Origin of the sequence: Blautia sp. HCP3S3_D9 (genome assembly GCF_052063845.1) — a bacterium.
Classification (GTDB): domain Bacteria; phylum Bacillota; class Clostridia; order Lachnospirales; family Lachnospiraceae; genus Blautia_A.
Genome location: NZ_JBQHWS010000007.1, coordinates 1 through 57,671, shown reverse-complemented (window position 1 = coordinate 57,671; position 57,671 = coordinate 1). Strand labels below are relative to the sequence as shown.

At 42.1% G+C, this 57,671-nt stretch carries 52 protein-coding genes, 1 tRNA gene and 1 other RNA gene (1 of these 54 running past the window's edge); 16 read left to right on the top strand and 38 right to left on the bottom strand.

All coding sequences use genetic code 11. From position 1 onward, the window contains the following. Positions 1-607, top strand: the 3' portion of a protein-coding gene (locus tag ACTNES_RS03210; RefSeq protein WP_291804262.1) for an anaerobic ribonucleoside-triphosphate reductase activating protein. Its footprint begins 89 nt before the window's first position; 607 of the gene's 696 nt are visible here — the last part of the coding sequence; its start codon lies off the left edge, out of view; its stop codon occupies positions 605-607. Here the strand turns inward: ACTNES_RS03210 and ACTNES_RS03205 are convergent. Continuing rightward, entirely contained in the window at positions 578-1,798 is a 1,221-nt protein-coding gene (locus ACTNES_RS03205) for a DUF6128 domain-containing protein (protein WP_441038496.1), read from the bottom strand. The two genes, ACTNES_RS03210 and ACTNES_RS03205, sit on opposite strands and share 30 nt — an antisense overlap. A 132-nt stretch (positions 1,799-1,930) precedes the next feature. Between ACTNES_RS03205 and ACTNES_RS03200 the strand changes: the two genes are divergently transcribed. From ACTNES_RS03200 to ffs, 4 genes are all read left to right on the top strand, one after another. Next, positions 1,931-2,004 (top strand) — tRNA-Pro (locus ACTNES_RS03200). A 200-nt stretch (positions 2,005-2,204) separates the two neighbouring features. Further along, entirely contained in the window at positions 2,205-2,510 is a 306-nt protein-coding gene (locus tag ACTNES_RS03195) for a hypothetical protein (RefSeq protein ID WP_291804257.1), read from the top strand. After that, the gene (locus ACTNES_RS03190; protein WP_441038495.1) at positions 2,447-3,079 is read left to right on the top strand and encodes a hypothetical protein; all 633 of its coding nucleotides are present in this window, start codon (positions 2,447-2,449) and stop codon (positions 3,077-3,079) included. Before ACTNES_RS03195 ends, ACTNES_RS03190 begins: the two co-directional genes overlap by 64 nt. A 30-nt stretch (positions 3,080-3,109) precedes the next feature. Beyond that, positions 3,110-3,371, top strand: an RNA gene (gene ffs, locus ACTNES_RS03185) — signal recognition particle sRNA large type. Between the two features lie 94 nt (positions 3,372-3,465). On the opposite strand, the gene ACTNES_RS03180 is transcribed toward ffs, so the two are convergent. The 6 genes from ACTNES_RS03180 to ACTNES_RS03155 form a co-directional block, all read right to left on the bottom strand. Continuing rightward, positions 3,466-4,833: an MATE family efflux transporter gene (locus tag ACTNES_RS03180; protein WP_441038493.1), complete on the bottom strand. Its 1,368-nt coding sequence runs from the start codon at positions 4,831-4,833 to the stop codon at positions 3,466-3,468. Next, a complete protein-coding gene (tadA, locus tag ACTNES_RS03175; RefSeq protein ID WP_441038491.1) occupies positions 4,833-5,366 on the bottom strand; it encodes a tRNA adenosine(34) deaminase TadA in 534 nt (177 codons plus the stop codon). The genes ACTNES_RS03180 and tadA overlap by 1 nt, the downstream gene beginning before the upstream one ends. A gap of 303 nt (positions 5,367-5,669) precedes the next feature. Continuing rightward, positions 5,670-6,608, bottom strand: a complete 939-nt coding sequence (locus tag ACTNES_RS03170; RefSeq protein WP_441038490.1) for an IS982 family transposase — start codon at positions 6,606-6,608, stop codon at positions 5,670-5,672. A 282-nt stretch (positions 6,609-6,890) separates the two neighbouring features. Then, on the bottom strand, positions 6,891-8,243 hold the full coding sequence (locus ACTNES_RS03165; RefSeq protein ID WP_291810587.1) for a DUF1254 domain-containing protein: 1,353 nt from the start codon (positions 8,241-8,243) through the stop codon (positions 6,891-6,893). Positions 8,244-8,274: 31 nt separating this feature from the next. Then, positions 8,275-10,257 carry an alkyl/aryl-sulfatase gene (locus ACTNES_RS03160; RefSeq protein ID WP_441038489.1) on the bottom strand — a complete coding sequence of 661 codons (1,983 nt, stop codon included), beginning with the start codon at positions 10,255-10,257 and terminating at the stop codon, positions 8,275-8,277. 91 nt (positions 10,258-10,348) lie between these two features. Continuing rightward, the gene (locus tag ACTNES_RS03155) at positions 10,349-10,885 is read right to left on the bottom strand and encodes an HdeD family acid-resistance protein (RefSeq protein WP_300335723.1); all 537 of its coding nucleotides are present in this window, start codon (positions 10,883-10,885) and stop codon (positions 10,349-10,351) included. A 94-nt stretch (positions 10,886-10,979) separates the two neighbouring features. Between ACTNES_RS03155 and ACTNES_RS03150 the strand changes: the two genes are divergently transcribed. Next, positions 10,980-11,393 (top strand): potassium channel family protein, encoded by a 414-nt coding sequence (locus ACTNES_RS03150; RefSeq protein WP_300335720.1) that lies wholly within the window; start codon positions 10,980-10,982, stop codon positions 11,391-11,393. Between the two features lie 9 nt (positions 11,394-11,402). Here ACTNES_RS03150 and ACTNES_RS03145 read toward each other — a convergent pair whose 3' ends face one another. Further along, positions 11,403-11,837 carry a hypothetical protein gene (locus tag ACTNES_RS03145; RefSeq protein ID WP_330636215.1) on the bottom strand — a complete coding sequence of 145 codons (435 nt, stop codon included), beginning with the start codon at positions 11,835-11,837 and terminating at the stop codon, positions 11,403-11,405. Positions 11,838-12,128: 291 nt separating this feature from the next. On the opposite strand from ACTNES_RS03145, the gene ACTNES_RS03140 reads away from it, so the two are divergent. Further along, a complete protein-coding gene (locus ACTNES_RS03140) occupies positions 12,129-12,836 on the top strand; it encodes a hypothetical protein (protein ID WP_291810599.1) in 708 nt (235 codons plus the stop codon). A gap of 13 nt (positions 12,837-12,849) precedes the next feature. On the opposite strand, the gene ACTNES_RS03135 is transcribed toward ACTNES_RS03140, so the two are convergent. Further along, entirely contained in the window at positions 12,850-14,580 is a 1,731-nt protein-coding gene (locus ACTNES_RS03135) for a S8 family peptidase (RefSeq protein WP_441038487.1), read from the bottom strand. Between the two features lie 527 nt (positions 14,581-15,107). Between ACTNES_RS03135 and ACTNES_RS03130 the strand changes: the two genes are divergently transcribed. Beyond that, positions 15,108-16,019, top strand: coding sequence for a 4Fe-4S dicluster domain-containing protein (locus tag ACTNES_RS03130; RefSeq protein ID WP_330687429.1), 912 nt, complete (start codon positions 15,108-15,110; stop codon positions 16,017-16,019). Positions 16,020-16,514: 495 nt separating this feature from the next. Further along, positions 16,515-16,838, top strand: a complete 324-nt coding sequence (locus ACTNES_RS03125) for a hypothetical protein (protein ID WP_291817663.1) — start codon at positions 16,515-16,517, stop codon at positions 16,836-16,838. Positions 16,839-16,857: 19 nt separating this feature from the next. Here ACTNES_RS03125 and ACTNES_RS03120 read toward each other — a convergent pair whose 3' ends face one another. The 5 genes from ACTNES_RS03120 to yedE all read right to left on the bottom strand — a co-directional run bounded on the left by ACTNES_RS03120 (position 16,858) and on the right by yedE (position 19,734). Then, entirely contained in the window at positions 16,858-17,640 is a 783-nt protein-coding gene (locus ACTNES_RS03120) for a ZIP family metal transporter (protein WP_441038486.1), read from the bottom strand. Positions 17,641-17,659: 19 nt separating this feature from the next. Beyond that, entirely contained in the window at positions 17,660-17,929 is a 270-nt protein-coding gene (locus ACTNES_RS03115) for a hypothetical protein (RefSeq protein WP_441038485.1), read from the bottom strand. A 167-nt stretch (positions 17,930-18,096) separates the two neighbouring features. Further along, on the bottom strand, positions 18,097-18,339 hold the full coding sequence (locus ACTNES_RS03110; RefSeq protein ID WP_291807773.1) for a DUF3343 domain-containing protein: 243 nt from the start codon (positions 18,337-18,339) through the stop codon (positions 18,097-18,099). Further along, positions 18,336-18,542 carry a sulfurtransferase TusA family protein gene (locus ACTNES_RS03105; protein WP_117845030.1) on the bottom strand — a complete coding sequence of 69 codons (207 nt, stop codon included), beginning with the start codon at positions 18,540-18,542 and terminating at the stop codon, positions 18,336-18,338. Before ACTNES_RS03105 ends, ACTNES_RS03110 begins: the two co-directional genes overlap by 4 nt. A 109-nt stretch (positions 18,543-18,651) precedes the next feature. Next, positions 18,652-19,734: a YedE family putative selenium transporter gene (gene yedE, locus ACTNES_RS03100; RefSeq protein ID WP_441038484.1), complete on the bottom strand. Its 1,083-nt coding sequence runs from the start codon at positions 19,732-19,734 to the stop codon at positions 18,652-18,654. A gap of 297 nt (positions 19,735-20,031) precedes the next feature. On the opposite strand from yedE, the gene ACTNES_RS03095 reads away from it, so the two are divergent. Together ACTNES_RS03095 and ACTNES_RS03090 are read left to right on the top strand one after the other, a co-directional pair. Then, positions 20,032-21,195, top strand: a complete 1,164-nt coding sequence (locus tag ACTNES_RS03095; protein ID WP_320813312.1) for an aminotransferase class V-fold PLP-dependent enzyme — start codon at positions 20,032-20,034, stop codon at positions 21,193-21,195. 54 nt (positions 21,196-21,249) lie between these two features. Then, positions 21,250-22,146, top strand: a complete 897-nt coding sequence (locus tag ACTNES_RS03090; protein ID WP_441038483.1) for a selenium metabolism-associated LysR family transcriptional regulator — start codon at positions 21,250-21,252, stop codon at positions 22,144-22,146. Positions 22,147-22,149: 3 nt separating this feature from the next. Here the strand turns inward: ACTNES_RS03090 and ACTNES_RS03085 are convergent, their stop codons facing one another. The 4 genes from ACTNES_RS03085 to cobI all read right to left on the bottom strand — a co-directional run bounded on the left by ACTNES_RS03085 (position 22,150) and on the right by cobI (position 27,584). Beyond that, positions 22,150-24,951 (bottom strand): two-component system response regulator, encoded by a 2,802-nt coding sequence (locus ACTNES_RS03085; RefSeq protein WP_441038482.1) that lies wholly within the window; start codon positions 24,949-24,951, stop codon positions 22,150-22,152. Positions 24,952-25,244: 293 nt separating this feature from the next. After that, positions 25,245-25,976, bottom strand: coding sequence for an ABC transporter permease (locus ACTNES_RS03080; protein WP_441038481.1), 732 nt, complete (start codon positions 25,974-25,976; stop codon positions 25,245-25,247). A 73-nt stretch (positions 25,977-26,049) separates the two neighbouring features. Further along, complete coding sequence (locus ACTNES_RS03075; RefSeq protein WP_441038480.1) at positions 26,050-26,892, bottom strand: ABC transporter ATP-binding protein; 843 nt, start codon at positions 26,890-26,892, stop codon at positions 26,050-26,052. After that, the gene (cobI, locus tag ACTNES_RS03070; RefSeq protein ID WP_173742093.1) at positions 26,889-27,584 is read right to left on the bottom strand and encodes a precorrin-2 C(20)-methyltransferase; all 696 of its coding nucleotides are present in this window, start codon (positions 27,582-27,584) and stop codon (positions 26,889-26,891) included. The genes ACTNES_RS03075 and cobI overlap by 4 nt, the downstream gene beginning before the upstream one ends. A gap of 245 nt (positions 27,585-27,829) precedes the next feature. Between cobI and ACTNES_RS03065 the strand changes: the two genes are divergently transcribed. Beyond that, entirely contained in the window at positions 27,830-28,348 is a 519-nt protein-coding gene (locus ACTNES_RS03065; RefSeq protein ID WP_291815774.1) for a hypothetical protein, read from the top strand. An 82-nt stretch (positions 28,349-28,430) separates the two neighbouring features. Here ACTNES_RS03065 and ACTNES_RS03060 read toward each other — a convergent pair whose 3' ends face one another. From ACTNES_RS03060 to ACTNES_RS03005, 12 genes are all read right to left on the bottom strand, one after another. Continuing rightward, positions 28,431-29,741 (bottom strand): alpha-L-fucosidase, encoded by a 1,311-nt coding sequence (locus ACTNES_RS03060; RefSeq protein ID WP_118520030.1) that lies wholly within the window; start codon positions 29,739-29,741, stop codon positions 28,431-28,433. Positions 29,742-29,764: 23 nt separating this feature from the next. Continuing rightward, on the bottom strand, positions 29,765-32,266 hold the full coding sequence (locus ACTNES_RS03055; RefSeq protein WP_320813306.1) for a transglutaminase domain-containing protein: 2,502 nt from the start codon (positions 32,264-32,266) through the stop codon (positions 29,765-29,767). Then, positions 32,266-33,012 (bottom strand): copper homeostasis protein CutC, encoded by a 747-nt coding sequence (locus ACTNES_RS03050; protein ID WP_441038479.1) that lies wholly within the window; start codon positions 33,010-33,012, stop codon positions 32,266-32,268. Before ACTNES_RS03050 ends, ACTNES_RS03055 begins: the two co-directional genes overlap by 1 nt. 98 nt (positions 33,013-33,110) lie before the next feature. Further along, positions 33,111-33,893 carry a DeoR/GlpR family DNA-binding transcription regulator gene (locus ACTNES_RS03045; RefSeq protein ID WP_441038478.1) on the bottom strand — a complete coding sequence of 261 codons (783 nt, stop codon included), beginning with the start codon at positions 33,891-33,893 and terminating at the stop codon, positions 33,111-33,113. A gap of 80 nt (positions 33,894-33,973) precedes the next feature. After that, the gene (locus ACTNES_RS03040) at positions 33,974-34,948 is read right to left on the bottom strand and encodes an ABC transporter ATP-binding protein (RefSeq protein WP_020993647.1); all 975 of its coding nucleotides are present in this window, start codon (positions 34,946-34,948) and stop codon (positions 33,974-33,976) included. Between the two features lie 3 nt (positions 34,949-34,951). Next, positions 34,952-35,941 carry an ABC transporter ATP-binding protein gene (locus tag ACTNES_RS03035; protein WP_022380021.1) on the bottom strand — a complete coding sequence of 330 codons (990 nt, stop codon included), beginning with the start codon at positions 35,939-35,941 and terminating at the stop codon, positions 34,952-34,954. 12 nt (positions 35,942-35,953) lie between these two features. Further along, positions 35,954-36,853, bottom strand: coding sequence for an ABC transporter permease (locus ACTNES_RS03030; protein WP_020993648.1), 900 nt, complete (start codon positions 36,851-36,853; stop codon positions 35,954-35,956). 13 nt (positions 36,854-36,866) lie between these two features. Then, on the bottom strand, positions 36,867-37,787 hold the full coding sequence (locus ACTNES_RS03025) for an ABC transporter permease (RefSeq protein WP_055150720.1): 921 nt from the start codon (positions 37,785-37,787) through the stop codon (positions 36,867-36,869). Positions 37,788-38,002: 215 nt separating this feature from the next. Next, positions 38,003-39,613 (bottom strand): glutathione ABC transporter substrate-binding protein, encoded by a 1,611-nt coding sequence (locus tag ACTNES_RS03020; protein WP_441038477.1) that lies wholly within the window; start codon positions 39,611-39,613, stop codon positions 38,003-38,005. 537 nt (positions 39,614-40,150) lie between these two features. After that, positions 40,151-41,008, bottom strand: coding sequence for a mechanosensitive ion channel family protein (locus ACTNES_RS03015; RefSeq protein ID WP_291805414.1), 858 nt, complete (start codon positions 41,006-41,008; stop codon positions 40,151-40,153). Positions 41,009-41,279: 271 nt separating this feature from the next. Further along, positions 41,280-41,609 (bottom strand): DUF1294 domain-containing protein, encoded by a 330-nt coding sequence (locus ACTNES_RS03010; protein ID WP_291805417.1) that lies wholly within the window; start codon positions 41,607-41,609, stop codon positions 41,280-41,282. A 76-nt stretch (positions 41,610-41,685) separates the two neighbouring features. Further along, a complete protein-coding gene (locus ACTNES_RS03005) occupies positions 41,686-41,919 on the bottom strand; it encodes an HPr family phosphocarrier protein (RefSeq protein WP_291805420.1) in 234 nt (77 codons plus the stop codon). Positions 41,920-42,132: 213 nt separating this feature from the next. Between ACTNES_RS03005 and ACTNES_RS03000 the strand changes: the two genes are divergently transcribed. From ACTNES_RS03000 to ACTNES_RS02990, 3 genes are all read left to right on the top strand, one after another. Next, positions 42,133-43,026: a LysR family transcriptional regulator gene (locus ACTNES_RS03000; RefSeq protein WP_291805423.1), complete on the top strand. Its 894-nt coding sequence runs from the start codon at positions 42,133-42,135 to the stop codon at positions 43,024-43,026. Between the two features lie 332 nt (positions 43,027-43,358). Continuing rightward, positions 43,359-44,909, top strand: coding sequence for a putative DNA modification/repair radical SAM protein (locus ACTNES_RS02995; RefSeq protein ID WP_291805426.1), 1,551 nt, complete (start codon positions 43,359-43,361; stop codon positions 44,907-44,909). Between the two features lie 123 nt (positions 44,910-45,032). Further along, on the top strand, positions 45,033-45,794 hold the full coding sequence (locus tag ACTNES_RS02990) for a TIGR03915 family putative DNA repair protein (RefSeq protein WP_291814493.1): 762 nt from the start codon (positions 45,033-45,035) through the stop codon (positions 45,792-45,794). Positions 45,795-45,883: 89 nt separating this feature from the next. Here the strand turns inward: ACTNES_RS02990 and ACTNES_RS02985 are convergent, their stop codons facing one another. The 8 genes from ACTNES_RS02985 to dapF all read right to left on the bottom strand — a co-directional run bounded on the left by ACTNES_RS02985 (position 45,884) and on the right by dapF (position 56,482). Continuing rightward, positions 45,884-48,043, bottom strand: a complete 2,160-nt coding sequence (locus tag ACTNES_RS02985) for a Tex family protein (protein ID WP_291805431.1) — start codon at positions 48,041-48,043, stop codon at positions 45,884-45,886. Between the two features lie 224 nt (positions 48,044-48,267). Further along, on the bottom strand, positions 48,268-49,554 hold the full coding sequence (locus ACTNES_RS02980; RefSeq protein WP_291805433.1) for a M28 family metallopeptidase: 1,287 nt from the start codon (positions 49,552-49,554) through the stop codon (positions 48,268-48,270). 269 nt (positions 49,555-49,823) lie between these two features. Then, complete coding sequence (locus tag ACTNES_RS02975) at positions 49,824-50,936, bottom strand: DUF975 family protein (protein ID WP_291805435.1); 1,113 nt, start codon at positions 50,934-50,936, stop codon at positions 49,824-49,826. A gap of 186 nt (positions 50,937-51,122) precedes the next feature. Beyond that, positions 51,123-52,331, bottom strand: a complete 1,209-nt coding sequence (locus tag ACTNES_RS02970; RefSeq protein WP_291814495.1) for an aspartate kinase — start codon at positions 52,329-52,331, stop codon at positions 51,123-51,125. A 166-nt stretch (positions 52,332-52,497) separates the two neighbouring features. Beyond that, positions 52,498-53,712: a homoserine dehydrogenase gene (locus ACTNES_RS02965; RefSeq protein WP_291805441.1), complete on the bottom strand. Its 1,215-nt coding sequence runs from the start codon at positions 53,710-53,712 to the stop codon at positions 52,498-52,500. Positions 53,713-53,719: 7 nt separating this feature from the next. Continuing rightward, a complete protein-coding gene (locus ACTNES_RS02960; protein ID WP_216460008.1) occupies positions 53,720-54,175 on the bottom strand; it encodes an ACT domain-containing protein in 456 nt (151 codons plus the stop codon). Between the two features lie 242 nt (positions 54,176-54,417). Continuing rightward, positions 54,418-55,528 (bottom strand): peptide chain release factor 2 gene (gene prfB / locus ACTNES_RS02955; RefSeq protein ID WP_441038476.1). Its coding sequence is split into 2 segments (ribosomal slippage): positions 54,418-55,452 and positions 55,454-55,528, totalling 1,110 coding nucleotides; the frame shifts between segments, so codons are not numbered across the junction. A 105-nt stretch (positions 55,529-55,633) separates the two neighbouring features. Further along, complete coding sequence (dapF, locus tag ACTNES_RS02950) at positions 55,634-56,482, bottom strand: diaminopimelate epimerase (protein WP_291805446.1); 849 nt, start codon at positions 56,480-56,482, stop codon at positions 55,634-55,636. Positions 56,483-56,697: 215 nt separating this feature from the next. Between dapF and ACTNES_RS02945 the strand changes: the two genes are divergently transcribed. Next, the gene (locus ACTNES_RS02945) at positions 56,698-57,297 is read left to right on the top strand and encodes a hypothetical protein (protein ID WP_291805449.1); all 600 of its coding nucleotides are present in this window, start codon (positions 56,698-56,700) and stop codon (positions 57,295-57,297) included. The last annotated feature ends 374 nt before the right edge of the window (positions 57,298-57,671 follow it).

The following is a 57,671-nucleotide window of genomic DNA, read 5'->3' as shown; positions in this document are numbered from 1 at the left end:
CTGCCCGTTCTGTCAGAATGGTGTATTGGTTGTAGCTCCCGGAGAACAGCCGGACTACAGCCAGGAAGAACTGCTGGCATTTTTGCGAAAAAGAAAAGGGATTCTGGATGGTGTTTGCATTTCCGGTGGGGAACCGACATTATCTGATGGTCTGGAAGAATTTTTGGAAAAAATCAAAGAGCTGGGTTATGCTATCAAACTGGATACCAACGGTTCACGCCCAAAGACCGTAAAGCATTTGGTGGAGGCTGGTTTGATTGATAAAGTAGCCATGGATATCAAAGCCTGTCCGGATAACTATGTGAATCTGATAGGAATTGAGAAACCAGATATGGATAGTATCTTTGAAACAGCAGACTTCCTGCTTCATGGAACTTTGGATTATGAATTCCGTACCACAGTGGTCAGAGAACTGCATACACAGAAAGATTTCGAAGAGATCGCTCAGTGGCTCAGAGGCGCAAAAGAATACTATCTCCAGGCTTACAAGGACTCGGACGGAGTCCTCAAGCCAGGATATGGAAGTTATACTTTTGAAGAACTTCAGGGATTCCAGAAGATTCTTCAGAAGACGATTTTATCTGTGGGAATCCGGGGCATCGATTAAACGGTACCAGTAGCCGCCCCGCGCTTTCGGTATTTCCACATATCTGCTCTCCTTGAAATAAGGAAAACCAAACATATTTGCCATAAACCGTTCCTGCTGATTATATCCTCCCGGAACACCCAGGATATACTGCCCGTTATTTCTTTGTCCCAAAAGCAAATGACCGAAATTATAATGCCCATATTGAATAAAGCGGTTATTGCGTAAAGAACAGTAGTGCCGCGGGAAACGTTTCAGGTCATTGAGGTGTATCTTCCATGCAGCAGCCAGTTCACCATCCGAGAACGGAGTGAATTCAGTGGAATCCTGAGGATTAGTGGAAGGCGAAGGTTTACGGTGCACATTTCGGTTTTGATGCAAAGATGATACATCAGGGGTTGATTCTGTATTTTTTTCAGGGATGTTAAGTATCTGCGCTTCTGTAGGTTCAGAGACATTGTCTGGCATTGCAGACACAGTGTTTTTCAAAGACTCTGATTCTGCAGATGATTCTGGTTTTCGCTGTTCTTCGGGCATGGTAGTGCCTGAGGGTTCTATAACTTCAGGAGTTTCTCCGAAATCAGCAGTATCATGGAATGTACCAGTTGTATCCGGCGATAGTGTATCAGACTGCATCATATCAGATGACATTGTTTCAGGTAAAATTTCAGGTGCTTGCTCAGTAACAGGAAGTGAAATCTCCTGTATAGTAGCAGTGACAGAAGAACTTTCAATGTCAGAGGAAGCTACATCTTCTGATGCGGTATCTACGTTATTTGAGACAGGAACCATTTTCGGCATGGCATCTGCAGGTGCGATTTTTATCTCGCGGAAATTCTCTGGACGGATCGGCTGGTCATCCCATTCTGTGCCGAAAAAGCCTCCAATATCGGTAGTAATGACCATTCCACCCATTTTTCCCATCGAAACACCGGACGCATTCATATCCATTGCATCCGTCACGATCATACATTCTACAATTTCTTTCTCTGTCTCACAGGTATCCAGCAGAACTCCGTTGATCAAACCATCTTTTCTTGTAAATCCATATACCCTGCATCCCACATCCTCCGGCAGTCCCGGACAATGCAGATGTACCTCCACAGAACATTGCTGATCTTTCACCTCAACTTTAATAAACCCACAGTTACTGCCTTTCTTACCATTTTCATAATCATATACATATGCGATAAAACGCCGATATCCAGCCAAAATCCTTCCTCCGTAAAACCATATTCAATAATGTATATGACCCATACACAAAAATATTCGAAAAAATTAAAAAAATTTGAAAAAATCTATTGACAAACTGCAATTTTATTAATATAATATCACTTGCATTGACGAAGCGTGGCTCAGTTTGGTAGAGCGCTGCGTTCGGGACGCAGAGGTCGTGGGTTCGAATCCCGTCGCTTCGACTAAGCATAGGAAAGCCTGAAGATGATAAGTCTTCAGGTTTTTTTGTTGTAAAAGTAAAAGAAAGGGTCTCCTTTTACTTGGACATGCCGTTTGTCATAGAAAGTGTACAGTTTATCAGTAAAGTATCATGAAATGAAGAGATATGATATACTGAATTCATCATCATAAGATGAAATACTGAAGAAAAGAAGGGAAAAATATGAAACGGAGAAAGAAAAGTAAAATTGTAGCTTTGATACTGGGGCTGATTTTGATCATGCAGTCATTTACTGTGCAGGCGGCTGGTTCGGATGGATATGTAATTGGTACATATAATCAAACAAAACAAGTAGTGACCGATACAAGTATTATCTGGATAAGGACATATTTGGCGAATGCGGGAGGATATCAGGTTAAAGAAGTTGATGGGAAATTATATTCTCGAAAAGGAAAAAGTGGGACATGGAAAAAAATTGCATCTGGAGTTCGTACTTTTACCACGAATGGAAAAATGTATATTATGTAAAGAACACTTATGATTACAATAAAAAAACTGGAAACAGTAAGATTTATTGCGTTTCTGTAAACGGGGGAAATGCGAAAGTTGTTAAAACTATTTCTAAAGCTAGAATTGATAGCATATACAGATATGGTGATAAATTATATTTAACAGTGTGCAAAGAAAAGTTTGATAGTACAATGTATACATATTCTCTTACTACTAAAAAAACTAAGAAAATAAAAGACAGTTGCATGATAGTTGATGCATACAAAAGAAATGCAATCACATTAGATGAGTCACCAACTAAAAATACATATGTTGTAAAAACAATGGATCTTATTACAGGTAAAGAAACAAGATTAGCGGAAAATTGCAGTGGCTTTTTACGTGTTGGTAAATATATTTGCTATACTTCTTATACACGTTACATACGTCTTGGAAGTCAGGGGACTTTTGTAGTTAAACGAGCAAATATTGATGGATCTGGAGTTAAAACGTTAACCCCACAACTTACAGGTGTTTTTCAGGACATGAATTCTCATTCTGTTACATATACAGATAGTAATGGTATAAAACAGATTATTCGCTATTGACAAAACCTTCCGCCGCCTATATAATCAAAAATGCGCAGCCGGGGAGATAGCGGTGCCCTGTACCTGCAATCCGCTACAGCAGGGGTGATGCCAATCTGAGGCTTGAATTCTGTGGAGCTGCCCTTTATAAGTGGCGTTGACGTTTGGGTCTTACGCAACAGGAATCTGTGAACCGTGTCAGGACAGGAATGTAGCAGCACTAAGCAGAAGCTCTTGTGTGCCGTAAGGGTGCCTGGGCTGAGTTAACTGTAGAGGTAACGTCTGGGGAACCATTCCGAGGTGCGGCGCGCAAAAAAAGAATATTCATGATGCAAGTCATCATATAACGAAAAAAGCATTCCGGATTTTATCTGCTGATAATTTCCTGAATGCTTTTTATTACTTTATTAGTCTTCTACTGCCTGTACACGGCCTCTGTTTTTATATTTCTTCATCACATGGAAATAATACGGAACCAGCGGAATCAATGCTGCGATCCATGCAGTCGGATCCGCCAGACATACACCTGCAAAAGAAGTACGTCCTGCGATCAGTACAACAATCCCAGTTCTTGCTACCAGTTCAAATACACCACCAAGCATCGGCACAAGACCATATCCCATTCCCTGTAAAGTGTTACGGTACAGGAAGATGCTTCCCAAGAATGGATACGCCCAGAACACTGTTCTAAAATATGTAACAGATACTTTCACCACATCCTGTTCGGACGGATCTACAAAAAGATATGTCAGATACTTTCCGAAGAAGAACATCAGGAACATGACAAAGATGCTCCACCCCCAGATCATAAGCTGTGTATATCGCACCCCTAATTTCACACGATCCATTTTTCCGGCACCGCGGTTCTGTCCTACATAAGTTGCAATTGTTGCACCAAAGGATGTAAATACTGTAGCAAAAATATTCTGGATCTTACCGGCAGCTGAGAATCCTGCCATATATACAGATCCGTAAATATTAACCGCGCTCTGAACAATGATCGTTCCGATCGCTGTAATAGAGAACTGTAAGCCCATCGGAATTCCCAGTTTCAGAAGTCTGGCAAAACTATCCCAGGATATCTCAAAGTTTTTCCGTTCCAGATGGAGGATTGGAAATCTTTTAATAATATAAATCAGACAGCATACCGCAGAAATTCCCTGCGCGATTACAGTAGCGTAACCACATCCCTCTACTCCCATTCCAAATACTGCAATAAACACTACATCTAAGATCACATTGATCACAGCTGAAATGATTAAGAAGTACAACGGCGATTTAGAATCCCCCAATGCACGCAGAAATGCAGCAAGAGCATTGTATGCACCTGTGATAATAAGACCTGCGTAAATAATTCCCATGTAAGCAGTTACATCGCTGAACACTTCTTCCGGTGAGTTCATCAGATGCAGGATCGGTTTATTTGCAATACTGAATCCTATTGTCATTGCAACGGAAAACGCCGCCATCAGATAAATAGACATCGCAACATAGTGCCGCATTCTATCATATTTTTTCGCGCCAAACATCTGGGCTATGATGATTGCAAATCCACTGCAGAGTCCGTTGAGCCATCCTGTCACAAAGAACATCAGTGAACCGGTACTTCCAATCGCCGCAAGAGCATTTACCCCGATGAATTTTCCGGCAACAATGGAATCTGCTATGTTATAAAACTGCTGAAAAAGATTTCCCAGACACATCGGAATCATAAATTTTATGATCAGACTCACCGGATTTCCGACAGTCATATCATTTGTTGTATCTCTTCTCATTATTTATCCGCCTCTTTTTCGCTCTGATGATTCTCAAGTTTCTCCTGTTCTGCTTTGCGGGCAGCTTTTTCCTGTTTCTTTTTCTCACGAAGCCTTTTGAAAAAATCAGACAGCATCGAGGAGCATTCTTCTTCCAGGACTCCCTGCGTAATCTTTACCTGATGATTGAATCCCTCTACCTGCAGGAGATTCATTACCGAACCGGCACAGCCTGCTTTGGAATTCATACATCCGATCACCACTTCATCAATTCTGGACTGAACAAGTGCCCCAGAACACATTTGGCATGGCTCCAGTGTCACATACATCGTACACCCTTCCAACCGCCAGTCGCCAAGATTTTTGCTGGCTTTGCGGATTGCATTTAACTCTGCGTGAGAAAGCGTGTTTTTATCTGTATTTCTTCTGTTATATCCGCGTGAGATGATCTTACCTTCATATACGATCACGCAGCCAATAGGTACTTCTTCCAGAGCTTCCGCTTTCTTTGCCTGACGGATAGCTTCTTTCATAAAACGTTCCTGATCTGTCAAAGTTTGTCTTCCTTTCCGTTTTAAACATAAAAAAAGCCCGGAATTTATTAATCTCCAAGCAAATTAAACTGTAGTTTCACATGTTAAAGCCTACTTGTATTTTAATTCAATAAGCTTTTTTGATTCGAAACTAACGATATCAAAAAAATACTAGAAAATCAACAGGTTCTAAAAATATTGTTTACTTGATATTGGCTCTTTGCTTGGTTAAAATAATTTAACCTATTGTGCTACTTCAAATAAATTATGTGAAAACCTGTGAAACCGCAAAGAATCCCTGTAGTTATTGAAAGAATAAAATTTTTAAAATATCAATTTCTTGATTTTTCCAATTTCACAGGTTTCACCGAAAATACTGTTCAATGCAATACAGATATTGTATGCCAGTACTTTATTAACCAAACGGGTACATAACCCCTGAAAGCTTTTGGCTAACACTCTTTCTGCATTTAACTGACCACTCAATTGAGAGAATACGGTTTCTACCCGTCTTCTCAGTTTGAATATTAACTGACGTACGGATTTTGGCCAGTTTTCCTTACTGTTGGAACGTTTCAGAGCAAAAAGACAGATATTGTTTTCCTGCATTTCCTGTCCCATGTTTTTTCCAACGTAGCCTTTATCCGCTAAGATTGTAATATTAGACCAATGAGCCGCCAGATCACGTAATCCTTCGCGATCATCTGTAGATGCCGGTGTGATCTCAAATGATGCAATGTATCCCTCCAATGTGATTAAAGCATGTACTTTATATCCGTAATAAGTTTCTTTTTTGGAAGGACATTTTCCATAATCAGCACCATGACCACGAAATGCTTTACAATATCGTGCACGCCCAAATTTACAGACTGCAAGAGGAAAGCTATCGATGATGTAATAGGAACTGACTGGAATTGGGAATACGGAAATCATTTTTTGTCGTAACAATTCTGTTGTCTGCATCAGAGCGCGTCTTGTTCTGTTAAAACGACTTCTGCTGCAAAGCTGTGGAAAAAGATGCCTGTAGTTTCGTTTCACAAAAGAAAACCAGGCATTCTCAGAATCAACACCTGCCAATTCTCCACAGAGACTGATAGTAATGATTTCTGAGTCAGACAATTTTGCATCCAGGATATGCCGTCGGCTGGTAACTTCTGGAGGTGCAAACTGATGATACAATTCGTCAATAATAACGTAAGTGGTCAAAATAAAGTCTTCAAAAGTTGCAATAACAGTGGTATTATTATCTTGGAACTTCAACATAATGATGCCTCCTTTCGTTGTATTCCCTACAAATAGGATAGCACATTTTGTTGAAGTTTCTTTATATTTATTTTATCTAGCACAACAAGTTAATTTATTTTTCATATATTATCTTTCCTTTCTGTATAAATGTGAAAATATTTATAGCAATCCTCGTAAATAATGCATTTAAGACAGTTCAGCAGAGTGCGAAAGACAAGGAAGATATCTGCAGGCGTGCTGACGCACGGCAAAGATATCTGACGCAGGATTTCACACTCTGATGGGCTGGATTAAGATGCATTATTTCAGAGGATTGCTATAGTTCACATTTGATGGATAAATCTCTGTAATGGTCGGTGCCATCCATGTCTCCAGGGCGTCCATATCAGGCGTATAGATACGCATAAACAGATGGAAACCTCCAGCACCCACAGGAAGCCAGTTTGTGGTGTCCTTTGGGGCATCTTCAGACAGAATAATATCAACGGAACCATCATCATTTGCCTGTAAACCGGAACGGTCATTTATGCAGTAACGATCAATAGGATTATCGATCAGGAAATCATCGTCCCCATATGCAGTCACAGACCAGAATCCCCCTTCAAGAACCTGCGGATAGCTTTCAAAATGAAGAATATATGATTTTTCTCCTGTGAGAGTATTTCCATCCGCATCCTGCTCTATCTTTGGATACAGCGCAACTTCAACTGTATTGGCACCAAGCCCTGCAAGAGCTACCAGTGCACGATAAGCATATTCTGTATTGAAATCTCCGATCGGTTCACCAAAATAGTCCCACTGACCAAGCTTTTTTGAGAATTTCTGGCCCTCTTTGATAAGCTTTAGCTGAATTTCTGTCAGCATTGTCTTCCAGTTTTCTGCAACATCACCGGTAAGAACAGAAATGTCAAATTCCATACCAGGACCTATATTCACAACTGCTATTTTTTCAAGCATTTCCTTATCTGCAGCTGCCGGAGAATTCTTTACCATCAACTCATTGGCCTTATTAAAAAATGTGATCGGATCCATGGAAAGAACCTTATCAACAGGAATATAATCATTCTCTTCGCTGTAGCTTCCCCTCGGAGGTTCATAAGTGTCTCCGGATATATAATCGGAAAGCGGCATAAGTTTCATTTTTTCCTGGATGGCATACACATTTGGAAGATCCTCTTCTCCTGATAAAATGATTCTGGTGATGGACCATGCCATGGATGTAGGAACATCTATACGGGTAACTCCCTCAGGCAGTTCCCCTTCCCACGTAGAAAGAGTAATTGCATATGCACCAGCCTTATCAAGAACCGCGGCAGTATTTGTCCATCCATCCAGTACCTGAACCTTACAAAAACGATCTGTTTCCGGAAGTTCATAGACCATCGGCTCCTCGCTTAGATCATACCAGACCTGTGAATAGATCGTATCCACATTAGGAGTCACCACAGTCTTGAATTGTGCATCTGCCAGTGCAACACTGTGTATAAACTGATTTACAGGTGCTTTTTCGGTAGCAGATTCCTCTGTATTCGTTGCCGAGGTCTCAGTCGCATCCATGAGCACCAGCGGAAATGTATAAACATAAGCAGCTTCCACTGTCTCCCATATATTTTCATCTGTCTCACTGTCAGCAGATGCTACAAATCTTTTCATATTCATATCCTCCTGCTTCCGCCCCAAAACTTTATGGTTCAATAATATTAAAATATTTATACTCTGACGTAACAGTAACCGCATCCATCAATCGTGTCAGGCAGGTCTCATCACCCTCCTGTTCGATCAAAGCAGCAACATTCTCAGCGTTTTTCTGAACAACAGCCAACAGGCCGGCACGTTTGGTATTCCATGTCACATCTGCATCCGGATCCTGTGCATCCTTCTGATAAAGAAGTACGCCATTTTTTACGCGGAGTACATAATTACCTTCCGGCAATATAATATTTGCTGTAAAGGTCAGATCTGGAATCTTCGTCGTATCTACAAAAATTCCCAGATAATCCAGAATCATATCTGGTGTCATATGTAAGAAAACATCACCGTTACCGCTACTTCGCGTTGCATCATCGGTATTTGTACCATTTCGCAGTTCCTGTGCAGCACAAAGGTAAGCACTGCGCCATGGACCTGATTCTGCCTGATATCCCAATTGCTCCAATGCATCCGCACACAGATAACGTGCATCCGTATTTTCCGGATCAGCAAAAACCAGCGTATTGGTAATCTGAGCCACCCACTGATATTCTCCCTTTGCAAAATCTTCTTTTGCTTTTTCAAGAACAGCATCTGTATCACCGAAATATTCTACCAGCTTTTGGGCATAATCCGATGGTGTAAGTTCAGCAAGATGGACAGGATTACCGTCATACCAGCCCATATATTTCTCATATACTGCCTTCGAATTATGAGAAACTGTACCGTAATACTGACGAGTATACCAGACTTTCTCCAGTTCCTCCGGAAGCTGGATCATATTGGCAATCTCTGTTTCCGTATAACCTTCATTAATGTAGAGCAATGTCTGGTCATTAATAAACTTATATACAGCTGCAGTATTGGTCATATATTCCTGAATGGTATCATTTCCCCAATGTGGCCAGTTATGGGACTGGAATACCACATCTGCCTTATCACCATAGAGAGCCAGAGATTCCATGATGTACTCTGCCCATGCGTTTCCGTCACGCACCTGGGCTCCGCGAAGTGTATACAGATTGTGGAGTGTTCCTGTACAGTTTTCAGCCATCCACAAAGCATTTCTGGATCCAATCCAGAAGTTCATCTCTGCCGGTGCTTCGGTGCCCGGAGTAAGCTGAAATTCAATTTCCACTCCGTCAATGGTATGCTTCTCACCAGTTTGTGTGATTTCAAGTGTAGGAGAAATATAACTTGTGCTGCCCTTGGACTGTCCCATACCAATACCAATGGCAAGGGATCCTGTTTCACCACCCTCAAGCATTGTTCCATACTGATAACTTGCTCTTCGTCCCATAGCAGTACCTGCATAAATATTCTCGCTGACAGCATGCTTCTCAAAGCCTTCCGGTGCAATTACCTGCACATTGCCCGCTTGTACCTCTTCTTCCGAAACAATTCCCTTGACTCCACCGAAATGATCAACATGAGAATGGCTGTAGATCACTGCCTTTACAGGAAAAGTGCCCAGATTCTCTTCCACCAGGGCAAGAGCCGCTTGTGCACACTCTACACTCATCAATGGATCTACTACAATCCATCCTGTATCGCCTTTTATGAATGTGACATTTGACATATCATAGCCACGCACCTGATAAATTCCATCGGTTACTTCAAAAAGGCCATAAATATGATTCAGCTGTGTATCTCTCCAAAGGCTGGGATTTGCTGTATCCGGAGCATCCTGATCCAGAAAAGCATATGCCGTCTGACTCCATACAACCTTCCCGTTTTCATCACAAATATCCAGAGTATCCGGAGAAGCAAGCAGACCTTTGGTCGCATTCTCAAACTCCGTAGTATCTTCAAAATCCAGCAATGCATAAACTTCCTGATTTGCATCAATCGTATACTGGGTAGCCGGTTTGCTTTCCGCTGTTAATTCTGATGCTGCAATTGCGGTTGAACTGCCACAGACAGTCATGGTAAATGCCAATGCAGCGGTAATCATAGTAATTACTCTTTTTCTTTTCATGATATTTTCCCCCTTTGTTCCATTTTCATAATACTGCTTTCTGAGCCTGTTAAACAGCAGAGCTTAACTGCTCTGGTTTTAGTGTGGTGAGTTAGCGTTCTGTCTTTCCGAAATTGATTCCAAGTACGATCATATTGATACCCTGCATCAAAACAGAAAAAGCGATCATATATCCTGCGGAAATCATGGTAAGCACAGGATGAGTAAATGAAATGATGCTGACAATTACGGATAAAACACCGCACACAATGCTAAGGATACCTTTTCCTTTAGATGTTTTATATACCTTTGCGCCGCCGGCAATCTGGAAAATACCATAAATCAGAATAATCGCACCAACCAGATAAGCAGCCATTACGTCTGTGATGAACCGCTGAATGCCGCTGAATAATAAGATAATACCCGCAAGTCCTTCCAGAACACCGAGAATACATGCTCCGATTTCTTTCTTTTCTTTGGATAAAGAAAGGATTACAAGTTCAATACCATTTACAAACAGAAGGATTCCCAGTATCCATCCGATTGCAAGAAAAGTTCTCATTGGTCTTACAAGAGTGTAGACTCCTAATAACAATGTTAAAACTCCGGTGATCAAAGTGAGGTATTTTAGTGCTTTATTATCTTTCATACTGTTAAGCTCCTCTCATATTGCAAGTGAAACCGTTTTATACTATACTTCAATTAATTTCAGACAATAGATTATTTCATTGGAGGACAGGTACATGAAAAGAATTAAAGTATTAGGCAGTGTTTTAAAACGGACTCTCGCAGATAAAATTATCATTGGTTTTATTGCGTTTATTTTTGCTATCGCAGCAGTGATCCAGCTGGTGGAACCGGACATTAACCGATACGGAGATGCGCTGTGGTATTGCTATGCGGTGATCTCCACTGCCGGATTTGGCGATGTAGTTGCGGTTACCTTTATTGGAAAAATGTGTTCCGTTCTCCTGACAATCTATTCGCTTTTTGTAGTTGCCATCGCCACCGGGGTAGTGGTTAATTTCTATACCCAGATGGTAGAAATGCAGCGAAAAGAGACACTTGCCATGTTTATGGATCAGCTGGAAAGACTTCCTGAGCTTTCCAGAGAAGAACTGGAGAATATTTCCAGAAAAGTGCGCCGGTTTCGGTAGCTGTGGATCTTACTGATCTCTGGAAGAATGTTCTTCTTCCTGTTTGCTGCGTACCTGCGGGATCAGAGAAGCTGCCAGCTTTCCTTTTCCGCGGGTTCGCAGATACAGAATACCGATGATAGAAAATACAACTGCGCCGATAAAGTTTACGATCAAATCTTTCATGGTATGTAAAATGGTATCCCAGATAGGGATTTTTACATAAAAGGCATTGATCTCGCCAAGAATTTCTGCTGAAAAGATAAAGATCAGAATGACTGTCTCCAGTCCCGGTGGTATTGTGACGCTCAGTTTCCTGTCCAGAAACTGTGGAACCATAAAAAGGATCAATGTTAAGATTCCCAGAAACATATTGTGGTAATTTCCCAGAAAAAACTGACGTACAACGGATAAGATTACCAGGGCGGTAAGCACCATCTGGATCTTTGTTCTGTTCTTTTTCAAACCTGAATTAGCTTTCGTTTTTCTTTTCCTCCTTCCTTATTTTATATCCTCATCCTCGCTGTTTTTATTTTAACATAAATACACTTAAACAACAATATCTCTATGCATTTAAAATGAATAAATACATGAAAATTTTAGATATTTTTCAATATATCAATTTAAGTTCAAAAGAATCATTCATTATCAATGATCTTAAAATAAAATTATAAAAAGTTCTATTGTATTTTGACGAAATTTATAGTAACATTAAAGTCAGAAAATTATTAATGAACAGAAAGCAGGTATTTTTACATGAGATATAATGTACTTCATTTTTTTGAACGTAAAAATATTGATATATCTAATATTCTTTATCTTACACGTCAAAATCCACTTACAAAAATTACATTTTTTGATGGTAAAGAGATCCTAACTGCAATTCCGGTGAAAGAGATTGCAATTTATCTTCCGGATGAAGAATTTGTGAATATTACAAAAGGTATTCTTCTTCGAAAATCACAGATTGTAAATATTTCAGATGACGGATTATATACCATGACAGATGGAAGTATATTTCAGGGACGAAAAAGGAATATCAGTCAACATAAACAGCTTAGACAGGCGTTAGGATTGTCTAAAGAACAGAATGAAAAAGCAGAGAAAATGATTCCCCTTGAATTGTTGGAAAAATGTAGTATTCTCAATGACATGCCGCTTGCTTTTTGTGTTATTGAACTTGTATTTGATGTGAACGGCAGCGGAGTAGATTTTGTATTTCGTTATTGTAATGAGGAAATGGCTGTTGTAGAGGGAATTCCAGTTTCAGAAATGCTGAATAATTCGTTTTATAAGGTGTTTGAAAATGGAGATAAAAAATGGCTGGTTACTTATGCCGACGTAGCTTTAAACGGTACAAAGGTCATTTTACATGATTACAGTCCGGAAATCGGGAAAGAACTGACTATTTATTGCTTTCAGCCGCATCCGGGGTATTGTGCATGTATATTGATTCCGGGATGAATACATTTAGCTTTCACATATGAGGGAGACTTTGGGCTATACATAAGGCCCCCCATCCCACCTCTTCATTGGGATACTCCTCATACCCCGGCAATGGTCTGGCGCCTTTTCGGAGATAGGCTTTTACTTTTTCCCCATAGAGATAGGGATCGTTTCCATTTACAATCCCCCATTGCATTAACAATGCTGCGGATCCGCTGACAAAGGGTGTTGCAAAGGAAGTCCCTGTTACTGTTCTGTAACCACCACCGGGTACGGGGGCAACTATGTTCACTCCGGGTGCCACCAGATCAGGTTTCAGATATGGTAGCATTCTGCTGCCCCTTCCGTAAAAGTCCGCATAGGAGTCAACCAACGAATCATATGCTCCAACTGCAATAATCCGCCGGGCGGTAGCAGGTATGGTCAAAGTCCCATATGCCCTTGGTTCATAAAACCCAGTTCCTCTGTTCAGGGTATTTCCACCCGGCAGCCACAGATAATATTCTCCTCCCCTGACCTTTTTTCCACTTAGAATGATTTTCCAGTCTCCACTGTCCACATAAGTTTCCACAGGAAGGAAATCTATGTAGATTTCCTGCGTCAGATGATAGGGTCCAGGTTTGCCATAATAGATTAAAAGATCTGTATTTCCCAGTCTGTACTTCTGAGGACCAAGCTTTTCGTCTAAGGGGCCGATCCGGTTTCCGGATGGATTTTCAATATAAATGCTCATTTCATCCTCATAAGATTTCCATAACTGCACATTTGATGTTGGTTCCCTGCTGCTCACAGATAATTCTATCTGTCTGGTCTGTCCCTGTTTCAGGGTTCCTCCCTCATGCAGAGGCTGATTGCCGTTGTTCCCTGTACCTGTACAGATAGCCAGACGTCCTATGGAAGAAACCATATCTATATATGTTTCAAGAAGGGAATCTCCCTTGTGGGATCCATAATTATTTCCAAAACTGAGATTAATTGCCATTGGCCGTCCCATAGCCAGTGCCTGCCGCACCAGATAATCAATCCCCTGTATCAGCTCCGTAGTCCTGGGAAAGGAGTTCTCTCTGGGAATTCCCATTTTCACAACCAACAGATCACTTTCACAGGCAACTCCCTGATTCACCCCATCTGATGCCCTCCCATTTCCTGCTGCAATTCCCAGCACGGAAGTTCCATGTCCACTGTAATCTGAAGATGGAACAAGACGCCTGCCCTGGTTTTCTCCAAGTGCAAGCGCCTCATCGATCTGTTCTTTCGTATATTCAGTTCCTGTCACATATCCCTGGGGTGGTTTTCCCTGTATGCTCTGATCCCATAAACGTAAAATTCTGCTGCTCCCATCTTCATTTCGGAAATCAGGGTGAAAATAATCCACTCCTGAATCCACAACTCCTGTCAGGATTCCTTTTCCCGTCAGTCCATTCCTGCCGGTCTGCACTGTGCGGATGCAGCTTGCTCCCTTTGCCTGAAACAATTCAAAATACAGGCGTTTGGGTTTCTCCATAAATTCCACCTGCACTCTGTGGGAATACTCATCAATCTCACTTTCCGGCAAAGTTACCACTGCATAGCTGCCTAACAATGGCACTACCTGAATTCCATTTCCAGCCAGACCACTTTCCGGTCCGCTGTACTTTATGATCACATCCCATAGCCTGGTTACAGGATCATATCCTACATTAAGATTTCCTGACTTTCTACGCTCCTGTGGGGTTGCATCCATTGCAAGATTTAAAAGGTTATCTATTTTCTGGTCTGGCATTTTAATCTCATTTCCATATATTCACTTAGTCTATTATATACAAAAGTTCTGCATACGGACTCTTATTATAACAATTTTGGGAACTGATAGTTCATTTCATGCTTTTCCAGCCAGAGCCACTTTCCAACTGCTTTTAAGAAACAATTTTGAATGACTCCCAACGAGTACAGACGCAAGCGGTCATAAAAACCATTCCATCTTCTCCCTCACATCCGCATGCTTCAGATAAATAACATTAAATTCTCTGACTATGGGCTCACCCTTCAATGTAAAAATCCCAAGCTCCGGGTCACTTTTGGCAAGTACTTCATATACAAATGAAATTCCATACCCGGAATTCTGCCCTGAAGGCTTTTTTATAAAGGTTTCTGTTTTTCAGTTTCACAGTTGCATTATTCCATAAATGTTACTTATCATATAATAAAAACTCATAAATTGATTTTATCATTCATGAAGCCTATAATCAACAAAAGAAACGCCGTATATATCAGAGAAAAGCAACAGCTACATAAAGGAGATACTTAAACATGAATGAGAAAAAAATAACAACATCCGCCAACAAAAAACTGAGTCCCGAGGAAATCAAACGGGTAAAAGGTCTTGGATGCCTTCAGGACAAACGATATGATGACATCTTTAATATTCGGGTCATCACAGGAAATGGACATATTACCACAGATGAACACCGTGCCATTGCAGATGCAGCAGACAAGTTCGGAAATGGTCAGATTACTATGACAACCCGCCTGAGTATGGAAATCCAGGGAGTTCCTTATGATAATATTGAGAAAACAATCGCCTTCCTTGGAGAACACGGCCTGATGACAGGCGGAACCGGAGCTAAAGTGCGTCCTGTTGTCTCATGCAAGGGAACAACCTGCCAGTATGGTCTGATTGATACCTTTGCACTCAGCAAGAAGATCCATGAGCGTTTTTATGTAGGCTATCACGATGTGGTGCTCCCGCACAAATTCAAGATCGCAGTTGGCGGATGTCCAAATAACTGTGTAAAGCCTGATCTGAATGATATGGGAATTATCGGTCAGAGAATCCCAAAACCGGATGTTGAGAAATGCCGGGGATGTAAAAAATGTCAGATTGAAAAGAGCTGTCCTGTCCATGTCCCGAAATTAGTTGACGGTAAACTTTACATTGATCCTAAAGAATGTATCCATTGCGGACGCTGCAAAGGAAAATGTCCTTTCGGCGCAGTACCGGAATATCAAAATGGTTATAAAATCTATATCGGAGGCCGCTGGGGTAAGCGAATCTCACACGGTCAGGCTCTTACCAGAATTTTCACAGAGGAAGAAGAAGTAATGGCAGTCATAGAAAAAGCAATCCTTCTCTTCAAAAATGAAGGAATCGCAGGAGAACGATTTGCAGATACTGTGAAACGTCTCGGATTTGAGTATGTGAATGAGAAATTGATTGGCTGAGTATTAAAAAAGACACTTCGGAAAACTTTCCCAAAGTGTCTTTTTTCAGGTTTTTATTTTGATGTAAAAATATCAACAGTTTTATTTCATAAATTATGCAGTCTGTTTTTCATCATTTTTTTCAAAAAGCTTCTTCACTCCCTGGATTGCTACCAGCACACCAAGGATCAGCAGTAACACTGCAAAGATAAGCTGTAAGGTATTTCCAAGATCCAGGCCTGTGGTAAATAATGCATTTAAGACAGTTCAGCAGGATTTCACACTCTGATGGGCTGGATTAAGATGCATTATTTTAGAGGATTGCTATAAAACCATTTTCAAATGCATTCATTTGTATAATATACGTAATTGTTTTTCTGTCTTGTACTTTCTCCGTCCTCTGCATATAACAGAGAAAGAAAATTTTACAGAAATTTTTCATTAGCACGCATGTGTATTTTACAAACTGTTTCTATAATAGTAATCAAAGAATTGAAAGAGAAAAGAGGAATCATTATGTATCAGACATTATGGAATTCTATTAATAAACAGGTAAAAAACTCACATGCTTCTGCAGCCTTTCTGGCTATTTCACTTATAGGATGGACAACCATCGGTCTTCTGGCAGGCTTTTTGATCTGCATAATCGGTGGTATGTCCTTTATTACAAAGGTAACTGTTGTCCTTTGCAGTGGCGGGTATACAGGATTGATCTTTGGTTTCTTTGGCGGTATTTTATATCTGTACCGGACAGAACCACCTCATTCAACTGACTCTGCCCCCTCACAGGTTCCCACTGTTTCCCAAATATCTCTCAACGCCAAGACAGCTGCCCGGTAATAAATCGGACAGCTGTTTTTTATCCAAGCGCTACATCCAGAATCATCATCAGGGAAAAGCCTACAGCGAAGAAAAGGGTTCCTATGTTAGAGTGTTCTCCGACAGACATTTCAGGTATGAGCTCTTCTACCACTACATAGAGCATAGCTCCGGCAGCGAAGCTTAAAAGATATGGAAGTGCCGGGACAATGAGTCCGGCAGCTAGGATTGTGAGGACTGCACCGATAGGTTCTACAATCCCGGACAGGACTCCGCCTGCAAAGGCTTTGGTCTTTCCCATCCCTTCAGAACGCAGGGGCATGGAGATAATAGCTCCCTCAGGGAAGTTTTGAATAGCAATCCCGATAGAAAGAGCCATTGCTCCCATTATAGTGATCTGGGCGTGACCTGTTAAATAACCTGCATATACGACTCCTACTGCCATTCCCTCCGGAATATTATGCAGAGTTACTGCAAGAACCAGCATGCTAGTTCTCTGAAGTCTGCTCTTCGGACCTTCTGCCTTGTCACTGTTCTGGTGAAGATGCGGGATCATGTGATCCAGCAAGAGCAAAAAAAGCACCCCTATCCAAAATCCCACTGCTGCCGGTACAAATGAAAACTTCCCCAGTCCGGAAGACTGTTCAATTGCCGGGATCAGCAGACTCCATATGGAAGCTGCAACCATAACTCCTGCTGCAAAGCCGGTAAGTGCCCTTTGAATCTGTTCATTCAGATTCTTCTTCATGAAAAATACGCAGGCGGCTCCTGCAGAAGTTCCAAGAAAAGGAATCAAAATTCCATAAAATACATTTATATCCATCAATTTATTCCTCCTGTTTTTATTTGTATGCAAATAAAAGAAATAGGTTCTTGTTATTTGTTTGATTTAGTTTAATCAGTATATCAGATTTTTTGACAAATAAAAAGAGAATACAAAATTTTTTACTATTTTGTATTCCTGAAGTGTAAGTTTCCTGCATTGTTAGTTCCTTTTCTGATGGAATTGCGATCAGGACTGCAAGAACTGCTGCAAACATACCAACCAGTACCATTTCTCTGGTTGTAAACTTTCTCTCTGCAGCAGGGCTTTTTGCATATGACTGACTCATAATAATACTCTCCTCTTTCCCTGTTGATGATTGGTTTTGACTTTCTTTTTATATCATAGGCGGAGAAGATTGATGAGAATTTATAAGAGAACCCTTCCCTCAGGTCTTTCTTTCACCTGTGGAAAGGGTTCTTCTCTTTGTCTCAGAAGCTCTCTGCATCCAGTCAGTTATTCTTCATCCGCATGATAAATCCCCACATACCCCTGCTGCTCCACTCTGACGATCTGTTCTACCTCCTCGGTTTTCTCCGGGAAAGTATCTTCTGTCTGGAATCTGACACAAGTTCCGCACGAAGAACTTAAATCTCTCGGAACCGGCATCACTTCTGCTTTAAGATTCATAGCTTCACAATTTCTGCGAAACTGAATGGCTCCATAGTGGGAATAAAATGTGGCTATGTATGTAATCATTTTGTGATCTTCAGCAGGATGTCATCCCCCTGCTCTTCTACCTTTACCTGATAACCCTGATGTGTGGCAAATCTGGATACATTCTCTTTTGCGACTACATTGTCAACCAGAACTTCATATTCTTTATCGCCGGATTCCATTGCATTCTTTGCACGAATCACTGGTTCCGGACAGGATAAGCCTCTTGCATCTACTTTCTTCATCCGTCTCGTTTCCTTTCTATTGCTTAATGCCATATTTATGACTATTCAGCATCGTCTCAATTGCGAGCCTGAATCTATTCATAAATCACAACTATTTTTATAACAGTTCCTATGCTTCTTCTTTTCTCATGGAATTCATTGCCGCGATCACTGCAACCACCACGATACCAATGATAACTGCAATTTTTCCATTCGCTGTAGGGCCCTCACCGGAAGATGCAAGCCCGAAGTTATGGGCAAAAGCAGCACCTGCCATCAGACCGAGAACGGTCACAGCGGAGTCTGTATTTCCCTCGCCTGCAAGGATCAGCTGACGAAGCGGGCATCCACCGAGGAGAATACATCCAAAGCCTGCCAGATACATTCCCAGTGCGTTCCACAGTCCGTCTGTATGTGTGATCGGCTGTCCCGCAAATCCCGGATTGAAATAGGATGTTCCTGTAACTGCACCGAGGAGCAGATTCATTACCAATGCTGTCACAAGAATTGCAGCAAAACCGAACAGTAATTTATATTCTTTGAAAAGTACCGCATCGCGGATACCGCCGACCATACACAGACGTGTTCTCTGTGCCAGAATTCCAACGATAATTCCTGCTGCCAGTGCGATAATGATTGCAGCATGTTTTGCTCCAGGTCCGCCTTCCGGCTCTGTGAAATGGATAAATGCAGGTGCAGCTGCCAGTAACAGAAGCATCACAATCTGGAATGCAGGATAAATACTGCCTTCCAGCTTCGGCATCTTATAAGAACGTTTCAGTGTGTAACCTTTCTTCAGAAAAACAGTTCCTGTAAGAATACCGGCTACAAATCCAACAAGTCCAAACAGAGCATTTCCGTCTCCGCCTGCCAGACGCAGAATCATACGGAATGGACATCCAAGAAACATCAGACATCCGATCATAACAAATGCGCCAAGTGTAAATCTGGTCACAGGTGCAGAGCCGCCTCTTGGACGAAACTCTTTCTTAGCAAGTGAAATGATACATGCTCCAAGCACCAGACCAATGATCTCCGGGCGGATATACTGAACTGCTGCCGCTGAATGAAGTCCCAGCGCACCTGTGGTATCTCTCAGGAAACAGGCAATACAGAAACCCATATTTGCCGGATTTCCAAAAAACACCAGAATTGCAGCAATCAGACCGATCACGCCTCCTGCCAGAACTATGGTTCCCTTTTCGTTTTTCATTTATTTCTTTCCTCCTTTTACACTATGTACTCTCAGCGTCTTTATTGCACTTGCTTTTGTGAGAGTACATCACTGACTTTTTTCGTTGTCAGCATAATTTCTTTGTATCTATTTTATCATTTTTATGCTGAAATCACTAATTCATTATAGCCGTATTTTATAGTTATTTATAGAAATCTTTTATAAGTTGTGCTATACTACAGATAAGATATGATATGATGTTAGGGTCAAAAAGTATTTTTTTCCTAACTTGATATCCACGAATTGCTATATATAAAAATCGGGGGATTTGTTACTATGAATAAAATCTATCTGGATCAGGCCAGTACGTCTTTTCCAAAGGCGCCATCTGTGGCACAGGCAGTTTATGATTACCTGGCAGGCTCTGCTGTGAATGTGAATCGGGGAGGATACCGGGCAGCTTATTCTGTGGAGGAGCAGATTTTTGAGACAAGAGAACAGCTTCTGAAGCTCTTTCACTTTACTTCCGGAAAGGGTAAGAATGTTATTTTTACAGAAAATATCACTGCCAGTCTGAATGTTCTTCTGAAAGGACTTCTGAAACCCGGCGATCATGTACTTGTAACTGCCATGGAGCATAATGCAGTGATGCGTCCTCTTGTACAGCTGGAGAAACACGGAATTTCTTTTGACAGGATCCCATGCGCTTCTGACGGCAGTCTTCTGCTTGATAGAGCAGCTGCACTCCTTCGTCCTGAGACTAAGCTTGTGGTCTGTCTTCATGCTTCCAATGTATGCGGAACTGTCATGCCGGCACAGGAAATCGGAGATTTCTGCAAAGAACATAGGCTTCTTTTTATTCTGGACACTGCACAGACAGCAGGAACGCTTGACATTGATATGGAGAAATATCACATAGACGCACTGGCATTTACAGGTCACAAGGGACTCAGAGGGCCACAGGGAACAGGTGGTTTTCTGATCCGTAATAAACTGGCAGCGCAGATTGAGCCTCTTATCAGTGGGGGAACAGGAAGCGCCTCACATTCTGAGAAAATACCGGCATTTCTTCCTGATCGTTTCGAGCCCGGAACTCCCAATATACCTGGGATTCTGGGACTGCATGCCGCACTCTGTGATCTGGAGAAACAGTCCATGGAAGAAATCCGCCAACATGAATTAATGCTGACACAATACTTTATGGATGGTATCCTGAATCTGGATCCTGAAGAAAAATTTCTGCGTATTATCGGTAAAAAAAATACTGAAAACCGTTGTGCAGTTGTATCTGTCCAGACCTTACATATGGACATGGCTCAGGCCGCCTTTGAGCTGGACAGTACTTACGGAATTATGACAAGAGTTGGCCTTCACTGTGCACCAAATGCCCATAAAACCCTTGGAACATACCCGAAAGGTACTCTCCGGTTTTCTTTCGGATCCGAGAATACAAAACAGGAACTGGATATTGCTTTAAATGCATTATCCGCATTACTATAGCAATCCTCTTAAATGCATTATTTAAGAGGATTGCTATAAAAGGAGAGTTTCACAATGGAATTTAAACAATTAGAAGCATTCGTCGCTGTCGTGGACTACGGCAGCTTCTCAGAGGCGGCCCGCCGCCTCTACCTGACACAGCCCACGATCAGTGCGCATATACGTTCTCTGGAAGATGAACTGCATATGAAACTGATCATTCGTACTACAAAGAAAACAACAATCACTGCCAAAGGCTACCAGCTTTATGACAGTGCAGTCCGTATGCTGGAGATCAGAAATAACCTGCTTGAGAATTTTACAGGTGCCCACAAACATATGATAGATCTGGCTGCATCTACCATTCCTTCTTCTTATCTTTTGCCGGAACTGCTTGCTGCTTTCGGCAAAACGCACCCGGATGTTTATTTTCACTCCATACAGTCAGACAGTTCAGAATCCATCAGCCGGGTACTGGACGGAACTGTAGATCTGGCTCTGGTAGGTCAGAATACACGTGACGAGAGCTGCGTGTTTATTCCTTTCTGCCATGATGAGCTGGTCATTGCAACTCCTGTAACAGATCACTATCTTGCACTCAAGGACAGAGAAACACCCGCTATTTTTCATGATTTCCTGAAAGATCCTATTATCCTCAGGGAAAAGGGCTCCGGCACAAAAAAAGAAATGGACCTTTTTCTGGATCGCACAGGCATCACAACAGGCAATCTGAATGTGATCGCCCGCATGAATGACCTGGAAAGCATCAAAAAGTCCATTGTCAATGGTCTGGGAATCTCTATTCTATCATCACGCTCTGTCAATGACCTGCAGAGGACAAAGCAGATTCTTGTCTTTCCGCTGGAGGAAGCTGCCCATAAGCGCAGTTTCTATATAGTCTACAGCAAAAACAGGATTCTGAAACCCCATGTAAAGCAGTTTGTACAGTTTGTGCGAGACTATTATATGTAACTGTTATCTGCCGGCATCCAGCAGTTTCACAAACTCTTCCTCCGGCATCGGTTTGTAAAAATAATAACCCTGAATATAATCACAGCCGTTGTCTCTTAAGAACTCGACCTGCTCTTTAGTTTCAGCACCTTCCGCTATAATCTTTATCTCCATAGTATGTGCCATTTCAATGATGAAGCGGATAATACTGCGTGTTTTGGTATTGGTTTCTATCTGCCGCACAAAACTCATATCAATTTTCATAATATCAAAGTTGTAATTCTGGAGCATTCCAAAGGAAGAATATCCGCTTCCAAAATCATCCAGGAGCAGCAGAATCCCTGCTTCTCTTAATGCCTCCAGAGTTGCATTTCTGTCTGCCTCAATGGCAGCATAGGAAGTTTCCGTAATCTCCATTCTGCACAGACCGGACGGCATGGAAGTATCCGCACATTTCTTCTCCAGCCAGTTCATGATCGTCTCATCATAGAAATCCATCCATGACAGATTAGTTGATACCGGAACTGTGATCTTATCGGACTGATAACGTTTCTTCTGAAATTCATTAACCGAATCCAGCACATACAGATCCAGTTCGGAAATATGTCCGCTTTCCTCCAGTGCAGGAATAAATACACCCGGCGAAATAAATCCCTTTTTCGGGTGGAACCACCGGATCAGAGATTCTGCTGATGCAATCTTTCCGGTCATTGCATCCACAACAGGCTGAAAATATACTTTGAACTGTCCCTGCTCAATCCCTTCCTCCAGTTCACCTGCTAATGTTGCTTTATCTATATATGTATTCTTCATGGAAGAATCATAAATCTTATATGACTGGACAAACTCATCTGTAATATATCTCTGGGCAATCTTTGCCCTGTCAATCATTCCATTCACAGACATTTTTTTCTTTTCAAGCATAAAAATCCCACATTTGACAGACAAATGAAGTGTTTTTCCTCCCCGGGTAAGTTTCTTCTGACACATTCCGGTAAGCATATCCAGATCGAGATTCTTACGTTCTACCAGACAGATAAAATGATCTGCGTCCTCACGTGCCGATACCAGAGGCTTCAGCTCTGATTTCCGGACATCTTCGTACACTTTGCGCAGCATCATATCTCCGATTTCTGTTCCAAAAAGCTCATTGACTGCCTTGAAATTCTTAATATCGAAAAATACAACCGCATATCCGGTTCTGTCTTCACTTTCTTTCAGGATCCGTTCCACATGACGGATAAAACCCTGTCTGTTATATCCGCCCGTCAGAATATCCTGTTCAAATTTCTCCGTAATATCCTCAACTGTAGCTACAATAATGTCAAAAAATTTATTGAGGTAAAAAAATGTATAGTTCTTTAAACATTTCTCCCCTTTTTTATTAAACTGATGAACAGAGAAAGAATATCTATCTTTCTCCTGCAGTTCTTTCCGAATGGTATCAAGACGCACACATTTTTCATATACGGATTTCTCATCATCCGGAACAAATTTCTTCATAACTTCAGTAACATAACCGGAATAACTAATCTCTTCTGCCAGAACCATCTCCATGGCACAGATACCCGGATGATCCAGTCTCACACAGTCTCTCTGCCCGTCAATAATCTCTATTCTGTCAAAATTCTTTCTGTACAGCATATGCGGAATCTGCTCTGAAAAATAGTTCTCTGTAATATCAGAAAAATAGATCAGTGCTTCCAGCCTGTCATAAGAAACGTTCCGGACCATCTCAACTGTGGTTCTGATCATCCTCAGACTGATTCCTTTTGCGGCATACACAGGACATTCCCATTGGATCATATCTTTTCCCTGTGTCAGACACTCCCTCAGATTATCTACACAAAATACCTTTCTGTACTGAGTTCTCACTTCTCTCTGCGGAATAGACTGACTGATCCGCTCAATATAAGAATCCAGTGGTTCATTTACATCTTTCAGCTCCAGTGAAGCAATCCTGCTGTTTGCCATAATACAGCTTCCATCCGAAATATTTACTGTAACTGAGGCAAACGCATCTTTTGCATGACGTATGATCTTATCCAGCTGTTTCAGATATTCATCATTGATATCCCGGATATACATCATGGCAATCTGGTCATCCGGTTTATATTCTGCACTTCTGATGACTTCCATACATACCCAGCGGTACTCCTGTTTTATCAGAGTTCTGTAGTTCAGGTAAATGCGTTCTCTGCCTTTCGCAAGTTCTCTTCTCAGATTATCTATACTGCAGAATTTCAAATATTCTTCCTGATCCTCTTCATAAATATATTTATAATCAGCCATCATTTTAAGGCTTTCAGAAAGACTTGGAAGCATGGAAACAGTACTGTCTTTTCCTCTTATAACTGTATAAGTATCTGTCGAGAGATTAATCTTGAGTATCCGGTGAAAAATAGATGATAACATTTTCATCGCATCCTGCAGGTCTCCCGTCATCTTATCATGCAGCGCAATCGTACTCTCAACACGATGAAAGACCGTCATTGCATCAAAGGGACGTGTGAAGTAATCACTTGCTCCCAGCCCATAAACCCGACGGATGCTATCTCCGGAAGTCTCTGATGAAATACAGATAACAGGCAGCATATCCAGCCATTGCTTTTCCTTCATAACAGCAAGTACCTGATAACCATCCATTACCGGCATGATCAGGTCAAGGAGCACCAGCTTAAAATCCTTATGGCATCTTTCAAGGATTTCAACTGCCTGCTTTCCATTTTCAGCTTCACAGATATCATAGTTATCTTCCAGCATACAGGCAAGGATTTCTCTGTTTAATTGTGAATCATCAACGATTAATATCTTTGGCTTACTCATATAATGTATGCCCTTTCTTCTGTTATTATGGCTGTGTGAAAATTTAACCGGACAGATGTCAAAAACAGCTGCTCGGTTATGCATAATTCAAGTATATCATTCAAAGGATAAAAGTCAATAAATGGAATATACCATTTTATTGCTGTTCACCGGTAATATCGGGATATACTGACAGTATATGATTCCCTGTTTTCTCTTTACAAAAATTCACATTGATATATATAATACCTAAACAGATCAAGGAGGAGCACAGGCTCCTCCTTGTCAGTCAGTTACAAGTTTTTCTTCTTACTTTACAGATTTTTCTTCTTATAAATAAACCATGATGCTGCTACAGTAAACACCAGCAAATAAAGAAGCAGAATCCCAATACCACTGTAATTCACCGCCTCACCTGATGAAATGCTTCTCATCAGATGGCTGGTCTGGGATAATGGCAAGGCTGATACAAACTTGCCTACAAATCCCGGAAGTTTCTCTGTTGAGAAAAAGGTGTTACACAAATATGCCATGGGCATAATGATATAATTGGAAAACCTCGGCACATCTGCGTGGTTTTTTGCCAGAAAGGAGACCACCACGCCGATGGCTGAGAATACTGCTCCATTCAGGAACATCACCAGAAAGGACCATCCGTTGAAGATCAATCCTGTCTCAATAGGTGCTGTAAGAAGCAGTATGATTCCTCCTGCATACAGACCGCGCAGACTTCCCCCGATGATCTGTCCGGCAATAAACTGCCATAATGGTGTGGGGGAGATCATCACCTGGTCAAAAGCTTTCTCATACAGTCTCTGTACGTTTAGGTTCTGCGCAATGGCGTTGAAGCTTCCGTTCATAGTTGTCAGTGATACCACACCCGGAATCAGAAAATTCAGGTATGGCTGTCCATGAGAAGTGGTCTGGATTCCCATTCCGAATACGATCAGATACATTAGCGGTGCGATCATTGCTGCCAGCGTGATCTTATAGAAGTCCCGGCGGAATTCTACCCACTTCTCCCATAATATTGTTATAATTCCCATACATTTTTCTCCAGATTATTCTAACTTTTTTCGCAACCTCCGCAGGGGACTTCCCTGATTCGGTTAATAACTGCTATTTTGAAATCAAATGCTTCCCGGCTCTTTCTACAAAGACGTCTTCCAGTGTCGTCTCGCGAAGAGACGCCTGTCCTGTAAGCTGTTCCAGATACCGGATTGCTTCCTGTCGTGTATGGAAATAGTGATTCTGTGTTCCATCTGCTGTCATCTCGTCCACCGCATAAGCACCAAGACTCTCGATCAGTGCTGACGGAGTACTTACCTCCTCCAGTTTACCATGATCCATCAGTGCCACACGATTGCAGAGACTCTGAGCTTCTTCCATATAATGAGTAGTCAGCAGGATCGTCAGGTTTTTCTCATTAAGCTTACGCAGAAGATTCCACATCTGTCTTCTGGAAAGAGCATCCATACCTGCTGTGGGTTCATCCAAAAGCAATATCTCCGGATCTGTCAGTAATGCCCGACAGACCATCAGCTTACGCTTCATTCCACCGGAAAGCTTACGGACTGTACGTTTGCGAAACTTCAGCAGGTCACAGAACTCCAGAAGTTCTTCTGTTCTTTCTTTTATCTGCTTTCGCGGCATAAAATAGAGCCGTCCCTGGTATTCCATAATCTCATCCATATTCATATCCTGACGCATGGAATATTCCTGGGTGATCACACTGATTTTTCTTTTCAGATCAGGACGTTGTCTCGTAAGCTGCTGACCGTCTATGAGGATTTCTCCCTTTGTGGGAAGAAGAAGGGTTGAGAGCAGGCTGATGGTCGTTGTCTTGCCTGCTCCGTTCGGTCCGAGAAGGCCAAAAAATTCCCCTTTTTCAATTTTCAGGTTCAGGGAATCCACAGCTGTAAAATTGTCAAAGGTTTTTGTCAGATCTCTGGTCTCAATCATAATCCTCCATCCTGTTCCTTTGCAATGATCAGAGAATAATAGCCTGCATCATCCGGAATTTCTTCTACACTGTTGTAAATATGCTCATCCGGCATTCCACAGTTCTCCACCATACGGATATTGCGTCCGCTTTTTGCCAGAATTTCCTTTACCTGATTCATCTTTTTGCCGGATTTCATCAGCACATAGGTACCCGGCTGATCCAGTTCACTGTCAAGGCGGTGAACTGCAGGCTGTACATGAAGAGGCTGGTTCCACTCTGTAAGCGGGATATTCAGGCGTGCTGCTGTTGCACAGAAGGAAGTGATACCGCTTACCAGTCTTGTCTCATATCCATCCTCTTCTACTCTCTTCTGTACATATGAAAATGTTGAATAGATAGTCGGATCTCCAAGTGTCAGAAATACTACATTCTTACCTGTATCAAGTGCCGCTTCCAGTGCCTTGGCACCTTTTTCATGGTTCAGTTCCAGTTCTGCCTTATCATGTGTCATTGGCATATAGATTGGCAGAAGTTCCTTCTTGGCCAGTTCCGGTACTGCCTGTACTGCGATCTTATATGCAACTGTTTCACGCACCTCTGCGCCCGGTACTGCAATAATATCATTCTCTTTGATCAGACGCACTGCCTTTAATGTCATAAGTTCCGGATCTCCGGGGCCAACTCCTACTCCGTATAAAATTCCTCTCATTACCATATCCTCCTGTGATTTGCATATACATTTTTATGATATCAGAATTGCAGGAGCTGCTTCGCAGCAAAGCAATTCACAGATATTCATTTATTGTGCTCACTGTTCACTACGTTCTCAATGATGTTGCGTGCGGACAGCACCTTTTATTATACTAAAACAGGATAACTTTTTCAACGAAGTATTGACAACTAATTTCAATTGTGGGATGATGAAAATTATCGAATTTAAGTGAGGAAAGAAATATGAGAAAGATTTTTGCAGTTCTGGCAGCTTTGATCTGCTGTCTGTCAGTATGGACTTCTGTTCCTGCTGCACAGGCTTTCACTCTTGATAAAGAAGATGGGGAGTATTCCATCCAGGTAGAGCTGGAGGGCGGGAGCGGCAAAGCCAGTGTCACTTCACCGACTTTGATCACCGTAAAAAACGGCGAAGTAACTGCCGATATCCAGTGGAGCAGTTCTAATTATGATTACATGATCGTTGACGGTGAAAAATATCTCCCTGTCAATGAGGAAGGAACGAATTCTGAATTCCTGATTCCGGTTACCATTATGGATGAGAGCATGCCGGTAATCGCAGACACTACTGCCATGGGCACCCCTCATGAGATCAATTATACCCTGACTTTTTATTCCGATTCCATCGGTTCCAAAAGCCAGATGCCGCAGGAAGCAGCGAAACGTGTTGTTGCTGTTGCCCTTGTTATTATCATAGGCGGCGGGATTCTGAATTATTTCGTAAACAAGAGAAACCGTTGTTAAGTCAGACGGACACCTGTGCCTCAGTTCGGTTAAGGAACGTAAAAAAAGCTGCCATCCGGCAGCTTTTTTGTATTCTATATCTTTATTCAGCCATCTCCACTTCCAGCACATAGTCTACAGGATCCGGCAGTACAGGATCCGGACCGAGGTCAACAAATGCGATATCCGGATAATCGCTGTGCACCCATAAAGTAGAAATCGGCACTTCATGTCCGTCATCCAGGGCACGTACTTTCACAATCTTATTCTTGTCAAAGCCGATCAGCGGCAGTGGTCCTAATGTATTCTCATAAATATGGACATAATACTTGTTTCCATTTCTGGTGATACGTCCGTAATCCGGTTTCGGAATATCTGCTGCCGGAGCGCATCCATAGATACTGTCATGGTTCTTATCCATCCAGCGTCCGATTTCCGCCAGAATCGCAGAGGACTCTTTCGGGAATTTACCTTTCGCATCAGGTCCTACATTCAGAATCATATTTCCACCTTTGGAAACACACTCTACCAGCTTCTTGATCAGCATGGAAGCAGGTTTGTAATAGTGGTCATTTGCGCAGTAGCCCCAGTTATTGTTCATGGTGAAGCATGCTTCCCATACCATCGGATTCCCTTCTTTGTCGCAGATTCCTTCCGGCGGAATGATCTGTTCCGGGCTTACGAAATCGCCATGATATGGTGTCGGATTGCAGTCATACAGAGAACCTCTTCCCTCACCGCTGACTTCCAGACGATTATCAATGATGATTCCCGGCTGTAATCTGCGGACCATATCTATCAGTCTTGTTGCTCCCCATTTCTCACCCCGCATATCATCGTATGAAAAGTCAAACCACATAATATCGATTTTTCCATAATTTGTGCAGACCTCTTCCACCTGATTGTACATATACTCTATATAACGAGAAAAATCTCTGTTTTCATTACTGCATTCCGGATGGTTTCTCATAGGATGGATGCGGTCTCCGTAATGAGGATAGTCCGGATGATGCCAGTCAAGTAAGGTGAAATACAGACCGACTTTCAGACCTTCTTCGCGAAGGGCTTCCACATATTCTTTGATCAGATCTCTTCCTGCAGGTGTATTGGTAACTTTATAATCTGTGTATTTACTGTCAAATAAACAGAAACCATCATGGTGTTTCGCAGTCAGAACCACATATTTCATACCTGCTGCCTTTGCCTCTTTTGCCCACTGTTTCGGGTTATAGTCTCTGGCATCAAATTCTTTCATAAACGGAAGGTATTCTTCCTCAGGCATCTCCTCTGTACTGCGTACCCATTCTCCTCTTGCAGGAATAGAATATAAGCCCCAGTGGATAAACATTCCGAAACGGGCATCCTGATACCATTTCATACGTTCTTCATATTCTTTTCTGTTAAACTGATACATGATTTCTTATCTCCTGTATTTATTTACATTAATCTCAACAGCATATCCCCGGTTCCTACATTGTAACCGCTGGTCGCATAAATCCCATTCAGGGTTCCATTCGTCACAATAATCAGCGGAAGTTTGTCCGGATCTACGTACATACGCCTTCCCAGAGTATTGATAATCTCTGAGAAATCATCATAATAAATCTGAATATTTTTTAACTTTGCAAGTGCTTTGGACAGTGTCGGTGTCTCCAGTGCTTCTTTGCTTCTCACTACAAAAATAATCTGCTCTGCATATCCTGCGAAAGCCTCTTCCTGCTCCATCATTTCATTTAAGATATGCTCAGTAGGCTCTTTTTCTTCTTCCAGAAACATCAGGATATGTTTTCCGTCTGCTGTAAGGTCAGATGCTTTCACCTCTGTACCATCCTCAGTTTTCAGCATAAATTCCGGCATGGAAATATTCTCCAGCATATCCTCCAGATCTGCTTCCCTGAGTACCAGCTCGATCTCCTTTGTCTCTCCGGGCTGAATTTCAAAATGATATTCATTTGCAAACATATTTCCATTTGGAAGTCTGTTTGAAGTAAGAATCCTGTAGTTTCCGGATTCCAACGGCAGATTCAGGATCTGATCTTCGAAATTCTCTGCTCCCAGTTTCAGTGATGTATATCTTCCATTCTCCAGTTTTGCAATACTCCAGTTCTGGAAATATTTCCACTGTACAGTCTCTCCTGCTTTCAGGATCAGAGTACAGTTCTTCTCTGTTCTTGCAAGCACAGGAACGAATCTTCCGTTTTCCATATATTCCATAGAACGATCATGTGGATTCAGTCTTGCCGCTACTCCAAGGGTTCTCGCTATTGCAACAAACAGGATTTTCTTTGACAGGAAGCTTCCTGTACAGGTCCTTATGCATCCTGCCGGTGTTGTGATCACACTGGAACGCTCTTTCTCCGGTCTGGAAACAATTGCCTTCTCGATCAGATTCCAGATTCTGGAAGGATCATCTCTCAGCTCCTGTTTCTCAGCTCTGGAAAAATGCTTCTTAATCTCTCTTCTGTATTTCTGAAGAACTTCATCATCTACTCTTGGATTTAACACATAAGATACAAAGGTATCCTTTTTCATCATACCATGATATGGAATTGCCAGCTCCAGGTGTTCCTCCAGAACGTCACTGATACAGTCAGTTCTGTCTTTCTCTGTGAGAACCCTCAGGAGATCTTCTCTGTATGAGACAGCAATGGCTTCTTCTATCCTGTTTACCTTTTTTTCCAGGAAACGTTCACATTCCGGATTTGACCAGTTTCTTACTTTTTGCTCTCTGTGTGCATTGGCTGCTGCCAGACGCTTATTTCCCTTCGCCTTCTGTTCTAAAGTCGGCATGTCTGTGTTTACAGGTGCATCATGAGGAGCAAATATATCTGCTGCTGTCCACTTTTCTGATTCGCCGTCATTTCTTTTATCCTGCGATACCAGACAAAGTTCACAGTTATCTTCTTTCTCAGTGTTCATAACTGTTTCCGCATAGAACCACTCGCCGTCAGAACACATTCTTGCGGAAATATGCAGACTCCCAAGTCCTGTTGTCAGTCTGGCGGTTCCCTTACTGTCTGTTTTCTTCTCTGCGATTGGTGCATACTCTGAATAGTTCAGCACCTCAAAGGAAACCTCAGCTCCCTCTGTGGGTAACCCCTGCGCATCCTTTACTGTTACTGTAATTTCTTTGGTTACTGCATACCTCTTCAATTCATTCAGCATGGTCACCATACCATCTGTGCCGATCACCTCGCCTTCCGGTATCTTGGTGTCAAACACACGTGAATGAATCATCATTGCTCTGGAAGAAGCGTTTGTAAACCATCCTTTATTCAGGATTTCTTCAGGCTCACAGGCTCCGAGGAAATACCATTTGCCGTCACACCAGATCTCTACCCAAGCGTGATTGTCATCGCAGTGAGACCACTTCGGCGCATATACCTGGCGGGCAGGTACGCCTACACTTCGCAGTGCATTTACAGTGAATACGGACTCTTCACCACATCTGCCATTTCCTCTGCGGTATACAGAAATCGCAGATAAAGTACGGTCATCTGTACAATGATAAGTAGCTTCTTCGGCACACCAGTAATTCACTTCCAGCGCTGCTTCTCTGAAGTTCATTCCCTGTATTCTGCTTCCGATCTCTGTGCGGAAATAAGTTCTGCACTGTGCGATCTCTTCCTCATTTACTCTGTGAAACAGCACATAATTCAGGAAGATTTCTTCCGGAAGATCTGCAACCTGTGGATTCTCTTTCCAGAGCTTTACACCATTCTCTGCATAGTCCAGAAATACTTCAAATGGATAATTGCCAATATCACTGTACGGCATAAACGCATATAAATATTTACATGCAAGCGCCACTTCCTCTGTACATTTCTGTAATTTCTCGTCTACAGGCGCAAAAACCCGGGGCAGGTTCTTTGCCTGCTCCAGGTAGTTCTCTTCAATTCGGCCCCTGTTCTCTTTTAAAAAAACTCTCGGTTCTGCCATTATAATTCCTCCAGAACTTTCTTTGCGGCACGGATATTATCTACATCCGTACGCCATATCTCATATTCACTCAGCATCGGAAGTCCCATATTGACTCCGTCCTTGCGAAACTGCATCTCACTGTCAATGACTCTCTTTCCTGTCATATGATAAGCCCTGACTCCTGTAAGCGGATAGAGCTGGCGGATCACTTCTGCTCCAACGCCGCTTCCTGCCTGAATCGTGATACGTTCCTGACTCTTCTCTACCAGTTCCTTCAGCAGATCTGCCCCCTGCAGACATACATTGCGCTGTCCTGAAGTAAGGATCGTATTGATTCCCAGTGAGATTGCCTGTTCCATTGTTTCTATTGGATCCACGCATACATCAAAAGCTCTGTGAAGGGTCACCGACATATCCCCTGCCGCCTCCATCAGTTCTTTCATCTGTTCCATGTTTAATGTGCCATCCGGTTTCAGCACTCCAAATACAACACCTTCGGCACCCATTTTTCTGAAATCTTCTACTGCATGCTTTATCATGGAAAATTCTGCATCTGTGTAGCAGAAATCTCCAAAACGCGGACGGATCAGGGCATGAATTCTGATATCCGAACGCTTTCTTATCTCATCAAAAAGCCACGGTCCCGGAGTGGTTCCGCCGATGATCAGGTTGCCGCAGAGTTCCAGCCTGTCTGCGGCTCCCTCAACCGCTGCCACAGCAGATTCTACAGAATCTACACAGGCTTCCAAAATATATTCTTTCACGTACTTGCCTCCATCTTTTTTCATTTAAGCCAGACAGATCATCCTTTCTGCTGACTGATTTACCCAGATCAGATAAGTCCCCCGAAGACTTACCTGTATCAGAACAATTTCACCCCTGCTCTCTCCAGTGTACTCACGATCGTATCATCTGGAAATTCATCCGTAACAATTCCGCTGATATCATCGAAGTATGCATATTTATAGGAATCATTGAAATAGAATTTATCCCTTTCCATAACAACATATTTATGTCTGCTGCTGTGCACGGCTGCTTTCTTTGTCAATCCGTCCTCTACCCCCAATGTAGTAATTGCACAATCAGTCATATCCACACCGCAGCTTCCTATAAATGCACGGTCAAAGCTATATTGTTTGATCACTTCTATCGTTGCAGCTCCCATAAATCCGTTTACTGTCTGATACATTGTTCCCCCTGTACCGATTGCAGTAATGGACGGATTTGTGGTAAGGATCTGCAGGATATCTATCATATTGCTCACCACTACCACACGCATATTTGACGTGGCAAGAAGCTTTGCCAGCTCGATATTTGTGGTAGAAATATCAAGGAAAATCGTTTCGTTATTCTTAATCAGTTTAAATGCTTTGGCTGCAATTGTTCTCTTTTTGTCAAGGTTAAACTGGCGTCTGTCTACTACGTCTCTTTTCAGCGGATAATCCTGTGAAAGGATTGCGCCGCCGTAGGTTCTCTTTAACTTACCGGCGTTTTCAAGAATCTTAAGATCTTTTCGGATACAGTCTTCTGTGACCTGAAACATTTCACTCAATTCCTTAACCTTGACTTTTCCGTTTTCACGAAGGCATTTCTCTATTGCGCTTTGTCTTTCCTCAGTAAACATAGCCCCTCTTTCCTCATCCATTCATGATGACCTGTATCTCTCAGTGAATCCTGTTTTCTTCACTGTTCATCTTCAGGTGTAATATTGTTATTTCGGAATTCCTATTCTGTAAGTTCCGGATAATGACATTTTACAATATGACCCGGTGCAATTTCAACAGGTGTCGGCACCTGTGTCTTACATTTTTCAGTACAATGTGGGCAGCGTGTATGGAACAGGCATCCACTTGGCGGATTACTCGGACTTGGAAGATCACCTTTTAAGGTAATACGCTCTTTCTTCACTTCCGGATCCGGGATCGGAACTGCGGAAAGAAGTGCTCTTGTATATGGATGTCTCGGGTTTGCATACAGTTCTTTCTTCGGAGCTGTCTCTACGATCGTACCCAGATACATAACACCGATTCTGTCTGAAATCATCTCAACGACACTCAGGTCATGGGAAATGAACAGATAGGTAAGATTAAAGTCTTTCTGTAACTGCTGCAGAAGATTTAATACCTGCGCCTGGATAGAAACATCAAGGGCAGATACCGGCTCATCTGCGATGATAAGCTTTGGCTGTACAGTCAGTGCTCTGGCAATTCCGATACGCTGACGCTGACCACCGGAGAATTCATGCGGGTAACGCTCTCCATGAGACGGGCTTAATCCTACAGTGCCGAGAAGTTCATGTACTTTCTTAAGGCGCTCTCCTGCACTCATATTTGTGTGAATCAGAAGTGGCTCACCGATAAGATCCTGAACTTTCATTCTCGGATTCAGGGAACCATACGGATCCTGGAAAACCATCTGGATATCTGAACGTAACGGGCGCATTTCTTTCTCTGAAAGTTTGGAGATTTCTTTTCCCTCAAACCAGATTTCGCCGGAGTCAGGTGTGATCAGATGATCGATCAGTTTACCTGTCGTGGATTTACCACAGCCGGACTCGCCTACCAGCGAAAAAGTCTCGCCTGGATAAATATCAAAAGATACGTCATTTACCGCATGAACAAATTTCTTCTTGCTGAACATTCCTCCGTTTGCCTGGAATGTTTTCTTCATATTCTTTACTGATAATAACGGCTCGCTCACAGGTTACGCCTCCTTTCCGGTTTTGTTGAGCAGATGACATCTGCATTTTCTGGTACCTGCTTCGTTGATATCTGCAAGCTCCGGTTCCTGCTGATGACAGATATCCATTGCATATTTACATCTCGGTGCAAACTTACATCCTTTCGGCATTACAGACAGATCCGGTACGCTTCCCGGAATGGACGGAAGAGATTCCACACCGCTTCCAAGTTTCGGTACAGAACCGATCAGCCCCTGTGTATATGGATGTTTCGGATCTGCAAAAAGTTCCTGCACAGGCGCTTCTTCTACGATTCGGCCGGCATACATAACAACAACTCTGGAACACATTTCAGCGACAACACCAAGGTCATGTGTGATCATCAGAATGCCTGTATTCTTCTTTGCCCTGATGTCCTCCATCAGTTCCAGAATCTGTGCCTGAATGGTAACGTCAAGAGCTGTCGTCGGCTCGTCCGCGATGAGAAGCTCCGGCTCACAGGACATTGCCATAGCGATCATAACACGCTGGCACATACCGCCTGAAAGCTGGTGCGGATAACTCTTTAATGTCATATCCGGTTCAGGGATACCTACTGATTTCAGTACTTCGAATGCTCTGTTGTGCGCTTCTTCTTTTGAGAAATTGTTATGGAGCAGGATTGCTTCTGTCAGCTGTTTCTCAATTCTCATACATGGGTTCAGAGAGTTCATCGGCTCCTGAAAGATCATGGCAACTTCACGTCCTCTGATCTTTCTCATGCCTTTTTTATCTTCTTTGAGAAGATCCTTGCCATTAAGCAGGATCTCACCGTTGGAAATCTTACTGTTACGTGCCAGAAGTTTCATAATGGAAAGGGAAGTTACGGATTTACCGCATCCGGACTCTCCTACCAGACCAAGAATCTCACCCGGCTGAATGGAGAAACTTACATTATTAACTGCTGTCACCCATGTTTTATCTCTTTTAAACTCCGTACGGAGATTCTTTACTTCTAATAATTTTTCTGCCATGGTTTCTTCCTCCTAGTTCATCTTTGGATCCAGGGTATCTCTGAGACCGTCGCCCAGCAGGTTGAATGCCAGAACTGTAAGGAAGATCAGAATACCAGGGAACAGTACCATGTGAGGAGCTGTATTCAGATAGTTACGTCCTGTGGAAAGCATGGAACCCCAGTCAGGCTCTGTAACGTTTGCACCGAATCCCAGGAAGCTTAAGGATGATGCAGCAAGGATTGCAGTACCTACACGCATGGTAAAGTTAACGATCATAGACTGGATCGTACCAGGGAAAATATGTACAAACAGGATTCTTGTGTTTGAACATCCCAGGGAACGGGCAACCTCTACATAAGGAGCCTGCTTTACGGAAATCGTCGCGCTTCGTATGATTCGTGCGAAGGACGGCACTGTAAATACCGCAACTGCGATCATAACGTTTACCATACCCTGTCCGATGATGGCAACAACTGCGATAGCCAGCAGGATATCAGGGAAAGCGAAAAGTACATCACAGCATCTCATAATCAGGGAATCGATAATTCCGCCGTAGAAACCTGCGATCAGTCCAAGAACAACACCGATAGCCGTACCAATGATCGTCGCTGTCAGCGCGCATGTAAGAGAAAGTCTGGTACCAACCATCAGACGGGAGAAAACATCCTGTCCGTATTCATTGGTTCCCCAGATGTGGGCTGCGCTTGGCCCCTGCATCATAGCTGTGTAATCCGGTGCCTGCGGATCATACGGAACTACATACGGTCCGATGATTGCCATTAAGATAATAAAAACTATAAATGCCAGAGAAATCACTGCTGTTTTTCTCTTCATGAATTTCTTGACAAATTCTTTGAACTTGCTCTGTGCCTTAGGGAGTTCTTCGGCAGCAGCAAGGTTAATATTTGATGTTGTGTTCTTATCTGCCATCTTCTCTCCTCCTCTACTCATAACGTACTCTTGGGTTAATCACGCCATAAAGAACATCTACGATCAGGTTGATCAGGATATATTCTGTAGCAAAGAACAGAAGTAATGCCTGAACAACTTTGTAATCTCTCATCTGGATGGAGTCTACCAGAAGACGTCCAAGCCCGGGGATGGAGAATACCGTCTCTGCCATAACAGATCCGGAAAGGAGACCACCAATCTGAAGTCCGGCTACTGTTACGATCTCGATCAGAGAGTTCTTAAATGCATGGCGCATAACAACCAGTGATTCAGAAAGACCTTTGGCACGTGCGGTACGCACATAGTCCTCACGCATGGTCTCAAGCATGGAAGATCTGGAGAATCTGGCAAGTACAGCCATGATTCCTGCTCCCATAGTAAGTGACGGAAGAATATAGCTCTTCCAGGTTTCCAGTCCACTGGTTGGAAGCCATCCCAGGCTTACTGAGAAAAGCTGGATCAATTCCAGACCTAACCAGAAGCTTGGAACAGATATACCTGCGATCGCTATGATCATACCTACATAATCAAGAATTCTGCCATGAAATACGGCAGCGATAATACCGATTGCAATACCGATGATTGCAGCCCATATCATGGATGAGAATGTCAGCATGATAGTTGGTTTCAGTCTTGGTGCGATTGTCTCTGCTACGGTTTTACCGTTTTTGATAGAGCTTCCCAGATCTCCTGTAAAAAGACCTTTCATATATTTGCCATACTGTACAAGTAGTGGCTCATCCAGTCCCAGCTGTTCACGTACAACTGCCACATCTTCCTTTGTTGCATCCTGACCGGCTACCAGTCTTGCCGGATCACCGGGAATCATATGGATAAACATAAATACTACGAATGAGATAACCAGAAGCAGCGGGATCGTGCTTGCCAAACGTTTACCTAAATAACGTCCCATATTTTTCCTCCTTATTAATTTCTTTTTACATATTGATTATGTTTAATGCTTTATAGTCAGAGAACTGCCATAGTAAATCTTATGGCAGTTCTCCGGTTTGAACATCTTTGTCCTGTATTCACACTGCTGTATCAGCAGTATTTTATGGAATTGCTGCAATTTCAGATCAGGCAGCCAGATTTATGTTCTTCGCAGCCTGTTCTCAACCACATTACTTACTGTGCTAAAGTTGCATTTGCGAAGTTGAATGCTCCGTCCGGAGATACATATACGCCAGACAGATAAGATTTTGTAGAATAGATGATCTGGTCATTGCCAAGGAATAACCATGGGCATGCTTCCCATGCGATCTTCTGAGCATCGCCGTAGTATTTAGCCTGCTCTTCTTCGTTAGCTGTTGCAAGACCTTCGTCCATATCTTTATCAAAATCAGCATCGTTGAAGTATGCTGTATTTGCACTTGTAGGAGGGCACATTGTGCTGTAAAGCAGGGAACGTAAAGAACCATCCATTGTGAAGTCAGATGCAGACCAGTTTACATACCACATATTGATCTCGGCATCTTCTTTGTCAACATAAATCTTGTCACTTACAGTTGCAGGCTCCATTGGCTGAACGTCAACTTCGATACCGATCTGAGCAAGCTGCTGGGAAATAAATGTCATACCTTTGATTTCCTGTGTTGTGTTATCACCCCACAGAGTAAGTTTGAATCCGTCTTCGTATCCGGCTTCTTTCATAAGTTCTTTTGCTTTGTCTACATCATATGTGTAAGCTTCCTGTTCTTCATATCCGCCGATGATAGATGGAACTACAGATGTAGCCGGTTTTCCGTATCCGGAATACATTAACTGGATGTATGCATCTTTGTCGATCGCATAGTTCATAGCCTGACGTACTTTTACATCAGAAAGCTGTTCCAGATCCATGTTCAGAGTTACATATCTCATGATGTTGGAGTCTGTTGTAAGGATGTTTACATCGTCTGTTCCTTTGATCGCTTCGATCTGGTCAGATGGTGTAGGATAAATGAAGTCTGCTTCACCTGTCTGAAGCATAGCTGTACGTGCACCTGCTTCCGGAACTTCTTTGATTGTTACAGTGTCAACGCCTGGTTTGTCTCCCCAGTAATCATCATTGCGCTCGAAGCTTGTGTGGTCGCCTTCTTCCCATTCTGTACATACATATGGGCCGGTTCCGCATGGATGGTTCATGATATCATTGCCATACTCTTCAAGAGCTGCAGGGCTGATGATACAGAACTGTGTCAGACGGTTGATAAATGGTGCCCATGCCTGTGTCAGTTTGATAACCAGCGTGTAATCATCCGGTGTTTCAATGCTGTCTACACGAGGTGTTTCAGATCCGTCTTCGTTAGTTACGATAAATGTTCTTCTCTGACGAAGGTTGTTGTCTTTGTTAACTACACGATCGTAGTTTGCTTTAACTGCTGCTGCATTGAAGTCTGTTCCGTCCTGGAATTTAACACCCTGACGAAGTTTGAAAGTATAGGTAAGAGAGTCATCGGAAACTTCCCATGATTCAGCAAGTTTGCCTGTTAATTCCTGGTTCTCGTCAAAAGAAACCAGTGTCTCGTATACACCACGTGTAGCGGAGATTGCGTTTGTATCCGGAATGTTTGCCGGGTCCATGGAGCTTACGCTTCCTTCGATTGCGATCACCAGATCATTGTCGGATGATTTGGAATCTTCATTTGCGGCTTTGAGGATATAGCCATCATCATCTGCTGCAAATGCTGTAGCGGACATGGAAACTGTCATTGCTCCTGCAAGAGCTGCTGCCATAACTTTTTTGTACATTTTCATAGTTTTCTCTCCTTTTCTTTCTGTACGTTGTTACTTAGTTACAATCACGAAGTTAATTTTGGGTACAAAAAAAGTGTTTTTATATTTTTGCGTCTTTGCAATGTATAAAAATCGTGCAGCAATCCATTTACTTACATGCGCCTTTGCATCTTCATAAAAACACTTAGTTGTTTAACTTGACTCCAGTATAGCAATCTGTTGTCGTATTGTCAATTATTTTGTCGTAGTTTATATTATTTTAGTGGTATTATACCAATATTTTCCGGTAAAATTGGTATAAATCACTATGAATCGCGGATTGTTTGTTCTTATTTGGTATTATTTGGTTATCATCTGCTGTTCCATTTCATGTTCATAAACGATCCGACAGATATCAGAAAAACTATTTCTCTGCCCGCTTAGTAAAAAAAGAAAGCCTGTAAATCCGGCCTTCTTTTTTGTATCCGCTTAACAGCAAAGTGTAGTCCGCCCTTCACTGCATAATCAGATAAAAGGAGTTTTGACTTTGTCCAAGTTAAGTATGCAATTGTTATTATTTTATCTGTTTTTTACATGGATCTGCAGCTGATTATACGGGATTTCAATTCCGTTTGCATCAAATGTCTCTTTAATCAGTTCGTTAAGTCTCCATTTGGCAGGCCAGTATTTCTCTGTAGCCACCCATACACGCAGTCCCATGACCACGGAACTTTCTCCAAGTTCATCTACAAATACTACCATCCCCTGATCGTCTTTCGTATCCTCATCATTATGAAGGATTTCCTCCAGGATTGCTTTGGCTTTCTTAATGTCTGAATCATAAGAAATGCCCACTTTAATCTCCAGTTTACGGAGATCTCTGGCAGTTACATTTGTAATGATACTGCTGGACAGAGTTCCGTTTGGGATCACGATATGTTTATTGTCTATGGAAATCAGAGTTGTGTAGCAGATTTCCATTTTGTATACAGTTCCTTCGCATTCATTCTGTTGGGCGATAATGATGTAATCTCCAACCTGAAATGGTTTGAAGATCAGAAGCATGATCCCGCCTGCGATGTTTGCAAGGCCACCCTGTAATGCAAGACCTACGGTTACACCGGCAGTACCAAGCAGTGCTGCAATGGAAGATTCCCTTACTCCAAAATGAGTCGCAATGTTAAACACAAGCAGAATATAAAGCACAACTCTCAGCAGCGATCCGGTAAACTGGATCACACCTTTGTCTACAGACGCATGATCCATGGATTTCTTTACAAAAGAAACAAACCACTGAATAACTTTACGTCCACCGACAAATACCAGCAATGCCAGGACTACTTTCAATCCGAGTCTCGTAAGATCCGGAAGATAATCTGAGAAATATTGTTTATAACTGTAATAGAGGTTCTTTGCCTCCTGGATTTCCTGTTCCAATATTTTTCACCTGCTCTCTTATATTTTCTATTTTTTATTTTCTCTGCCATTTTTTTGCTTAACAGGCAGCTTTTCATATAAGAGTAGCATAACATACCTCATTCTCTGTAACAATCAATTTAACTGGATCAAATAAATCCCCTGCTTCAATTGCGAATATCCGCCTGCCCCCAATAGTGAAGTAAATGATTTTATCCGATCGATCCGGGCAAAAAAAGAAAGCGGACAATAGATCCGCTTTACTGAATACAGCATTACACCGCTGTTTTTCTTATAAGTTAAACATCTGCAGAATTTCATTAATTACAGAATAAACCTCTTCATTTCCTGAAAACAGAAAATAAATAATAACAAGCTGAATGATCAGGATCGTCGGAACTCCTATCTTAAATTTCGGCTTTCTTGTTTTATGATGAAACACTTTCATCCCAGCTAAAGCTCCCACGGAACCTCCGATCACTGCCAGAAATATCAGCTGTGCCTCCGGGATGCGCCACTGTCTGGCTTTTGCTTTGCTTTTGTCCAGTCCATAGATAAAAAATGTGACTACATTAATGATAATCACATAAATATATAGAAGATTTGTAGATGTTATCTGCATCTGCGAATTCCTTTCTCTGATCAGCCATTCTCATATACTGCTCCTTTTTTCAAGGCTGGGAAATTTACTGATTTATTTAACATGCCAGCCCCGCAACCACTGACTCAAACTCTTCGTCATACCCTTCATATTTAAGTTCCAGCGGTTCTTCCACGCCAAGACTTAATACTCCGAGAATAGATTTGGCATCAATAAAAATTTTTCCTTTAGATACAATATCAATATCAAATGGACATCTGACTGCCGCACTGACCAGTTTCTTAGCTGCCTCCACATCATTAATCTTAATAGTCTTATTTGCTGTTGTCATATTCGGTAATCTCCCTTCCTCTTTTAGCCTCCGCATATACTGTCTGCTGCACAAGTTTCACAGCCTGGCAGGTAAAATACCGTCCCATTGTAAGGACTTTTGTATTGATTTTTTGACTAAGTCGTATTATACTTGTTCACACATTGATATACAAACGTTAATTTTCTATATCAGATATTCTATTTTTATATAGCATAAGGAGCCGACTGTATCATGATTCTTGATTATTATCGTATCTTTTATTATGTAGCTCAGTATAAGAGTTTCTCCAAAGCAGCCGACGTTATGGGAAATAATCAGCCTAATATCACACGCTGTATGAACATTCTGGAAAACGATCTGGGATGTAAACTGTTTATCCGTTCTAATCGTGGTGTTCAGCTCACCATCGAGGGCGAACGACTTTATGAGCATGTTTCTATTGCCATTGAACAGCTTGTATCCGGCGAAAACGAACTTCTTAAAGACAAGGGTCTGGAGAGTGGACTGGTCAATATCGGAGCCAGCGAAATTGCTCTGCGTCTTTTTTTATTAAATGAACTAGAAGTATTTCATCATCGTTATCCACATGTAAAGCTTAGAATTTCCAATCATTCCACCCCTCAGGCTGTTCAGGCATTAGAAAACGGACTGGTAGACTTTGCTGTAGTCACCACACCTGTCGCTTTGAAGAAACCACTTCAGAGAATTCCTCTCTATTCATTCCGCGAAATCCTGATCGGCGGACCGGAATATGCAGAAATAGCGTCCAAGAAACATAGTCTGCAGGAACTGCAGGATATTCCACTGATCGGAGTTGCTCCGGGTACCAGTACCAGAGAATTGTATACACAATATTTTATGCGTCACAATCTGCCATTTTCACCGGATATGGAAGTGGCGACCACAGATCAGATTTTTCCTATGGTCCACCACAATCTGGGAATCGGATTCTTTCCGGAGGAACTGGCCGCGGAACATATTGCTATTGGCAAAGTGGTTCAGATTCCGATCGAAGAACCACTTCCAGAACGAAAAATCTGCCTGATCCGTAATGTAAAAAGGCCACAGAGTATTGCTGCCCGCAGCCTTGAGGAACATCTTACTTCACATCGTGAAACAGAATAATCATATAGCTTTTATTTAAACATAAAATGAGCCGGAAAATGCTGTAAATATGGTATTTTTCGACTCATTTATATTATACTCCATGTTTGATACTATGCTCTGTTCTGGTAATTTCCAGTTACTGTTCACATGCCACTATCCCGCGAGGTGTTTTGGCATGCATAGGCCAAAATCCCGAGACATACGGCGCGAATTTATGCGATTAGCATAAATTCTGTGCATCGCGAAGCGTGTTATTGAGAACGGAGTGAACAGTAACAATTTCCAGTTTTTCAGAACGTAAGTTCTAGAAAAGGCTTGCAATACCAAACATTTGTTTGTATAATAATCTTATGAATACAACAATCACCGACAATAACTATACACTTCAGGAGAAACTGCAGATTCTTGCAGATGCCGCGAAATATGATGTCGCATGTACCTCCAGTGGTTCCAGTCGCCGGGGAAAGAAAGGAGAACTCGGCAATGCTGAGGCATGCGGTATCTGCCACAGTTTTGCAGCAGATGGAAGATGTATTTCCCTGCTTAAGATCCTGATGACCAACCATTGCACTTATGACTGCAAATATTGCATCAACCGTGTCAGCAATGATGTGAAAAGAGCAACTTTTACACCAGAAGAAATCTGTCAACTGACTGTCGAATTTTATAAACGTAATTATATTGAAGGATTATTTCTGAGCTCCGGAGTTTTGAAAAATCCTACCTATACAATGGAACGAATGTGTGAAACTTTGCTGCTCCTCCGCACCAAATATCATTTCAACGGATACATTCATGTGAAAACAATCCCCGGAGTCTCTGACGAGCTCCTTGCTGCTGCCGGATATCTGGCAGACCGCATCAGTGTAAATATGGAACTTCCCACTCAGGAAAGTCTGCGCACACTGGCTCCCAACAAAACCATGAAAAACATCCTGAACCCTATGGGAAAAGTACAGAGCACGATTGCCTCTCACAGAATGGCAATTGGAAAATCTGCATACATGGAGCGAAGCCGCGGAAATCAGTTTTTGAGCCATGGAATTTTCTCAGATAATTCTCACCAGGTATTCAGAGAAAAATTAGAAAGCCAAAGCATACCCCCACAATTTAAAAATATTTCCGATAAAAACAGCACAGCAAAGAATATTCAAGATGTATTTTCACAGAAAGAAAATGACATGACCAGCCGCATTCTTACCTGGGAAAATGCCTGTCAGCTGGCACCTCTTGATATGTCTGATCTGAAACGAAGTTTTGCACCAGCAGGCCAGAGTACACAGATGATCATCGGAGCTACCGGCGAGAGCGATTATACTTTACTGCAGACTACTCAGGCATTGTATCAGGGATACGATCTGAAACGAGTTTTCTATTCTGCCTATATTCCGCTGAATGAGGACAAGGTTCTGCCGCAGATTGGTACACCGCCGCCCCTTCTCAGAGAACATCGACTGTATCAGGCAGACTGGCTGTTACGTTTCTATGGATTTCAGGCAGATGAACTGTTATCGGAAGCTCAGCCAGACTTCAATGAACTGCTGGATCCGAAATGTGACTGGGCGCTGCGCCATCTGGAACAATTTCCTGTAGAAGTAGAAACTGCAAGTTATGCACTGCTGCTTCGCATCCCGGGTATCGGTCCAAAATCTGCCAGCCGTATTACCCATGCAAGGAGATATGGAAGATTGAATTTTGAAAGTTTAAAGAAAATGGGTGTTGTATTGAAACGGGCGCATTATTTCATCACATGTGGTGGAAAGCAGATGTTCCATACACCGATTGAGGCAGATTATATTACAAGACAGCTAATTACTGTAGATAAGAAAGGCCTGTGGAACATACAGCATTCCAATGAATCCTATTCGCAGATGACACTTGCAGATTTCGGAATTAGCTGATCAATATATGCATATTTATAATTCAGCTTACTACACGCGTACAGTTTTGCACTGAGTATCTGCTACGCAATGCAGCTTAATACAATCTTCTTTTTAGAAATAAAACAGAAATGAGATAAGATCATGAAAATATTCACCTGTAAAGACCGTCTGGAGGACATTATGACCTGCATCTATGATGCCTGGGCAGAAGCCCTGAAGATTGGCCATAACCAGATACAATTAAAGAAAGAGCCCATATTCCAGCAGACAATGTTCGATGAATACATCCATATAGACGGTAATCCTTCCAAAGCAGAAAAGGTAATCCGCTCTATCCGCAGAAATATTTCAGAGGAAGCATATCTGGATGTCTACTATGCCACATTATCTGCGGAAGAAGATGCTTTGCAGGCAATTTACAATTTTCTGAGAGCAGGGTTTGCTGCCGGAGGAACCATACTTCGTCAGTACTCCAACCCTCATGTGATCAAGCTTCTGGAAATCCGCCGCAGAGTGTCTAATGAAGCACACCATTTCCGGGAGTTTGCCCGTTTTCAGAGTCTGGATTCTCAAGTATATGTCTGCCATCTGGAACCGCGAAGTGATGTGATCATGCTGGTGGGCACGCATTTTGCTGACCGGATGCCTTCGGAACACTGGATGATCATCGACGACAACCGCAAAACAGCCTGTGTCCATCCAAAAGATGGCGAGAATTATCTTCGCTATCTCACAGATGAAGAATTTCAGACACTGCGCAAAACCGAAGAATATGAAGATGAATTCACAGATATGTGGAAGACATTTTTCCATGCCATCAGTATCAAACAGCGTGAGAATTACGTCTGCCAGAGAAATCTATTTCCGATATGGAAGCGGAAACATGCTGTGGAATTCAAATGATTCAATAAAACAGGGATCACCCTGGCTGAACATATTTCCGTCATGAGTAATCCCTGTGATTGTTTTCAAAGAAAGTCTGACACTTTCTATTATTTATTTAATCCTTTCATGGATAAGCTGATACGTTTCTTCTTCATATCAACTCCAATGACTCTTACATCTACGATATCCCCTACGCTTACAGCTTCCAGAGGATGTTTGATAAATCTCTCTGTTATCTCAGAAACATGTACCAGACCGTCCTGGTGTACTCCGATATCTACGAATGCACCAAAGTCAATGACATTGCGGACAGTTCCCTTGAGAATCATTCCCTCTTTTAAGTCTTTCATTTCAAGAACATCGGAACGAAGAATTGGTTTCGGCATGTCGTCACGAGGGTCACGGGCCGGTTTCTCCAGTTCTTTTACGATATCACGAAGTGTGATCTCACCGATTCCCAGTTCTGCTGCCATCTTCTTGTAGTCTTTTACCTGCAGGGAAAGTCCAAGAAGATTTCCTGCTACAACATCATTTGGCTTATATCCAAGTCTGGAAAGAAGTGCAGATGCTGCCTCATAGCTCTCAGGATGTACACTTGTTGCATCCAGAGGGTTCTTTCCGCCGGAAATACGCATGAAACCTGCACACTGCTCAAATGCTTTCGGTCCTAATTTTGCTACTTTGAGAAGTTCTTTTCTGTCTGTGAACTGACCGTTCTCTTCTCTGTAAGCTACGATATTCTTGGCGATTGCTTTACTGATACCGGAAATGTATTCTAACAGAGATGCAGATGCTGTATTTAAATCTACACCGACTTTATTTACGCTGTCTTCTACAACACCGCTTAATGCTTCATCCAGTTTCTTCTGGTTCATATCGTGCTGATACTGACCTACACCGATAGATTTCGGATCGATCTTAACCAGCTCTGCAAGCGGGTCCTGCACACGTCTTGCGATAGAAGCTGCACTTCTCTGTCCTACATCGAAGTTCGGAAACTCTTCGGTAGCCAGTTTACTTGCGGAGTAAACAGATGCACCTGCCTCATTTGTGATCAGATACTGTACTTTCTTCTCCGGGATCTCTTTGAGCATGTCTACGATAACCTGCTCGGATTCACGGCATGCAGTACCGTTTCCTACAGAGATCAGGGATACGCCGTATTTCTCGATCATTGCTTCTACGGTATCTTTGGCTGCACGGATCTTCTTCTCTGTAGTCGGTGCTGTCGGGTAAACAACTGTAGTATCCAGTACTTTACCTGTAGCATCTACAACTGCAAGCTTACATCCTGTACGGAACGCAGGGTCCCATCCAAGTACAACTTTACCGGCGATTGGAGGCTGCATCAGAAGCTGCTCCAGGTTCTTGCCGAATACACGGATTGCGCCGTCTTCTGCTTTGTCAGTAAGGTCACTGCGGATTTCTCTCTCAATAGCAGGTCCGATGAGACGTTTGTAACTGTCTTCTACAACTGCCTTTAGGATTGGAGTTGTGTTCGGGTTGTCTTTCTTGATGACTCTCTTATTTAAATAACGGAGGATGTCTTCTTCCGGTGCATTTACTTTAACAGTGATAAATTTCTCTTTCTCACCACGGTTTAATGCTAGGACACGATGTCCAGCCAGTTTCTTGATCGGCTCTTCGAACTCATAGTACATCTCGTATACAGACTGTGTGTCAGCATTCTTTGCTGTGGAAGAAATGCTTCCGTTCTTTGTTGTCAGGTTACGGATGTAGATACGGTAGTCTGCTTCATCGGAAATACGCTCTGCGATGATGTCCTTTGCTCCGTTTAATGCCTCTGTGACATTCTTAACGCCTTTTTCTTCAGAAACGTATGCTTTGGCTTCCTCTTCTACCGGCTTCTCTGTCATCTGCAAAAGAATGATATCTGCCAGAGGTTCCAGACCTTTTTCTTTGGCGATTGTCGCACGGGTGCGGCGTTTCGGACGGTATGGTCTGTATAAGTCCTCTACTACTACCAGAGTCTGCGCATCCAGGATCTGTTTCTTCAGTTCCTCTGTCAGCTTGCCCTGGTCTTCGATACTCTTTAATACCTGATTCTTCTTATCTTCCAGATTTCTTAAGTAAGTCAGTCTCTCAAAGAGTGCACGAAGCTGCTCATCATTAAGAGAACCGGTTGCTTCTTTTCTGTATCGGGAAATGAAAGGAATGGTGTTGCCTTCGTCAATTAATTTGACTGCAGCTTCTACCTGCCATTTCTCCACCTTCAATTCCTGTGTGATTACCTGAATAATATCCATTATTTCTTTATCTCCTCTTGTTGCTTGTCAGAATACAGATTGAACTTTCATCACATCTGTATAAAACTTCTGTTCTTGCGTTGGATTCTTTCATTTATCAATAAAACGCTCTTGTGATAGGGTATCAATCCAGAGTTCATTTGTCAAGTGTGTGATTTTCCACTATTGTTTTTCTCTGGCATTATCCATCACTTTTCACCATTGCAGGAAAAAACATAACTGATTTAGCCGAAGTATTCATCCAGCTGAGCAATAAATTCTTCCGGCACTTTCCGTTCAAACGGAAAACTGTCAATATTTCCAAGTCGGTCTGCAATGTATCCTAACAGGATTGCACTTCTCTCCAGAGACCAGTCTGACAGCAGTGCAATGGTGTCGTGACGTGTGTGCATGCCGAAGCCATCTCTGTTCAGAGTCATCGCAGGAATTCCTTTCCATGCAAATGTATTGGAGTCACTTCCCCAAATCTGGTTCTTGGTTGACATTCCGATGCCAATCTCATGAGCCATGTATGTGATCATGTTACAGATAGAAGCATCACCGGTAACACCTACTACCGTTCCACCCACAAGCTGTCCTGCAAGGTCTACATTCATATTGAAGCGATGCGCAGAAAGCTCTGACTCATGAACTTTAATATAACTCTGGCTTCCCAGCAGACCTTTCTCCTCTGCGCCAAACCAGATAAATTCCATTGTTCTGCGTGGTCTGTGTGCTTGGAAATATCTGCAGAGTTCCATAATAATCGCGCCGCCAGACATATTATCATACGCTCCCGGTCCCTCTTGAACAGAATCATAATGTGCAGTCAGAGTCAGGATTTCCTCTGCCTTATCTGTTCCCTCGATCTGTGCCACTACATTGCGGGATGTACGTGTTACAGTTTCCTGTTCCACAACTAAGCATGCCTGAGATGCACCTTTTGTCACCAGTTCGATGGCATCTTTATAATGAATGCTTACGCCAGGAATTCTGTTATCATAATTCTGTGCCTCTTTTCCTGCCGCTTTCTTCTCTTCTCCCGGAAGATTCTTCGGCAGACCGTACGCACGTGGGATCAGATCCACACCCTCGTCTAATGGAGAACCTGCAATACTGATAAATCCCACTGCTCCTGCTTTCACCAGCTTCTGGTACATGTCTTTTCTTACCGGATCGTTTACCATAACGATCTTTCCCTTGACCTGTGCAAGGCTGATATCATCACCGTTCTCCGCATACACAAATGGTGCTTTCAATCCATCCTCCGCAGTATTGGCGCATCTGCCATATCCGGTTACTGTGTATTCTTTTGTGTATGGTTCTGTAATTGTCAGCTTTGCTTTCTTGATCTGAAAAGTATCGAAACTAAACTCTTCCAAACGGCTTTCGACCCCAAAGCTGCTTAATGTTTCCTGAATCAGTGCCGCCGCTTTTTCTTCGCCTGCAGTACCAGCCTCTCTGATATAATCAAACCCTGCCAGAAATTCCATCTGGCGTTTTCCGCTAATCTCATTTGTATTCATAATCATCAAAAACCTTCCCTATTTTATGTTCTTTCATAACTATTCAGCAGTCTACTATCCCGAGACATACAAGTCAAAATCCCATCGCCGCAGGCGATTTTCAATGGATTTTGACTCGTAACTGTGAAGGTACTGAACAGTTACGTTCTTTCTTAATCGCAGTGTTTCTATTATAACATCTGTTCCTCTCATTTTGCCATAAATAATAAAAAAAAGACCTTTCCCGACAATAACATTTATCATATCGGATAAAGATCTTTCTTAATATACCCGCTTTATTTCAGGCTGTTGAAATATTCATCCCATGGTTTCGGTTCATTGTCTTCTTCCTCTTCCTGGGCTGGCAGAGTGTTCTGCTCTTTTTTATTTACGGTATCTGCCTGATCATTCTGATTTTCAGCTCTGTCTGAAGCAGTTTGTGTCTGTACTTTTACAGAATCTGAATCATACGAACTATCAGACGATGATTTACTATCTGTACTGTACACGTTACTCTGCATTTCTTCATTGTCTGCAGTATTCTGTTCTTCTCCGTTTTCGTAAGAATTGAACGCCGCCTCCTGCGGTGCACTCCAGAACTGCTGCTGATTCTGCTGGTTTTCCTGCGGCTGTCCGCCAAACATAGGATTTACATAATCCTGTGCTGCACGTTCTTCTTCCTCTCTCTGTGCAGTAAGTTCTCCCAGCAGATCACGATAAAACATTACTTCCGTCATTTCCATATATGGCAGGATCCACAAAAGTGCAATATAGAACGTAAAAACAGAAAGAAACATCAACGGTACAAAGCTCAGTTTAAGCATCAGATATTTTCCGAAGTTTCCATGCATCATTTCGATGCTCTCTTTCAGCGCCTCTGTTCCTTTGATATCCGGCCTATCTGCCAGAATGAAATATGTCATTTCCAGCGGAATCACCAGAACCTGAAAAACGAGTACGCCCACAAGCATCAGCAGAATACTCGTATAAAGCCATGCAATCTGAGATTCTATGGTATCTCCGATCTCAGCAGTGTTGCCATAAATCGTATACGGCAGCATAGTCAGGAAATTCAGTACTGCCAGGAAAAATGTGGCAATGAGTACTCTGTCCGGATGATTTTTGTAAAAGTAGATCAGGTCATTCAGGGAATATGATCTTCCTCTGGCAATGTTCAGATACATATAATTTAATCCTGCTGAAATTACATTGATCAGCAGAGTTAAAATAAATGAGAATGCATATCCCATCACTATATCAATTGTTTCTGTTCCCGGAAACAGGGAAGATGAAACCATCCCGCCGATCAGCGACAGTGCCTGTACTGCTACAAATGCCAGAATGATCGTACCATACTTTCCGGACATTGCCTGTTTTGCATATCTTTTTAGTTCACGTCTTGGTGTCATGAAATTCTCCTATAATTCAATTCAAGTATGCTTAAGCATACTTATTACAAGGTGCGCATTATGCTATTTCATAACGCACACCTTTTCCATTTATTACTTACATATAATATTTCAGCTTACTCTGTGCTACGCAAAATACAGATAGTATTTTCCATGAACAACTCATAATATTACTTGTCTCTATGATCAGTCTGTCAGATTAAATGCATCGTGTACCGCATTCATTGCACGCACACCGTCTTTCTCGTTGATCAGAACTGTCACACGGATCTCGGATGTTGAGATCATATTAATATTTACTCCCTCATTATAAAGACTCTCGAACATCTTCGCAGCAACACCAGGATTACTCATCATACCAGCTCCAACGATGGAAAGCTTCGCAATGTTTCTCTCGGAATGAAGTTCTGCATATCCAAGTCTTGCCTGGTTTGCTTCCAGAGTTGCAACTGCATCGTCCAGATCATTGCCGTCTACAGTAAAGGAAATATCCTTCTTTCCGGCACGTCCGATAGACTGCAGGATAACATCTACGTTAATATTCTTTCTTGCAAGTGTATCAAATAATTTAAAAGCCACACCTGGCTCATCTTTTAATCCGATTACTGCGATTCTCACTGCATCTGTATCCAGAGCAACACCGCTGATCAACATTCTCTCCACTGTTACTTCCTCCTTTACCACGGTTCCTTCACTGTTATTTAAACTTGAACGTACCACAAGCGGCACACCATATTTCTTCGCCATCTCTACAGAACGGTTGTGAAGTACACCTGCTCCCAGAGTTGCCAGATCCAGCATCTCATCGTAAGTGATCTCTTTCAGCTTTCTCGCATTCGGAACCTTACGTGGATCTGCTGTGTAAACGCCGTCTACGTCTGTGTAGATCTCACATGCATCTGCATGAAGTGCTGCTGCCAGAGCTACCGCTGTTGTATCGGAACCGCCTCTTCCCAGAGTTGTATAATCATCGTATTTATCCACTCCCTGGAATCCGGTAACCACTACGATCTTCTTGTTCTCCAGCTCCCTCTTGATACGCTCTGTATCAATTCTCTTTAAGCGTGCATTTCCATGACTGCTTGTGGTATGCATGGAAACCTGAAAAGCGTTCAGGGATACCGCCGGTACACCCAGCTCATCCATTGCCATAGCCATCAGTGCAACAGACATCTGTTCCCCGATGGTAAAGAGCATATCCATCTCTCTTTTCGGAGGTTTCTCGTTGATATCCTTTGCCATGGTGATCAGTTCATCTGTATATTTACCCATTGCAGACAGAACGACTACCACGTCATTTCCCTTTCGGTATTCTTCGATACAGCGTTTCGCAACATTAAAGATACGCTCTTTATTTGCAACTGATGTACCGCCAAATTTCTTGACAATTAACATTGTTTTTTGCTTCCTCCATAATAAGTTTACAGGAAAGAAAAGACTTCACATCTTCCCTTTCCTGCCTTGTTTAGCATAGTCATATCACTACGCAAAATATGCATTTATTTTTGCATCAGTGTATTCTATCCAGTAAAGTATATAATACACGAAATCCGTCGATTTATCAATCTTTTACGCGGATTTTTGCAAGTACCTGGCTCTCAATCTGAGCCAGTTTCTCTTTAAATTCACTCTGTGTCATTTCAGCAGTGGTAAATGCGCATTCTTCCGGAAGCTGATCCAGGCTGATCACTTCAATCTCACCGAATACTTTCTTCGCTTCCTCCGCTGCATCTTTCTTAATTCTCACGAAAAATCTTCCGGTTACATCATCCAGCGGTTTCAGAACTGCAGGAGTGCTGTTCCAGTTTGTTACGATATTTGTATGGAGATGTTTGGCCGCATCTACAATATCGCCAACTACAGCACTTGCAGTAGGCAGTTTACCTGCGCCGCTTCCATAGAACATAGCATCTCCCAGCATATTTCCATGTACAAAAACTGCATTAAATACATCATTAACGCTGTAAAGAGGGCTATCCTGTCCGATCAGGAACGGTGCTACCATTGCATAGCAGGTTCCATCTTCCAGTCTGCGGCTGGTTCCCAGAAGTTTGATGGTTCTGCCAAGCTTCGCAGCATATTCCATGTCTTCTGGTGTGATCTTTGTGATTCCCTCTGTATAAATATCTTCGAAATCAAAATATCTCTCATAAGCAAGGGAGGAAAGGATTGCGATCTTACGGCATGCATCGTAGCCCTCTACATCTGCAGTCGGGTCTGCCTCTGCGTATCCTTTCTGCTGGGCTTCTTTTAATACGGTATCGAATTCGCATCCTTCTGTGCTCATCTTGTAAAGCATGTAGTTAGTTGTTCCGTTGAGGATACCTGTCACTTCATCGATCTCATCTCCTGTAAGGGAAGAATTGATCACACGGATGATCGGAATTCCGCCACCGCAGCTTGCCTCAAATAAGAAGTTGATGCTCTTTTCCTTTGCGATATCCATAAGTTCGCGGCCGTGTTTGGCAACCAGAGCTTTGTTGGATGTACATACATTCTTTCCTACCAGAAGTGCTTTCTTTACAAATGTAAATGCCGGTTCTACACCACCCATTACTTCTACTACGATATCTACTTCCGGGTCATTGACGATCTGCTCATAATCATGAACCAGAACTTTCTCTACAGGCTGTCCCGGAAACTCGCGAAGATCCAGAACATATTTTACATTGAGTTCCTGTCCGGCACGTCTTGCAATACTTTCTTTGTTTGTGTTTAATACTTCAAATACACCGCTTCCTACTGTGCCATATCCTAAAATTGCTACATTGATCATTTTTCTTTTACTCCCTGCCTAATATTTTCAGATAGTGAATTCCTTCACTCTGTTCAATCGTCTCTACCATTGCCTCTGCATCTCCCTCTCCCGGAAGAATATCCACACTCAAAGTAAGTGTGGCAACTCCATTGATCGGAATACTCTGATGAATGGTAAGAATGTTTCCGTGAAACCGTGCAATCGTCTGCAGGACAACCGACAAAAGCCCCGGCTCGTCATCCATCTGGATGATAAAGGTGATGGTCTTTCCCCTGGTTTCCTCATGAAATGGGAAAATATCATCTTTGTATTTGTAGAAAGAACTTCTGCTGATCCCGGTCCGCTCTGCTGCATCCTGCACGGTATCTACCTTGCCAGAGTCCAGAAGCTTCTTAGCTTCTACGACCTTCAGCAGAACTTCCGGGACTGCACGTTCCCTTACTACGAAATATTTCTTTTTCTCTGATCCTGGTTTCTGCATCTCTATTTACCTGTCCGTTTCTTAAAGACATTTGTGTTCATACAATGGATATATTAACACAACAGCTAGAAATACGCAAGAAATAAGTTGTTTCCTGTAAATGAAAATCCTTCAATAAAAACTGCTGTTCACTCATCCCGGCAATACGCTTTGCAAAACATCCGCATACAAAAATTAATCTGCAATAAATTCTTTATACAACACGAAAAGGCTGTCCTGCTTCAGACAGCCTTTTTTATTCATTATTTCTTCAGCGCGATCCACTTCAGATATGCGTTGATAAAGATATCGATTCCTCCATCCAGCACTGCATCCACATTTCCGGTCTCTTCGCTTGTACGATGATCCTTGACCATAGTATATGGCTGCATGACATAAGAACGGATCTGATTTCCCCATCCGATATCAGTTACTTCACCACGGATACCGGAAAGCTTCTCCTCTGCTTCCTGCTGTTTGAGAAGATACAGCTTTGCTTTCAGCATCTGCATAGCTTTGTCTTTATTCATATGCTGAGAACGTTCATTCTGACACTGTACCACGATTCCGGTCGGGAAATGTGTGATACGGATAGCAGATGTTGTCTTGTTAATATGCTGACCGCCGGCACCACTGCTTCGATAAGTATCGATACGGATGTCGTCGTCATTGATCTCTACATCCAGATCCTTCTTGATATCCGGCATAACATCGCAGGATACAAAGGAAGTCTGGCGTTTACCTGCTGCATTGAAAGGAGAGATACGTACCAGACGGTGAACTCCTTTCTCTGATTTCAGATAACCGTAAGCATTTGTTCCGTTTACCTGGAAAGTAACAGATTTGATACCTGCCTCATCACCGTCCAGATAGTCCAGCACTTCCAGACTGAAGCCTTTCTTATCTACCCAGCGGCTGTACATACGGTAAAGCATTCCGCACCAGTCACATGCCTCTGTTCCGCCTGCACCTGCATTCAGCTTGATAATGGCGTTCTCACTGTCATATTCTCCGGAAAGAAGTGTCTTGATACGGATATTGTCGAAATCTCTCTGGAACTCATCCAGCATCTCCTGAATTTCAGGAATGAGTGCAGGATCGTTCTCTTCATATCCCATCTCGATCATGGTTTCCATATCTTCCATCTGAGTGATCAGATTCTGATAGGTCTCCATGTCATCTTTCATGTCTTTTAATTCTTTCATCTTCTTCTGGGAAACTTCTGCGTCATCCCAGAAATCAGGCGCTTCCATTTCGCGCTCTAATTCTTCAACCTTCTGCTCTTTGTTAGCGAGGTCAAAGTGAATCCCTCACTTCCACTAATGGTTCTGTATAAGTCGCAAGAATACTCTTGAACTGGTCTAATTCAACCACAGCTTCACCCACTTTCTTATTTTAAATATATCGCAAACATCGTTTTTTACAGTTTGACTCGCTTAAAATAATAGCATATCTTCAGGCAAATTACAAACAAAGAATTTATGAGAAGAAACTCTCCGCAACACTCATATCTGCGATATATCCAACAGTTCCTGTCATATAGATCGTTCCATCTTCTTCAATGTCGATCTGGATCATTCCACCCGGCTGGTTTACGTTAATACGGGATTCTACCAGGCCAAGTTTATATGCTGCCGCAGCGGCTGCACAGCTTCCTGTTCCAGAGGCTTTTGTATATCCAGAGCCTCTTTCCCAGATCTCAATATCCAGATTTCCTTTATCGATCTGACGGCAGATCTGCAGATTCATTCTCTCTGGAAATTCATTCGCGTTTTCCACATACGGTCCCAGATTCTTAACTGCTTCTGCACTTACGTTATCTGTAAAAATGATACAATGTGGATTTCCGACTGTCAGGCAGGTAGCTTTATATTCTTTTCCATGAAATACAAATGCTTCTTTGATTACTTCACGAACCTCTCCAGATACCGGAATATCGCTTGAGATAAAAGAAGGTTTTCCCATATTTACTTTAAACTCTGTTGCACGGCTGTTCAGGCATTCCACATGGATGGTGCCGGCCATGGTTTCGATATCGAATTTTTTCTCTGTAATATATCCCTGATCCATCAGATATTTTGCAAAAATACGAACACCATTTCCACTGATTGCTGATTCGCTTCCATCTGCGTTAAAAATACGCACGCCAAGTTTTCCGTCAATCTCTACAGGTCCATAGAGCACACCATCTGCACCAAGTCCAAATCCTCTCTGACAGAGAAGTGCTATCTTCTTTCCCTGAAGCTGTACCTGATTCTTCTTCGGATCCAGGATCAGATAATCATTTCCAAGTCCCTGATATTTACTCATGATAATTGTATTTGCCATAGCCGCATCCCTCTCCTTATCTATATTCTAAGATCTTATTTCCTGTTTTTATCTGTACTCATCGCTGTTAGAAACATTATATTCCATTATTTTTACCATGTATATGGATTAAAATGCGAATAATATTGCAAAAAATGCTATATGATATTTATATAATCTATGTTATTATAAAAGTAATCTGTAAAATATTTTTACATAAAAAAGGAGGATGTTTAATGAAAAGAAAAAAGTTGTTATTCTTATGTGTTATGTTCTGCCTGAGTCTTATGATGTCTATATCAGTACAGGCAGCATCAAAGCAGGCACCTATTTATAAGGAGTTCCTGTTTAATCATCCATCTTACACGTGGTTTCGTACCCTGGATATTAATAAAGATGGTGTAAAAGAACTCATTATCAGTGAAAACCAGCAACCGTACCGTTCTAATATTTATTATATTTACACTGTAAAAAAAGAAAAAATGGTTTATCTTGGAAGAGTATCTCATTCCAACACTTTCAAAGATGGAACAAGTAAAGTTATTTTTTATAATTCCAAACTAAAAGCTATCAGAGAAGTCGTAACAGGTCCACACAGTTTAGGATTATCTTTATATAAAATTTCAGGATCAACCCTTAAAGGTATTGCTTATTCTAATGAAACCTATGGACGATTCCCTGTTTATGCTTTTACCAAAAATGGCAAAGATACTTACTATTCCACAACAACAGGTATAAAAAAATTCAAACAATTAGTTGATCAGTATTTCTATAAAGGCTGTAAGAAATATACATTATATAAGAATAATGCAGCAAATCGCTCTAGCAAACTCTGATCAATTCATAATATCCCCTGTTTTCAGACATAGACAGGGGATATATTTATACAAAAAAGACCATTATATCAGTTCTCTGATATAACAGCCTTACTGTGTTATCACTCCTCTCTATTCTGTTTTCTATTTCTTTACCCCATTTCGAAATAGTTACAAAGTTTTTACGATTACTTTGTAATTGTATGATACTATTATCGTGTGATAATGTCAATATCTTTGTAGCATATTTTCTCAAAAAATGTTATGATGTTGTTACTGTTCATTGGTAATATCCCGCGAGGTGTTTTTTGTGAGCGAAGGTCACAGAAAACCCGAGACATACCGCGCGAATTTATGCGATTAGCATAAATTCTGTGCATCGCGAAGCGTGTTAC

What these genes read in the sequence shown, in the direction of transcription:
- cobI (WP_173742093.1), bottom strand. Translation starts at nt 27,584, where the DNA reads ATGAGAGGAATTTTATACGGAGTAGGAGTTGGCCCCGGAGATCCGGAA.
- ACTNES_RS03030 (WP_020993648.1), bottom strand. Translation starts at nt 36,853, where the DNA reads ATGGCAGATAAGAACACAACATCAAATATTAACCTTGCTGCTGCCGAA.
- ACTNES_RS02975 (WP_291805435.1), bottom strand. Translation starts at nt 50,936, where the DNA reads ATGACACCAAGACGTGAACTAAAAAGATATGCAAAACAGGCAATGTCC.
- ACTNES_RS03120 (WP_441038486.1), bottom strand. Translation starts at nt 17,640, where the DNA reads ATGGATATAAATGTATTTTATGGAATTTTGATTCCTTTTCTTGGAACT.
- ACTNES_RS03045 (WP_441038478.1), bottom strand. Translation starts at nt 33,893, where the DNA reads ATGGATGAGGAAAGAGGGGCTATGTTTACTGAGGAAAGACAAAGCGCA.
- yedE (WP_441038484.1), bottom strand. Translation starts at nt 19,734, where the DNA reads ATGAAAAACGAAAAGGGAACCATAGTTCTGGCAGGAGGCGTGATCGGT.
- ACTNES_RS03190 (WP_441038495.1), top strand. Translation starts at nt 2,447, where the DNA reads ATGGAAAAAAATTGCATCTGGAGTTCGTACTTTTACCACGAATGGAAA.
- ACTNES_RS03125 (WP_291817663.1), top strand. Translation starts at nt 16,515, where the DNA reads ATGTATCAGACATTATGGAATTCTATTAATAAACAGGTAAAAAACTCA.
- ACTNES_RS03135 (WP_441038487.1), bottom strand. Translation starts at nt 14,580, where the DNA reads ATGCCAGACCAGAAAATAGATAACCTTTTAAATCTTGCAATGGATGCA.
- ACTNES_RS03065 (WP_291815774.1), top strand. Translation starts at nt 27,830, where the DNA reads ATGAGAAAGATTTTTGCAGTTCTGGCAGCTTTGATCTGCTGTCTGTCA.
- ACTNES_RS03140 (WP_291810599.1), top strand. Translation starts at nt 12,129, where the DNA reads ATGAGATATAATGTACTTCATTTTTTTGAACGTAAAAATATTGATATA.
- ACTNES_RS03160 (WP_441038489.1), bottom strand. Translation starts at nt 10,257, where the DNA reads ATGAAAAGAAAAAGAGTAATTACTATGATTACCGCTGCATTGGCATTT.
- ACTNES_RS02970 (WP_291814495.1), bottom strand. Translation starts at nt 52,331, where the DNA reads ATGTTAATTGTCAAGAAATTTGGCGGTACATCAGTTGCAAATAAAGAG.
- ACTNES_RS03115 (WP_441038485.1), bottom strand. Translation starts at nt 17,929, where the DNA reads ATGAGTCAGTCATATGCAAAAAGCCCTGCTGCAGAGAGAAAGTTTACA.
- ACTNES_RS03005 (WP_291805420.1), bottom strand. Translation starts at nt 41,919, where the DNA reads ATGACAACAGCAAATAAGACTATTAAGATTAATGATGTGGAGGCAGCT.
- ACTNES_RS03110 (WP_291807773.1), bottom strand. Translation starts at nt 18,339, where the DNA reads ATGATTACATACATAGCCACATTTTATTCCCACTATGGAGCCATTCAG.
- ACTNES_RS02990 (WP_291814493.1), top strand. Translation starts at nt 45,033, where the DNA reads ATGAAAATATTCACCTGTAAAGACCGTCTGGAGGACATTATGACCTGC.
- ACTNES_RS02985 (WP_291805431.1), bottom strand. Translation starts at nt 48,043, where the DNA reads ATGGATATTATTCAGGTAATCACACAGGAATTGAAGGTGGAGAAATGG.
- ACTNES_RS03150 (WP_300335720.1), top strand. Translation starts at nt 10,980, where the DNA reads ATGAAAAGAATTAAAGTATTAGGCAGTGTTTTAAAACGGACTCTCGCA.
- ACTNES_RS03090 (WP_441038483.1), top strand. Translation starts at nt 21,250, where the DNA reads ATGGAATTTAAACAATTAGAAGCATTCGTCGCTGTCGTGGACTACGGC.
- ACTNES_RS03055 (WP_320813306.1), bottom strand. Translation starts at nt 32,266, where the DNA reads ATGGCAGAACCGAGAGTTTTTTTAAAAGAGAACAGGGGCCGAATTGAA.
- ACTNES_RS03085 (WP_441038482.1), bottom strand. Translation starts at nt 24,951, where the DNA reads ATGAGTAAGCCAAAGATATTAATCGTTGATGATTCACAATTAAACAGA.
- ACTNES_RS03155 (WP_300335723.1), bottom strand. Translation starts at nt 10,885, where the DNA reads ATGAAAGATAATAAAGCACTAAAATACCTCACTTTGATCACCGGAGTT.
- ACTNES_RS03105 (WP_117845030.1), bottom strand. Translation starts at nt 18,542, where the DNA reads ATGAAGAAAGTAGATGCAAGAGGCTTATCCTGTCCGGAACCAGTGATT.
- ACTNES_RS03095 (WP_320813312.1), top strand. Translation starts at nt 20,032, where the DNA reads ATGAATAAAATCTATCTGGATCAGGCCAGTACGTCTTTTCCAAAGGCG.
- ACTNES_RS02965 (WP_291805441.1), bottom strand. Translation starts at nt 53,712, where the DNA reads ATGATCAATGTAGCAATTTTAGGATATGGCACAGTAGGAAGCGGTGTA.
- ACTNES_RS03020 (WP_441038477.1), bottom strand. Translation starts at nt 39,613, where the DNA reads ATGAAAATGTACAAAAAAGTTATGGCAGCAGCTCTTGCAGGAGCAATG.
- ACTNES_RS02960 (WP_216460008.1), bottom strand. Translation starts at nt 54,175, where the DNA reads ATGCAGAAACCAGGATCAGAGAAAAAGAAATATTTCGTAGTAAGGGAA.
- ACTNES_RS03130 (WP_330687429.1), top strand. Translation starts at nt 15,108, where the DNA reads ATGAATGAGAAAAAAATAACAACATCCGCCAACAAAAAACTGAGTCCC.
- dapF (WP_291805446.1), bottom strand. Translation starts at nt 56,482, where the DNA reads ATGGCAAATACAATTATCATGAGTAAATATCAGGGACTTGGAAATGAT.
- ACTNES_RS03195 (WP_291804257.1), top strand. Translation starts at nt 2,205, where the DNA reads ATGAAACGGAGAAAGAAAAGTAAAATTGTAGCTTTGATACTGGGGCTG.
- ACTNES_RS03075 (WP_441038480.1), bottom strand. Translation starts at nt 26,892, where the DNA reads ATGATTGAGACCAGAGATCTGACAAAAACCTTTGACAATTTTACAGCT.
- ACTNES_RS03025 (WP_055150720.1), bottom strand. Translation starts at nt 37,787, where the DNA reads ATGGGACGTTATTTAGGTAAACGTTTGGCAAGCACGATCCCGCTGCTT.
- ACTNES_RS03180 (WP_441038493.1), bottom strand. Translation starts at nt 4,833, where the DNA reads ATGAGAAGAGATACAACAAATGATATGACTGTCGGAAATCCGGTGAGT.
- ACTNES_RS02995 (WP_291805426.1), top strand. Translation starts at nt 43,359, where the DNA reads ATGAATACAACAATCACCGACAATAACTATACACTTCAGGAGAAACTG.
- ACTNES_RS03010 (WP_291805417.1), bottom strand. Translation starts at nt 41,609, where the DNA reads ATGCAGATAACATCTACAAATCTTCTATATATTTATGTGATTATCATT.
- ACTNES_RS03165 (WP_291810587.1), bottom strand. Translation starts at nt 8,243, where the DNA reads ATGAAAAGATTTGTAGCATCTGCTGACAGTGAGACAGATGAAAATATA.
- ACTNES_RS03035 (WP_022380021.1), bottom strand. Translation starts at nt 35,941, where the DNA reads ATGGCAGAAAAATTATTAGAAGTAAAGAATCTCCGTACGGAGTTTAAA.
- ACTNES_RS03170 (WP_441038490.1), bottom strand. Translation starts at nt 6,608, where the DNA reads ATGTTGAAGTTCCAAGATAATAATACCACTGTTATTGCAACTTTTGAA.
- ACTNES_RS03080 (WP_441038481.1), bottom strand. Translation starts at nt 25,976, where the DNA reads ATGGGAATTATAACAATATTATGGGAGAAGTGGGTAGAATTCCGCCGG.
- ACTNES_RS02980 (WP_291805433.1), bottom strand. Translation starts at nt 49,554, where the DNA reads ATGATTATGAATACAAATGAGATTAGCGGAAAACGCCAGATGGAATTT.
- ACTNES_RS03060 (WP_118520030.1), bottom strand. Translation starts at nt 29,741, where the DNA reads ATGTATCAGTTTAACAGAAAAGAATATGAAGAACGTATGAAATGGTAT.
- ACTNES_RS03000 (WP_291805423.1), top strand. Translation starts at nt 42,133, where the DNA reads ATGATTCTTGATTATTATCGTATCTTTTATTATGTAGCTCAGTATAAG.
- ACTNES_RS02945 (WP_291805449.1), top strand. Translation starts at nt 56,698, where the DNA reads ATGAAAAGAAAAAAGTTGTTATTCTTATGTGTTATGTTCTGCCTGAGT.